Origin of the sequence: Tardiphaga robiniae, assembly GCF_001618955.1 — a bacterium.
Taxonomy (GTDB): domain Bacteria; phylum Pseudomonadota; class Alphaproteobacteria; order Rhizobiales; family Xanthobacteraceae; genus Tardiphaga; species Tardiphaga robiniae_A.
On the sequence record NZ_LVYV01000002.1, the window covers coordinates 1 to 56,576 of the forward strand.

Annotated in this window: 52 protein-coding genes (1 of these 52 running past the window's edge); 28 read left to right on the plus strand and 24 right to left on the minus strand. The window is 62.3% G+C overall.

From position 1 onward, the window contains the following. Nucleotides 1-152, plus strand: a 152-nt coding sequence (locus A4A58_RS05590; RefSeq protein WP_139069784.1) for a transposase, incomplete at its 5' end; no start/stop codon positions are given. An 80-nt stretch (nucleotides 153-232) separates the two neighbouring features. On the opposite strand, the gene A4A58_RS05595 is transcribed toward A4A58_RS05590, so the two are convergent. Both A4A58_RS05595 and A4A58_RS05600 read right to left on the minus strand, forming a co-directional pair. Continuing rightward, complete coding sequence (locus A4A58_RS05595; protein ID WP_068730487.1) at nucleotides 233-1,210, minus strand: DUF2336 domain-containing protein; 978 nt, start codon at nucleotides 1,208-1,210, stop codon at nucleotides 233-235. Nucleotides 1,211-1,315: 105 nt separating this feature from the next. Next, nucleotides 1,316-2,293 carry a class I SAM-dependent methyltransferase gene (locus A4A58_RS05600; RefSeq protein WP_158005653.1) on the minus strand — a complete coding sequence of 326 codons (978 nt, stop codon included), beginning with the start codon at nucleotides 2,291-2,293 and terminating at the stop codon, nucleotides 1,316-1,318. Nucleotides 2,294-2,467: 174 nt separating this feature from the next. On the opposite strand from A4A58_RS05600, the gene A4A58_RS05610 reads away from it, so the two are divergent. Together A4A58_RS05610 and A4A58_RS05615 are read left to right on the plus strand one after the other, a co-directional pair. Continuing rightward, the gene (locus A4A58_RS05610) at nucleotides 2,468-2,674 is read left to right on the plus strand and encodes a hypothetical protein (protein WP_068730489.1); all 207 of its coding nucleotides are present in this window, start codon (nucleotides 2,468-2,470) and stop codon (nucleotides 2,672-2,674) included. A gap of 16 nt (nucleotides 2,675-2,690) precedes the next feature. Further along, entirely contained in the window at nucleotides 2,691-3,470 is a 780-nt protein-coding gene (locus A4A58_RS05615; protein WP_068730490.1) for a hypothetical protein, read from the plus strand. Nucleotides 3,471-3,488: 18 nt separating this feature from the next. On the opposite strand, the gene A4A58_RS05620 is transcribed toward A4A58_RS05615, so the two are convergent. After that, nucleotides 3,489-4,469 carry a sterol desaturase family protein gene (locus tag A4A58_RS05620; RefSeq protein WP_068730491.1) on the minus strand — a complete coding sequence of 327 codons (981 nt, stop codon included), beginning with the start codon at nucleotides 4,467-4,469 and terminating at the stop codon, nucleotides 3,489-3,491. 134 nt (nucleotides 4,470-4,603) lie between these two features. After that, entirely contained in the window at nucleotides 4,604-5,422 is an 819-nt protein-coding gene (locus A4A58_RS05625) for an outer membrane protein (RefSeq protein WP_081421745.1), read from the minus strand. 241 nt (nucleotides 5,423-5,663) lie between these two features. Here A4A58_RS05625 and A4A58_RS05630 point away from each other — a divergent pair, with 241 nt between their 5' ends. Then, entirely contained in the window at nucleotides 5,664-6,797 is a 1,134-nt protein-coding gene (locus tag A4A58_RS05630; RefSeq protein WP_068730715.1) for a helix-turn-helix transcriptional regulator, read from the plus strand. Between the two features lie 22 nt (nucleotides 6,798-6,819). Here A4A58_RS05630 and A4A58_RS05635 read toward each other — a convergent pair whose 3' ends face one another. From A4A58_RS05635 to A4A58_RS05645, 3 genes are read right to left on the minus strand one after another with little or no spacing between them, the layout of a single operon-like run. After that, entirely contained in the window at nucleotides 6,820-7,398 is a 579-nt protein-coding gene (locus tag A4A58_RS05635) for a DUF1254 domain-containing protein (protein WP_068730493.1), read from the minus strand. Continuing rightward, nucleotides 7,395-7,973 (minus strand): DUF1214 domain-containing protein, encoded by a 579-nt coding sequence (locus A4A58_RS05640; RefSeq protein WP_068730494.1) that lies wholly within the window; start codon nucleotides 7,971-7,973, stop codon nucleotides 7,395-7,397. The genes A4A58_RS05635 and A4A58_RS05640 overlap by 4 nt, the downstream gene beginning before the upstream one ends. Before the next feature lie 24 nt (nucleotides 7,974-7,997). Then, nucleotides 7,998-10,286 carry a transglycosylase domain-containing protein gene (locus tag A4A58_RS05645; RefSeq protein WP_068730716.1) on the minus strand — a complete coding sequence of 763 codons (2,289 nt, stop codon included), beginning with the start codon at nucleotides 10,284-10,286 and terminating at the stop codon, nucleotides 7,998-8,000. Nucleotides 10,287-10,577: 291 nt separating this feature from the next. Between A4A58_RS05645 and A4A58_RS05650 the strand changes: the two genes are divergently transcribed. From A4A58_RS05650 to A4A58_RS05660, 3 genes are all read left to right on the plus strand, one after another. Further along, on the plus strand, nucleotides 10,578-11,090 hold the full coding sequence (locus A4A58_RS05650) for a YcgN family cysteine cluster protein (protein WP_068730717.1): 513 nt from the start codon (nucleotides 10,578-10,580) through the stop codon (nucleotides 11,088-11,090). A gap of 193 nt (nucleotides 11,091-11,283) precedes the next feature. Then, nucleotides 11,284-12,897, plus strand: coding sequence for an MDR family MFS transporter (locus tag A4A58_RS05655; protein ID WP_068730495.1), 1,614 nt, complete (start codon nucleotides 11,284-11,286; stop codon nucleotides 12,895-12,897). A gap of 313 nt (nucleotides 12,898-13,210) precedes the next feature. Continuing rightward, nucleotides 13,211-13,822: an LpxA family transferase gene (locus A4A58_RS05660; protein WP_068730496.1), complete on the plus strand. Its 612-nt coding sequence runs from the start codon at nucleotides 13,211-13,213 to the stop codon at nucleotides 13,820-13,822. Between the two features lie 77 nt (nucleotides 13,823-13,899). Here the strand turns inward: A4A58_RS05660 and A4A58_RS05665 are convergent, their stop codons facing one another. Then, nucleotides 13,900-15,387 carry a serine hydrolase gene (locus tag A4A58_RS05665; RefSeq protein WP_068730497.1) on the minus strand — a complete coding sequence of 496 codons (1,488 nt, stop codon included), beginning with the start codon at nucleotides 15,385-15,387 and terminating at the stop codon, nucleotides 13,900-13,902. Nucleotides 15,388-15,614: 227 nt separating this feature from the next. On the opposite strand from A4A58_RS05665, the gene A4A58_RS05670 reads away from it, so the two are divergent. The 10 genes from A4A58_RS05670 to A4A58_RS05715 all read left to right on the plus strand — a co-directional run bounded on the left by A4A58_RS05670 (nucleotide 15,615) and on the right by A4A58_RS05715 (nucleotide 22,464). Further along, nucleotides 15,615-15,779: a Flp family type IVb pilin gene (locus A4A58_RS05670; RefSeq protein WP_068730498.1), complete on the plus strand. Its 165-nt coding sequence runs from the start codon at nucleotides 15,615-15,617 to the stop codon at nucleotides 15,777-15,779. Between the two features lie 166 nt (nucleotides 15,780-15,945). Next, complete coding sequence (locus A4A58_RS05675; RefSeq protein WP_158005654.1) at nucleotides 15,946-16,230, plus strand: DUF3551 domain-containing protein; 285 nt, start codon at nucleotides 15,946-15,948, stop codon at nucleotides 16,228-16,230. Nucleotides 16,231-16,259: 29 nt separating this feature from the next. Beyond that, nucleotides 16,260-16,568 carry a DUF3551 domain-containing protein gene (locus A4A58_RS05680; RefSeq protein ID WP_139069786.1) on the plus strand — a complete coding sequence of 103 codons (309 nt, stop codon included), beginning with the start codon at nucleotides 16,260-16,262 and terminating at the stop codon, nucleotides 16,566-16,568. A gap of 282 nt (nucleotides 16,569-16,850) precedes the next feature. Next, nucleotides 16,851-17,018 carry a hypothetical protein gene (locus A4A58_RS31045; protein WP_192855888.1) on the plus strand — a complete coding sequence of 56 codons (168 nt, stop codon included), beginning with the start codon at nucleotides 16,851-16,853 and terminating at the stop codon, nucleotides 17,016-17,018. 74 nt (nucleotides 17,019-17,092) lie between these two features. Continuing rightward, nucleotides 17,093-17,818 carry a hypothetical protein gene (locus A4A58_RS30175; RefSeq protein ID WP_139069787.1) on the plus strand — a complete coding sequence of 242 codons (726 nt, stop codon included), beginning with the start codon at nucleotides 17,093-17,095 and terminating at the stop codon, nucleotides 17,816-17,818. Continuing rightward, nucleotides 17,787-18,275, plus strand: a complete 489-nt coding sequence (locus A4A58_RS31420) for a hypothetical protein (protein WP_081421762.1) — start codon at nucleotides 17,787-17,789, stop codon at nucleotides 18,273-18,275. Before A4A58_RS30175 ends, A4A58_RS31420 begins: the two co-directional genes overlap by 32 nt. Before the next feature lie 76 nt (nucleotides 18,276-18,351). Beyond that, on the plus strand, nucleotides 18,352-19,017 hold the full coding sequence (locus A4A58_RS05700; protein ID WP_068730503.1) for a response regulator transcription factor: 666 nt from the start codon (nucleotides 18,352-18,354) through the stop codon (nucleotides 19,015-19,017). Between the two features lie 22 nt (nucleotides 19,018-19,039). Continuing rightward, the gene (locus A4A58_RS05705) at nucleotides 19,040-20,416 is read left to right on the plus strand and encodes a sensor histidine kinase (protein ID WP_068730504.1); all 1,377 of its coding nucleotides are present in this window, start codon (nucleotides 19,040-19,042) and stop codon (nucleotides 20,414-20,416) included. Between the two features lie 98 nt (nucleotides 20,417-20,514). Continuing rightward, nucleotides 20,515-20,985: an RT0821/Lpp0805 family surface protein gene (locus A4A58_RS05710; protein WP_068730505.1), complete on the plus strand. Its 471-nt coding sequence runs from the start codon at nucleotides 20,515-20,517 to the stop codon at nucleotides 20,983-20,985. A gap of 99 nt (nucleotides 20,986-21,084) precedes the next feature. After that, nucleotides 21,085-22,464, plus strand: coding sequence for a hypothetical protein (locus A4A58_RS05715; RefSeq protein ID WP_068730506.1), 1,380 nt, complete (start codon nucleotides 21,085-21,087; stop codon nucleotides 22,462-22,464). A gap of 59 nt (nucleotides 22,465-22,523) precedes the next feature. Here A4A58_RS05715 and A4A58_RS05720 read toward each other — a convergent pair whose 3' ends face one another. Both A4A58_RS05720 and A4A58_RS05725 read right to left on the minus strand, forming a co-directional pair. After that, complete coding sequence (locus A4A58_RS05720; RefSeq protein ID WP_068730507.1) at nucleotides 22,524-24,599, minus strand: pyridoxamine 5'-phosphate oxidase family protein; 2,076 nt, start codon at nucleotides 24,597-24,599, stop codon at nucleotides 22,524-22,526. A 58-nt stretch (nucleotides 24,600-24,657) separates the two neighbouring features. Continuing rightward, nucleotides 24,658-25,275: a glutathione S-transferase family protein gene (locus tag A4A58_RS05725; protein ID WP_068730508.1), complete on the minus strand. Its 618-nt coding sequence runs from the start codon at nucleotides 25,273-25,275 to the stop codon at nucleotides 24,658-24,660. A gap of 373 nt (nucleotides 25,276-25,648) precedes the next feature. On the opposite strand from A4A58_RS05725, the gene ccmI reads away from it, so the two are divergent. The 4 genes from ccmI to A4A58_RS05745 all read left to right on the plus strand — a co-directional run bounded on the left by ccmI (nucleotide 25,649) and on the right by A4A58_RS05745 (nucleotide 29,797). Continuing rightward, a complete protein-coding gene (ccmI, locus tag A4A58_RS05730) occupies nucleotides 25,649-26,767 on the plus strand; it encodes a c-type cytochrome biogenesis protein CcmI (protein WP_068730509.1) in 1,119 nt (372 codons plus the stop codon). A gap of 63 nt (nucleotides 26,768-26,830) precedes the next feature. Beyond that, nucleotides 26,831-27,319, plus strand: a complete 489-nt coding sequence (ccmE, locus tag A4A58_RS05735; protein WP_068730510.1) for a cytochrome c maturation protein CcmE — start codon at nucleotides 26,831-26,833, stop codon at nucleotides 27,317-27,319. Next, nucleotides 27,316-29,298, plus strand: a complete 1,983-nt coding sequence (locus A4A58_RS05740) for a heme lyase CcmF/NrfE family subunit (RefSeq protein WP_068730511.1) — start codon at nucleotides 27,316-27,318, stop codon at nucleotides 29,296-29,298. The genes ccmE and A4A58_RS05740 overlap by 4 nt, the downstream gene beginning before the upstream one ends. Before the next feature lie 4 nt (nucleotides 29,299-29,302). Further along, the gene (locus tag A4A58_RS05745; protein WP_068730512.1) at nucleotides 29,303-29,797 is read left to right on the plus strand and encodes a cytochrome c-type biogenesis protein; all 495 of its coding nucleotides are present in this window, start codon (nucleotides 29,303-29,305) and stop codon (nucleotides 29,795-29,797) included. 24 nt (nucleotides 29,798-29,821) lie between these two features. Here the strand turns inward: A4A58_RS05745 and A4A58_RS05750 are convergent, their stop codons facing one another. Together A4A58_RS05750 and A4A58_RS05755 are read right to left on the minus strand one after the other, a co-directional pair. Next, a complete protein-coding gene (locus tag A4A58_RS05750; protein ID WP_068730513.1) occupies nucleotides 29,822-30,508 on the minus strand; it encodes a GntR family transcriptional regulator in 687 nt (228 codons plus the stop codon). Nucleotides 30,509-30,514: 6 nt separating this feature from the next. Next, nucleotides 30,515-31,414 (minus strand): amidohydrolase family protein, encoded by a 900-nt coding sequence (locus tag A4A58_RS05755; RefSeq protein ID WP_068730514.1) that lies wholly within the window; start codon nucleotides 31,412-31,414, stop codon nucleotides 30,515-30,517. A gap of 136 nt (nucleotides 31,415-31,550) precedes the next feature. Between A4A58_RS05755 and A4A58_RS05760 the strand changes: the two genes are divergently transcribed. From A4A58_RS05760 to A4A58_RS05775, 4 genes are all read left to right on the plus strand, one after another. Then, nucleotides 31,551-32,519 carry a Bug family tripartite tricarboxylate transporter substrate binding protein gene (locus A4A58_RS05760; protein WP_068730515.1) on the plus strand — a complete coding sequence of 323 codons (969 nt, stop codon included), beginning with the start codon at nucleotides 31,551-31,553 and terminating at the stop codon, nucleotides 32,517-32,519. Nucleotides 32,520-32,556: 37 nt separating this feature from the next. After that, a complete protein-coding gene (locus A4A58_RS05765; protein ID WP_068730516.1) occupies nucleotides 32,557-32,952 on the plus strand; it encodes a carboxymuconolactone decarboxylase family protein in 396 nt (131 codons plus the stop codon). Nucleotides 32,953-33,141: 189 nt separating this feature from the next. Next, the gene (locus tag A4A58_RS05770) at nucleotides 33,142-34,737 is read left to right on the plus strand and encodes a Do family serine endopeptidase (protein WP_068730517.1); all 1,596 of its coding nucleotides are present in this window, start codon (nucleotides 33,142-33,144) and stop codon (nucleotides 34,735-34,737) included. A 280-nt stretch (nucleotides 34,738-35,017) separates the two neighbouring features. After that, nucleotides 35,018-35,698: a response regulator transcription factor gene (locus tag A4A58_RS05775; protein ID WP_068730718.1), complete on the plus strand. Its 681-nt coding sequence runs from the start codon at nucleotides 35,018-35,020 to the stop codon at nucleotides 35,696-35,698. 36 nt (nucleotides 35,699-35,734) lie between these two features. Here the strand turns inward: A4A58_RS05775 and A4A58_RS05780 are convergent, their stop codons facing one another. Continuing rightward, on the minus strand, nucleotides 35,735-36,475 hold the full coding sequence (locus tag A4A58_RS05780) for an SDR family oxidoreductase (RefSeq protein ID WP_068730518.1): 741 nt from the start codon (nucleotides 36,473-36,475) through the stop codon (nucleotides 35,735-35,737). Between the two features lie 249 nt (nucleotides 36,476-36,724). On the opposite strand from A4A58_RS05780, the gene A4A58_RS05785 reads away from it, so the two are divergent. The 3 genes from A4A58_RS05785 (at nucleotide 36,725) to A4A58_RS05795 (ending at nucleotide 42,871) form a co-directional block, all read left to right on the plus strand. Beyond that, nucleotides 36,725-38,308 (plus strand): winged helix-turn-helix domain-containing tetratricopeptide repeat protein, encoded by a 1,584-nt coding sequence (locus A4A58_RS05785; RefSeq protein WP_068730719.1) that lies wholly within the window; start codon nucleotides 36,725-36,727, stop codon nucleotides 38,306-38,308. 142 nt (nucleotides 38,309-38,450) lie between these two features. Next, nucleotides 38,451-39,911: a HAMP domain-containing sensor histidine kinase gene (locus tag A4A58_RS05790; protein ID WP_068730519.1), complete on the plus strand. Its 1,461-nt coding sequence runs from the start codon at nucleotides 38,451-38,453 to the stop codon at nucleotides 39,909-39,911. Further along, nucleotides 39,908-42,871 carry a bifunctional [glutamine synthetase] adenylyltransferase/[glutamine synthetase]-adenylyl-L-tyrosine phosphorylase gene (locus A4A58_RS05795; RefSeq protein ID WP_068730520.1) on the plus strand — a complete coding sequence of 988 codons (2,964 nt, stop codon included), beginning with the start codon at nucleotides 39,908-39,910 and terminating at the stop codon, nucleotides 42,869-42,871. The genes A4A58_RS05790 and A4A58_RS05795 overlap by 4 nt, the downstream gene beginning before the upstream one ends. Nucleotides 42,872-42,958: 87 nt before the next feature. Here the strand turns inward: A4A58_RS05795 and A4A58_RS05800 are convergent, their stop codons facing one another. The 11 genes from A4A58_RS05800 to A4A58_RS05850 all read right to left on the minus strand — a co-directional run. Beyond that, nucleotides 42,959-43,927 (minus strand): Bug family tripartite tricarboxylate transporter substrate binding protein, encoded by a 969-nt coding sequence (locus A4A58_RS05800; RefSeq protein WP_081421747.1) that lies wholly within the window; start codon nucleotides 43,925-43,927, stop codon nucleotides 42,959-42,961. 360 nt (nucleotides 43,928-44,287) lie between these two features. Then, complete coding sequence (locus A4A58_RS05805; protein WP_068730521.1) at nucleotides 44,288-46,612, minus strand: PAS domain-containing sensor histidine kinase; 2,325 nt, start codon at nucleotides 46,610-46,612, stop codon at nucleotides 44,288-44,290. 244 nt (nucleotides 46,613-46,856) lie between these two features. Further along, a complete protein-coding gene (locus A4A58_RS05810; RefSeq protein ID WP_068730522.1) occupies nucleotides 46,857-47,825 on the minus strand; it encodes a zinc-binding dehydrogenase in 969 nt (322 codons plus the stop codon). Nucleotides 47,826-47,845: 20 nt separating this feature from the next. Next, a complete protein-coding gene (locus A4A58_RS05815; RefSeq protein WP_068730523.1) occupies nucleotides 47,846-48,841 on the minus strand; it encodes an NAD(P)H-dependent flavin oxidoreductase in 996 nt (331 codons plus the stop codon). 151 nt (nucleotides 48,842-48,992) lie between these two features. Next, entirely contained in the window at nucleotides 48,993-49,769 is a 777-nt protein-coding gene (locus A4A58_RS05820; protein WP_068730524.1) for a fumarylacetoacetate hydrolase family protein, read from the minus strand. Between the two features lie 16 nt (nucleotides 49,770-49,785). After that, the gene (locus tag A4A58_RS05825; protein WP_068730525.1) at nucleotides 49,786-50,760 is read right to left on the minus strand and encodes a 2-dehydropantoate 2-reductase; all 975 of its coding nucleotides are present in this window, start codon (nucleotides 50,758-50,760) and stop codon (nucleotides 49,786-49,788) included. A 112-nt stretch (nucleotides 50,761-50,872) separates the two neighbouring features. Then, nucleotides 50,873-51,304 carry a CBS domain-containing protein gene (locus A4A58_RS05830; RefSeq protein WP_068730526.1) on the minus strand — a complete coding sequence of 144 codons (432 nt, stop codon included), beginning with the start codon at nucleotides 51,302-51,304 and terminating at the stop codon, nucleotides 50,873-50,875. 277 nt (nucleotides 51,305-51,581) lie between these two features. Beyond that, a complete protein-coding gene (gene oxlT / locus A4A58_RS05835) occupies nucleotides 51,582-52,892 on the minus strand; it encodes an oxalate/formate MFS antiporter (protein ID WP_068730527.1) in 1,311 nt (436 codons plus the stop codon). Between the two features lie 231 nt (nucleotides 52,893-53,123). Next, nucleotides 53,124-54,413, minus strand: coding sequence for an oxalate/formate MFS antiporter (gene oxlT, locus A4A58_RS05840; RefSeq protein WP_068730528.1), 1,290 nt, complete (start codon nucleotides 54,411-54,413; stop codon nucleotides 53,124-53,126). 209 nt (nucleotides 54,414-54,622) lie between these two features. After that, on the minus strand, nucleotides 54,623-56,128 hold the full coding sequence (locus A4A58_RS05845; protein ID WP_068730529.1) for a tripartite tricarboxylate transporter permease: 1,506 nt from the start codon (nucleotides 56,126-56,128) through the stop codon (nucleotides 54,623-54,625). A gap of 57 nt (nucleotides 56,129-56,185) precedes the next feature. Then, on the minus strand, nucleotides 56,186-56,576 hold the 3' portion of the coding sequence (locus A4A58_RS05850; RefSeq protein WP_068730530.1) for a tripartite tricarboxylate transporter TctB family protein. Its footprint extends 107 nt past the window's final position; the window shows 391 of its 498 coding nt (coding positions 108-498); its start codon lies beyond the right edge, outside the window — the gene reads right to left on this strand; the stop codon is at nucleotides 56,186-56,188.

Below are 56,576 nucleotides of genomic sequence, written 5' to 3' on the forward strand. Positions count from 1 at the left end.
ACGACGCCAACGCCTACAAGCAGCGCAATCGGATCGAGCGCTGCTTCTGTCGTCTCAAGCACTTCCGGCGCTTCGCCACACGCTATGACCGACGAACTTCTCACTTCGCCGGCTTTATCCACCTCGCTGCAGCGATGATCTGGAGCCAATGAATGTCGATCCGTCCTAGAGCCTTTCTTTATCGGAGCATGATCCGATCCGAAAACCGGCATCCACTTTTCGGGATCATGCTCTAGCGCCCCGACGAATTCCGCGTCACGCGCGTGATATCCTCGCCTGGCTGAACGCTCGGCCGTGCCTGTGGCACGCTTGGCCGCGCGCGCTGCCGCTCATCATCATAGAGCGCGGGGCGGAACTTGGCGCGCGTCGCTGCCATATGCGCGCCGCGCCAGGCGGCCACCATGATCAGTGCCGAGCGCTCGCTCAGCACGTCATACATGCGCGCGATCCGGTAGACATTGGTCACGGACGTGCCGAATTCCGGATTGAGGAACAGCAACACGCGCTGGAAGATGTCGCTCCGCATGCCGAGCGCCTTGGCGCAGCAGGCGAGGGGCTCGCCGCCGGGGTCGCTCACGACCTGCTCGGCAATGGCGGCAGGCAGCATCAAGGCTTCGCTCAGCTCGCGCGCAAAGTTGTCGCGGTCTTCGGCGAAGGCGGCCATTTCAAGAATGTGCATGGCGCGTGCGGCGCGCGCTTGCGGAATCCGGGCGGAGGATCGCAGCGGCGTTTCGGCGAGATTATGCAGGATCTGCGCACGCTCGCTGCTTGATGCGGCAAAGAACAGCGTGCTGATCTCGGACGCGTCCCTGGGTGCCATGGCCATATTGGCGGCGACACGCATCTGCGCTTCGCTCGGCTGCTTCACGGTCGGCGCAAGAGATTCTGCGGCGGAAATGGGCTGCGCGAGCGGCACCGATTGGCCGGGTTCGGTCGGGCGCAGATTGAGCCGATTAAGGATCGCGCGCGGGGTGTTCGGATAGATCGACAGCCGCGCGCGCACCGCGGCGCGGGTGGCGTCGTCGACCTGATCGATCAGGCGCGCGGTGAGTTCGACGAACTGCTTCTCTTCGTCGATCGTATGGTTCGGTGCCTGGACATAAAGATCCGTCAGCACGCGCAACAGGGTCGGTCGCACGTCCACACCTTCGCGACGCGAGAGCGTCAGCAATCCGTCAAAGCCCGGAAACATAGGAGGTGAGGCAGGCATGGCATACGCTTACTAAGGGAACCTTGCCTCAAATTATCGCGGACGCATTAATATGTGTTTAACCATGGGCCGCTGGCCGAGCAGATCCGATTCCGACGAGTCGCTTCAGGCCTGAGCGTTGTAATATTGCGGCATCTCGCGCGGCCTGATGGCCCGTTCGGCCCGGCGGCCCATGAAATACACGCCTGACGCCGCGTCGGCGCGGGCACGCGAGCGGCCGAGGCGATCGAAGTAGCGCAGCCAGAAGAATGGCAGGGTGAAGAGGCGCGAGAATTTGTCGCCGGCGCCCAGCGTGCGTGAAAAATACCGGATCGACCAGAGCAGGCCGATACCGGCGCCATTGACGGCTCCGGCATCGATCTCGGTGAATTTCTTGAACAGCCAGCGATGTCCGCTTTGCGTGAAGCGCGAGAAGTCATAGGCGCGTTCGTGCACCTGCTGCATGAAGGGCGTCTCGGCATAGACAATGCCGTTCTGGCGCAGCACCCGATGGATTTCGGCCGCGACGGTGGCCGGCTCCAGAACGTGTTCGAGCACAGCCTGAATCCAGACGCCGTCAAAGGTCGCGTCCTCGAATGGCAGCTTGTGCGCATCAGCGACCAGCGCGGTGTTGTCGGTGGAGAACACGTCGGTTCCGACGACTTCGACATCCGGATCATCGTAGAGGCAGTCCGCACCGGAGCCGACGGTGCCACCGCCGACAACGAGCACGACGGGTCTCGCAGTCTCCTGCTTGAGAAGGTCGAGGAATTTCTCGCAGTTTTTGGCCGCGACAGGATTTTCACCAAACGTGAAGCGATGCAGGCGCGTACCGATCGATTGGCCGGCGACATCCCGCGGCATCACCGAGCCATTGTCGCGATGATACAGGCGGCGGTCGAACACGCTGGACTCGAAGTCAATGAGTACCGGCTGCCCATCGACAACCGGGAATCCGGCGTCGCTGTAGTCACAATTGTAGTTCACGCAAGACGGCTTGGTCTGAATGTCGGAGATCGACGAGCCGCAGCGCGGACAGCGCATGCGGAATTTCCAGTCCGTAGAATGGGAGCATTCCATCAGGGTTCCAACGATGTCGCTCATGAAAAAATGCGTCCCTATATCATTCCACTTTTGGTCGATGCTGCGACGCCCAATCATGTTCCTCAAGGCGGCCAGCATATGGCGGCATGGCGGCGTTAACATGCTGTTAACCATGACTGTCCTTAATGACGGTGCGTCGGCAAAACGGGCGAAGCGGCGCGGAGAGACTGGATAATGAGCACCATCATCAAGTTCCCGGCGGATGCGGCAGCGCGCAGGCTGGGTGTGAATGTGGCGCCGTCTCCCCGCGAAACCTCCGCAGAAATCCTGATCCTGCCGGTGATTCGAATCGAGCGTCAGATCGACGACAGCAATGGTGGCAGCGGCCCGGAAGAGGGCACTGCGCCGGGACGCCGCCGCAAGCGCCGCGCCCGTTCCTGATCCAGGATCCAGCACCATGTCGGCGATATCCCAACCGAACCGGATACGGCTTCGGCGCCTGACTCCATCCCTGACAGTCGTCACCTTGATCGGCTGTGCGCTCGGCGGCTGCGCCGGCGGCGATTTCGGCCGCACCCGCAACAATGCGGTGACCGACGATATGCATCGCTGGATCGGCGTCGAGGCCACTGGCAGCGTCGGCCTGAAGTCGTCGGAATTCCAGCTCACCGATCTCGAGCGCCAGTTGCGCGATCTCGCTTATCCGCTGATCGAGCCGCCGCATTCGCGCCCCCTGTGGAAGAGCGTGTTCGGTGACTACAAGCCGATCGCATCGCCATGGCGGCAGAACGTCACCTACGATCGCACGGCCTATGGCCGGCTCCTGATCGACGAGCCGCATCGCTCGCATACGTCCCGCTACAGCGTGCTGATGGACGACGCGCGCGACGACATCCTGCGCTTCGAGGCCTTCTATTCGACGGCTGCGAAAGTCATCGAACTCGATCGCAAACGCAATGCCAGCCTGAAACTGGTGTCGGCGCTGGAGCCGAAGGAGCGTGCCGACGCCATCGCACGCATGGATGAGAACGCGCTGATCGTGCAATGGGTCGAGCAATGTCTGCAGCGCCGGGTGTCGTCCTATAAGTGGGCGCTGGAACGCATGGTGATCCACGCCCCCGATGGCATGGCATCGGGGGCCGATATGCTGATCGGCGAATTGGCGGCGCAGACCACGGCCATGGCCGGCAGCCTCACGCCGGTTCGCCCCGGCAAGGTGCTCCAGGTCGGCGGATAGCTGGACGTGTAGGGTTGATTACGCTTCGCTAATCCGCGCTACGGCGTCGGACGTTTCCACTGGCTTCACCTGATCGTCCGGCACGGTCTGGCGGCCAAGAATCTGCCGCGCGCCCTTGCGCGAAAATGGCTGCGCGATCTGTCCCAGAAAATCCGATGCAACCTTGCCGCTGATGCCGAGCCGGTCCGGCGACGCCTTGGCGGGATTGAGATAGGTGCCGAACACATGGTCCCACACCATGATGTTCTCGCAATAATTGCTGTTGCCTTCCTTCAGCGTCTTTGAATGATGCCAGCGATGCAGTTTTGGCGTCGCAAAGATCGGATCGAACAGCGCCGTGCGCGTCTCCACATTGCAATGGGTGAGCAGGCCCGTGATGGCCGTCACCGCGCCGACCCACAGGAAGACCGGCAGCGGCGCATCGAGCAGGTAGAGCGGCGCCTGGCTGAGCGCCATCTTGATCAGCGAGTCGATCACGTGGAAGCGTCCGGTATTCACCACCCAGAGCCGGACCACGCTGTGATGAAGCGCATGAAAGCGCCAGAAGAACAGGTTTTCATGCGCGATCCGGTGTGACCAGTAGAGGCCGAATTCGGCAATCACCAGCGCGAGCACGACCTGCGCGATCAGCGGCCACTGTGTGGGCCACAGATGCGAGGCGTGATCGTCCGCGCGCGTCAGGGTCGCCATCGCCATCGGAGCGATCGCGGTGGCGGCGACAGCCAGTTGCGCCGTGCCCTTGGTCAGCAGCGTATGCCCGATGTCATTCAGCGTTTCGCCATCATGCTGCAGCCATTCCTCACGATGCGGCATCAGCCGTTCGAGGGCGACGATGGCGAGAAACAGCGCGGCATAGACGATATTGAACCAGAACAGCGGCGCAGCGCTGGCGAAGGCCATGCCGGCACCGAGCAGCGCCCCGAAATACAGCAGCGGCCACCAGATCAGGGACAGGAAATAGCTGGCGGCCGTATCGGACGGCTCTTGGTCGTGTTGCATGGAGGCCCCGCATTCGCGCCGATTCGTGGGTCGGCGATGGATGCGGAGCTTCGCTGCGGGAGATTGCAGGCAGATTACGCCAGAGGGCTCCCTGGACGTTTTCCATGCGCAATAACGTCACGGCCGAGGTCGCCTTACAGCTGATAATTCACGCCGATGCGGACGATATTGCCGGTGATGTCCGAATCGACACCAATCATTTTTGTCCCCCGCCAAAAGGTGTTGCTGGTCAGCGTGGTCGCCGTATTGCCGATGGTCCCGAGATTGAAATGCAGATACTCGATCTTCGCCGTCCAGTTCGATGCAATCTTCGTTTCCAGGCCGCCGCCGATCGTCCAGCCGACCAGCGTCTCTGACGCGGTGCCGGTGGAGCAGAGAACGTTTCTGGCACAGGGTTGTGTCGGTTCTGGCACAATACCGGTCGAGACCTTGGCCTGTCCGTAAGCGAGACCACCGGTAGCAAATAGCAGCGTATCCGGTGTTGCCAGATAGCCCAGTCGCGCGCGTGCCGTGCCGAACCATGACAACTCGGTCGTGTGGCTGGTCAGGGTTGCGGGATTGGCACCGATTTCCGGCGCGTCGTAGGTGGCAGTGCTGGCCGACCTGGCATAGGAGAAGTCGGCTTCGAGGCCGGTGACCCATTGGCCGAATTGCCAGTTGTAGCCAATTTCGCCGCCGCCGATGGCACCGCTGAGGCGTGAATCAAGCGCGCGCGGCATCGAACCTTGTGACTGGAAAAAGGGAATGAAGACCGTGTCGATCGCCGAAATGCTCGAAGCGCTTTCGGCCCAGCGATAGCCGACGGTGCCGCCGATATAGGCGCCGGCCCAGCCTGGCAGTGGAGCAGGCGCCGCTTTGTAATGCGGTTGAGCGAGATTGTCTGCGGACAACGCCGGAGTTGATGCCAACAGAACGCAACCAATTACGCAGACGAATTTCGCAGATGTCGACATCAAGCTCTCCAGATACGTCGGGGCGTGAATTCCAGATACGAAAGCCCTCACGCAGCAGGTCTTTCGGCAGGCGCATCCGGATCACCCGGAGTCGCCGTCGCCACTGCTACGCGTGGCGGAATTCCGTGTCGTCACCCCGAAGTATGATGTGGTAAAATATGCTGCGTGTGCGCGTCCGGAAATTGACTTCGATCTCGCCCTGCCACACCAGAGCGCGCGCAATCACGGATTTGGAATGTTCATGGACGTTGTCGACAATGACGTACTCTCTTCAATCATCGGAGATATCTACGACTGCGTTCTGAACCGTGAGGGATGGTCGAGTGTTCTCACCCGCATCACGCAGACGATGGATGCGGCCTACACCACGATTGCGCTGGCTGGCACGTCGGACAATCACGGCCGGTTTGCTGCCCAGTCGCCCTGGGATGCCGAGCGCATGCGCGCGCTGCAGGACTACAGTTTCGATGCTATTCCGGGCCTGAAAGCTGCGGTGGTCGGCGATATCGATACGCCTGTATCGACGCTCTCGCTGATGCCCGAAAGTGAATTGCAGCAGACCGCGTTCTTTCGCAATTGGGCCGAACCGCAGGGATTGCGCGAAGGATGCATTGTCAAATTCGTTCATACGCCGGATCGCATCGGTCTGCTCGGCTGCACCACCTGGGCGGACAAGGCTGCCGTATCTGCCGAGGATCAACGGTTTCTGACCTTGCTGTCTCCGCATTTGCGCAGGGCGGCGATGATCAGCGACCTGCTCGATGACGTGCGCGTGACGGCGCATCTGTTTCGCGAATCCCTCGAGAACCTTGCTGTGCCCGTCGTGCTGACCGACGCGGTCGGATCGGTGCTCCATGCCAATGCAAGTGCCGAACGCATGTTTGCAACGGATGGTCCGATCCTGCGTCAGGGGCGAACCATTCAGGCGCAGAACGCATTGATGGGCGATGCCTTGTTGCAGGCGATCGCAAGCGCTGCATCTGACCTCTCGCTCGGCGGCAAAGGCATTGGCTTGCCAGTGTCGGCGGCAGGGCAACCGCCCGCTGTCGCCTATGTCTTGCCTTTGACTGATGGTACGGCGCGCGCCGCTTTCCGCCCCGCATGTGCGGCCGTCTTCGTCTCGACAACGACCTCGGCCTCTCCAATGCCGGAGGCCGTGTTGACGACGCTGTTCGAGCTCACGCCCGCCGAAGCGCGCGTGCTCGTGAGCGCCGGAAAGGGGCTCAACCCGTCCCAGACTGCTACTTTGCTTGGGATCTCAGAGAATACGCTGAAGACACATCTCAACCGGATCTACGCCAAGACCGGCAGGTCACGGCAGGCTGATCTCGTGAAGCTCGTGGCGGATATCGGCACGCCGCTGGCAACGGGATAGCTGATGGCGCGATAGCGAGCGCTCAGCGCTTGCCCTTCACCGGCGCAGCCGGCGGATCGGTCTGCACCCGACAATTCGATGCGGCGAGGGATGCCTGGGCCTGAATCATCAGGCCGGGTTCGGCGGCGAGCGCCTTCAGCACGATCAGGCCGGTCGCGGTCGGCGAGTCGATGATGAGGCGGTCGGCGGACGTGACGTCCTCTTCCTCGGGCAGCGCTTCGTGCTGCGCCTCGGTCATCAGATCGAGCTCGATGACGCGGCGGCCGGCGGAGCGGTCGTTGATCGCGTAGTAAGCGACGTCGCTGCGGGTGTAGAACGACACCGATGTGTAGGACTGGCTGACCGGCACGGTGAGCTTGATCGGTCCTTTGGCCAGATCGTAGCGGCAGACGGCCATGGCGAAGGCCGGGTCCATGAACGGCAACAGCGCATTGGCCGGCTCGGTCTGCGGCAGCGGCGACACCGTATTCTCCTTGGTGACCGAGGAGAGCCGCGAATAGGCGTCTTGCGTTGCGATGCGCGGTAGTGCCAGCACGCTGACAAGATGCACGATGCCGCCAAGCACGACACCGCCGATGAGCGCGAACATCAGCCGGATCATGGGCAGCTCACCGTGGCGATGGCGGGCATAGGCGCGTCTTTCTGCGTTCGGGTGGCAACGCCAACCGGCGTATCGTACAGCCGCAGCATCAACACATAGCGTTCCAGCGCGCTGGTCGGCAGCCAGTTGCCGGCGCGCGAGCGTGCAGCGATGCGGATCTCGAACGCGCCGTCGGCATTGCGCACCACTTCCTGGCTGGTGAAGCCGTAGCGCTGCAATGTGTTGGGCACCAGACGGCCCTTGGTGTCATAGAGTGAGAGCGTCCAGAAGCGCGCCGCCGGTGTCACGCCTGACACGACGATATCGCAGCGACCGTCCAGCGGCTTTTTCTTGTCGTCGGTGGTGGCAGTGAAGGTGACGCCGTCGCCGGTGCCGATCGGCAATTCGCCCGATCGTGCAATGGACGCACGCGCATAGGGATCGATCTCGCTGGTGCCGGTGCGCGGGCGCGCAGTCCATGCACCGATCGTGAGTGTGCCAAGGTCTGTGCCGCGGGTCGCGGTGGTCCAGGTCAGACCGAGACCGACAGCAGTGGCGATCGCGAGCGCCAGGAGCGTGAGGAAGATCAGCCGCACGTGCGCACCGTCATGATAGCAGCTTCAGTTCTTGCGCGACGCGGGGGCGGTTGCGGATGTGGTCGTTTTGGCATCCGGTGCATCATTCGCCGACGCGTAGCTCTCGGGGAAGGCCAGCGTGGAGGAGGCGCGGGGCTTCAACGGTTCGTTGGATGATGTGCGGCCGGCGGTCTTGCCGGCGTCGTCGAGCAGCTTCTCGACACGCAGCAGGACGTCGGCGCCGCGGCGCGTCAGCACCGGCGGCGGGCCGGGCTTGGCGTCCTGCGCGTTGGCCGCCATGACGGATGAGGCGGCTGCAGCAGGATTCTTGGTACCCGCGCCGACGCCCGGGATTTCCTTGATCTCGATACCCTGATGGGCGGCGACCATGATGTCGTGCCATGTCTGCGCCGGCAGCGAGCCGCCGGTCATGCGGTTGGTCGGCGAGTAGTCGTCATTGCCGTACCAGACCGCGCAGCTGAAGTTGCCGGTGTAGCCGACGAACCAGGCGTCGCGATACGCATTGGTGGTGCCGGTCTTGCCTGCGGTCGGGATGCCGTCCAGCGCGGCGCGGCGCGCGGTGCCCTCGCTGACCACGTGGCTCATCATGCCGGCCATATCGGCGGCGACGGAGGCGGGGATCGCCTGCAACTGTTTCGGACCGTCGCGATCGAACCGCCAGACGAGGTCGCCTGCGCCGGTGCGCACTTCCAGCACCGCATGCGGCTTCGCCGAGCGACCCTTGTTCGGGAAGGTCGCATAGGCAACGGCGTGTTCAAGCACCGTCACTTCGGTGGAGCCGATCGGCAGCGACGGCGTATCGAGCAGCGGCGCCTTGATGCCGAAGCGGCGCGCGGTCTCGACGATCTTGGCGCGGCCGGCCTTGGCCGGATTCTGCGCGCCCTTGCCGAGCGCGATCGAGATCTTCACCGGCACGACGTTGATCGAACGGGTGATCGCCTGCGTCAGGGTCACGTTGCCGGAATAGGAGTGGCCGTAGTTCTGCGGGCACCAGTTGCCGATACAGACCGGGCCGTCGAGGATGATCGAGGTCGGCTTGTAACCGTTGAGCAACGCCGTCGTGTAGACATAGGGCTTGAACGAGGAACCGGGCTGGCGCATCGCGTCCACCGCTCGGTTGAACTGGCTTGCGCCATAGTCGCGGCCGCCCACCATGGCGCGGACGCCGCCTTCGAGGTCCGACACCACGGTGGCGGCCTGCGTCGCATGATAGTCGCGGCCGAACTGGCGCAACTGGTTTTCGACGGCGGCTTCGGCGGCGCGCTGCACATTCATGTCGATGGCGGTGCGGACCACGAACACGCGTTCGACATAGGATTTCGGGAATGTATCGACGAGCTTGCGCATCTCATCGAATGCCCAGTCGAGATAGTAGTTCGGCGAGATTTCCTGACGACGATCGACGGCGACGGCGGGATTGCGCCGGGCGCCGAACACCTGGCCTTCGGTCATGAAGCCGGCATCGACGAGGTTGTCGAGCACCACGTTGGCGCGGGCGCGCGCGGCGGGCAGGTTGATATGCGGCGCGTATTTGGTCGGGGCCTTGAATAGGCCGGCGAGCATCGCGGCTTCCGCGAGGTTCACGTCGCGCGCGGATTTGTTGAAATAGAAATGCGCGGCGCCGTCGACGCCGAAAGTGCCGCCGCCCATGTAAGCGCGGTCGAGATAGAGCTTCAGAATTTCGTTCTTGGTCAGGCGGGTTTCCAGCCAGATCGCCAGGAACGCTTCGTTGACCTTGCGCTCGATGGTGCGCTCGTTGGACAGGAACAGATTTTTCGCGAGCTGCTGCGTCAGCGACGAACCGCCCTGGCGCACGCCGCCGGCCTGCGCGTTGGTGACCAGCGCACGCGCGGTGCCGGCGATGTCGATGCCGAAGTGATCGTAGAAGCGGCGGTCCTCGGTGGCGAGGGTAGCCTTGATCAGATTGTCCGGGAAATCTTCCAGCGGAATGGAGTCGTTGTGCTTGATGCCGCGGCTGCCGATTGGATTGCCGTAGCGATCCAAAAACGTCACTGCGAGATCGGACTTCTTCAGCCAGTCTTCGTCGGCAGTTTCGCGAAACGCCGGCTGCGCCAAAGCGAGCATCAGGATCAGGCCGCCGAGGCCGATGGTGGCCATTTCCGACAGCGGCTCAATGAACACCCAGCGCTTCCAGCGACCGACATAGAAGCGGTCCATGAAGGTGGAGTAGCGCTCCCACAGTTCGCGGGTGCCGCGGCCGGATGAGAACAGGCCGGAATCGATACGCGCATCCAGATCCAGCAGGAAATGCCGGAACTTGGTCTTCCAACGGGATGGCACGATCTGAGGCACAGGGGCCCTTGGTTTGTTGCAGCGCTCGCGTGCACCCACCGGCACCGCGCGGACGTCATGCTGAAATAATGCGGCAACCCGGCGGCAGGTTTGCGGCCGCCGGAGAGTCGTTCAAGTTCTAGCCGAGCAGGGCGGATAAACCAATGGCATTGCTTATCATTTGCACGACAGAGCTAACAGCTTGCCGGTTTTGCCCTTGTTTGCGAGCCGGCCGACACGATGTTGCTTGCAGAGCCTGCACCGCAACTCCTAGAAGTGCGTTTCGCCGCAACCTGGATCGATTCAAATCGCATGACCGCGCGTCCCCCGCGTCCTTCCGCACAGGAGGGAATGTTCTGGAAAACCAAGACGTTGGAAGAGATGTCCGGCGCCGAGTGGGAAAGCCTGTGCGACGGCTGCGGACGCTGCTGCCTGGAGAAGCTGGAAGACGAGGATACCGGCAAGATCTATTACACCCATGTGTCCTGCCGATTGCTCGATGCGGGTCTTTGCGCCTGCAAGGATTATCCGAACCGCTCCGACCATGTTCCCGATTGCGTGCGGCTGACCCCCGACAATGTCCGCACGCTGAGCTGGCTGCCGCCGAGCTGCGGCTACAAGCTCGCGGCCGAGGGGCGCGATCTCTACTGGTGGCATCCGCTGATCTCGGGCAGCGCCGACACCGTCCATGAAGCCGGCGTATCGGTCCGCGGGCGGGTCGAGGGCAGCGAGGACACGATCTCCGACGACGAGTTGCAGGATCACATCGTGACCTGGCCGGCGCTGCTGCCGCGCAAGGCGAAGCTGAAGAAGCGGCCGGCGTAGAATCCGCGGCGCGCGGTGTTCGATCACGCGCATATGACGGTCAGATGATCGCCGCGGGACGCTCCCATGCAAGGAAACAACTGTTGCTGCACGGGGCGGGGGAATAGATTTCTTCCAAAGAGAGTCTGCGCGCGGGAGTTGGCGCCGATCCGGCTCTCCGGTTACCTCCCAAGCCCTTTGAATCCGAAGTTTCATGAACAAGATCGAACGACAGAGCCGGTCAGCGGCCGATGATCAGGTATTGCCCGGGGAAATCCCGTCGGATGCGGTCCTGTCGGATGAGCTCGCGCAGGAACTGTCGCGGATCCCCACCGAAGTGATCGAACCCGGCGATGCGCCGCTCCTCGTGAAGGCGCCGCTGACCCCCGCCGAAGTCCGCACCATCCTGATGAGCCTGCTGCTGACCATGTTCCTGGCGGCGCTCGACCAGACCATCGTCGCCACCGCGCTGCCGACCATCGGCCGGCAATTCGCCGATGTGAACAATCTGTCCTGGGTCATCACCGCCTATCTGCTGGCATCGACCGCGGTGGCACCGGTGTTCGGCACGCTCAGCGATATCTATGGCCGCCGCGCGATGATCATCACCGCGATGGCGCTGTTCATGGTCGGCTCGATCATGTGCGCATTGGCGCCGAACATGATCGTGCTGATCATCGCGCGCGCTTTGCAGGGCCTCGGCGGCGGCGGCATTTTGCCGATCGTGCAGGTGGTGATTTCCGACGTGGTGTCGCCGCGTGAGCGCGGCCAGTATCAGGCTTATTTCAGTGGCGTGTGGGTGGCGGCCGGCATCGGCGGCCCGATCATCGGCGGGCTGTTCGCCGAACATCTGCACTGGTCGATGATCTTCTGGATCAACATTCCGCTCGGCGTGGGATCGCTGGCGCTGTTGCTGCCGAAGATGAAGAAGCTTCCCGTGTTCCATCGCCGCCGCAAGGTCGACTGGCTCGGCGGCGTGCTGCTGATGGCCTCGGCCGTTGTCTTCATGCTGGTGCTGACATGGGGCGGCACCAAATTCTCGTGGGCATCGCCGACCATCGTCGCGATGATCGGCGCAGCGGCGGTGATGGCGTTCGCCTTCATCTGGCACGCGATCCATCACGACGAGCCGTTCCTGCCGTTGCCACTGATGTCGGGCTCGGTGGTACCTTTCGCGATGGCCGCCGGCGGCTGCGCGATGGGCGCGATGCTCGGGCTCACCGTGCATATGCCGCTCTATTACGAAGTCGTCTACGGCCTGACGGCAGGCGAGGCCGGCGTCGCGCTGATCCCGATCGCGGCGGTGTCGGTCGGGGGCGCCGCCTTTGCCGGCCACATGATGACCAAGGCGAAACACTACAAGCGCGTGGCGATCGCCGGCACCGCCATGTCGGCGCTGATGGGCCTGCTGCTGGCGCTGATGACGCCGCTGCCGCTGTGGGCGCTGCTGACGATGCTTGGCCTGTTCTCCATCGGGCTTGGCACGGTGTTTCCCGTCAGCCTCGTCTCGATCCAGAACGCCGTGCCGCGACCACAGATCGGCACTGCCACCGGCGCGATGAACTTCTTCCGCGCGCTGATGGCGTCGTTCACCGTTGCCGCCTTCACCACCATTCTTCTGATGGCTCTGGGCACGGACATCTCGATATCAGGCGAACATGCCGCCAGCACGCATCCGATCGCGGCCAGCGATATGGTCAGCGCCTTCCGCTACGTGTTCGAAGCTGCGGCCGCCCTGCTGGCGCTGTCGACGCTGTTCCTGCTGCTGATGGAAGAACGCCCGCTGGCAGGACCGGCAAAAGCGAAGCCGTCACTGGTTTCGGAATAGGGCGACTAGCAAGTAGCCCGCATGAGCGCAGCGATATGCGGGAGCTGTCCCCGGATGTCGCTGCGCTCATCCGGGCTACGCTTCCTGGGCAGAAAAATTGGAGCTGCAGCACCGTCGTGGCGAGCTGCTGAATCACGTCAACGGCAATACCATCAAGCCGCAATAGCTGCCCCCAATGCTTTGTCTGCCTTCGGCGGCACAGCGAACATGCGCTGGGTTGTCCCTGCAGTGAATGACCCGAATGGAACCTTGGCTTCGTTTAGGTTCCGATGCACAATTCAGGACTTTCTGTAAGCGCAAGATATGAGGGCGAATGCCATTTCTCACCGAACATATAACCGCATTTTCTGACTCGCCACTCGCCGCGCTGACTGAAAAGACGCCTTGGGCGCTTACAACAAACTCTGTCTTGGCAGTTCGACGTCTTTTGAGTGGGATTAGCGAAGATTTTCGCATTTCGGGGGACGTCGCGGTTCATCCCACAGCGACGGTGGAAGCTGGCGCGCTAATTAAGGCGCCAGCGATTATCGGACCGGGGTGTTTCATAGCCGCCGGCTCACTGATCCGTGGCGGGTGTTGGCTAGAAGAGAATTGTATCATCGGTCCGGGCTGCGAACTAAAATCCTCTTTTTTGTTTTCCGGATCGAAGTTGGCGCATTTCAATTTTGTCGGAGACAGCGTCGTTGGGGCGAGAGTGAATCTTGAGGCCGGCTCTATAGTCGCCAACTTTCGAAATGAGTTTGCCGATCCAAAGATTCTGATTTTGCATGCAGGGGAGATCGTCGACACCGGCGTGGACAAATTTGGCGCACTTATCGGGGACGACTGCAAGTTCGGTGCGAACGCCGTTATCGCTCCCGGAGCAATCTTTGAAAGGGGAGCAATCATTGCACGGTTGGCTTTGGTAGATCAGCGACCGAGATGATAGTTACGCCCGCTGGCCGGACCGGCAAAGGCAAAGCCGTCAGTGGTTTCGGAGTAAGGCGAAGCCGTCATCCGACTTCAGAAATGTTCCGCTGCCACGCGAGTGAAGGCGATGTCCTTAACCAGCGGGTCGAGCGGGACTGCCACGCTCGCAATATTCCCGTCTTCGCCGGTGGAAAATGAGAGGGAAAGCCGGCTCGGCAGTAGGCCGCTAGGTGACTCAGGTGCCTCGGGCAGCTCGAACGTGTCCGAGTCCCGATGCGCGAGCGGCTCCGACATGCCGCGAAACGCCCAATGCAATTTGCCTTCGGCATGCGTGATCGTCATGCGGCCATAGCCCGGATGCTTGTAGTTACCGGCATAATCCGCGAGGGCACGGTGCGGCTCGGTGGCCGGCGTCGGTGCGGCTTTCCCGGCCTGCAGCCAAGCCTCGTATTGCGTCACGAATTTGCGGCGTTGCTCGCGGAAGCGACCGAAGCAGGGTACCGGTTCCTTGCCGCAGACGCGGTCGAAGACATAATTCGCGAGGATGTGCGGAGCGAGTATCGGAGTCATGCCATTATTGACGAGCACTGCGACACCGACGCCCCGATCGGGCAACATCATCATCAGCGCGTTCGTGCCGGTGAAGCCGCCTCCGTGCCACACGACGCGCTCTCCGCGATACCAGTGCGAGCGGAAGCCGAAACCGTAATGCACATCGCTGTACTCGGCGAAGCCGGTTGCCCCGACATGCACGCGCGGCTTCTGGAGCTCCTGTATCAAGCCGGATGACAGAAGACGTTGTCCTTCAAACGCGCCCTGGCCGAGATGAAAACGAAGCCAGTTCGCGAAGCTTGTAATCGACGTGCTCATGCCGCCCGCAGCCGGCACGCTGATGGGCCAGAGTTTCGTGCGCTGACAAGTGTCTCCCATCATCCCGTAGGGCACGGCCGCGTCGGTGGCTGCGGCAAGCTCCTCCACAGTGAACGTCACCTTCATGTCCAGCTTGTCGGTCAGCGAGCGGGTGAATTCGGCCCAGGTCCGGCCACTGACGCGCTCGGCTACCATGCTCGCAATGAGGTAGCCGAGGTTTGAATACTGAAAGGCGCTGCGAATGTCGGCGCTCGGTTCGAGATAGCGCAGCGCTGCCAGCATTTGGGCGGGTGACAGATCGCCGGGCAGCCAGATCCAATCGTGACGTGGCAATCCGGAATGGTGGCACAGCAAGTCGCGCACCGTGACGCGGTCGCTCGCAACGGCGTCGTAGAGCCGGAATTCCGGGATGTATTCCCGCACTGGCTTCTTCCAGTCCATGCGTCGCTCGTCGACCAATAGAGCCAGGCCGGTAGCGGCGAACGACTTCGAGACCGACATGCTTTGAAACTGCGTGTCCGTCGTGACTTTCAGGCCGGCTTCGATATCGCGAAGGCCATAGGTCCCAATGAACGCAACCTCCAAGTCTTGCACGATAGCAACGGCGAGGCCCGGGACCTTCCACTCCTTCATGACCTCTACGACAAGATGTTCGAATTCAGGAATGAACGCCGCAACGGATTGGCTGCCTGCGACAGGTTCAGATGCCATTGGGACAAGCCTCGACACTTCTGGTTAAGCGCAAGCTGAAATGCAGACGATACCCGGCTCCACGATACTCCCAAGTCCCGCTGCTCCGGGCGAGCGCACACATAGTTACCGCATGATTAATTCATAATTGAGCCTGTTGGTGAACCTTCCTGCAACCTCTGCCGCTTAGGTTGAGTTCAGTTTTCAGGCGGCGTGGAAGAAATCCGCAGCCGTATCAGGAGGTTTCAGTGTTGCGTTTGATTGCGAAATTTATCGACGATGAGTCCGGTGCAACGGCCATCGAATATGCGCTGATCGCTGCCGGCATCAGCCTTGCGATCATCGTCGCCGTGCAGGGCCTTGGTACCACGCTGAACGGGCGCTACGCCGCCGTGAATACCTCGCTGAAATAGGGCAGCGAAGACCGGCCGGTGCCGGGCGCGCCGCCATTGCAATCGACAAAAGACATGGCTGTCTTGTCGAAACGCAATGTCGTGAATGTCCTATCGATTGCGATGCTGCACCCTATATGATCGTGCGCGGGCCTCGAGCCTGCGCATTTTCATATGGATGACCATCATGACATTGAATTCGCGTTTGAAGCTTTCGGCATTGGCCGGTTTGGGATTTGCGGCATTCGTCCTCGCGGGAGCGACGCCGGCCTCGGCGGCTGGTGCGCAATTCTGCATCGCCCAGAGTGGCGCCAACGGCCAATCCTCCTATGTCGGCAACTGCATCTTTTCTGACTACCAGCAATGCATCAATGCTGCCGTCGGTACGCGAGGCAACTGCGTGGGCAACGTCGAGTATCGCGGCGGAGCTGCCACGGAACCGGCGCCGCAACGTCGCCGGCGCGCGCGGTGAGTGATCGCCCGCTCGTGAAGGACGCATCGATGACAACAAGGATTCGCGGGCTCGTATGGGCTGTGGCTGCGATTGCCATCGCGTCGGCGTCGTTGCCGGGTGTGGATTCTGCGCAGGCGCGGCCATCGGTCGCGGCCCGCTCCGGTATTCCGCCGTTCTGCGTGTTGACCGGCGGCCCTCGTGGACCGGGGAGTGTGCCGCAGATCTGCCGGTTCTTCGACTATCAACAATGCCTGCAGGCCGCGGCCGAGCTGCGCGGCAATTGCGTGGTCAATATCGACTATCCCGGCAAGATCACCGGAGCGCCGGGAGCGGCGTGGTCGCAGCCGCCGCGATAGCCAGTGCGTTGATCGCTCGGACAAAATTCCAATTTAAGGACTAAATTCAAAGTCTAGGATTTTTAGCCTTGACAGCGTCGCGCTGTCGAAGTAGGTTTACGGCATGCTCCACAATTGGGTTCGCAGGAAACGCCGCTGCTGATTGGCCGCGAATCTGCCCGTCGCTGTTCAGCCCGGTGTGGCGGTGAATGCCCGGAACATCGATCCAAATCCCGCGTTGCTTTCCATACGGTGCCGCAAGGAATCTCATCGGCATCCAACAGCAAGCGAAACGAGGGTGCCATGACAACCAGGAATTCGGCAACCAAGCAAAAAGAGCAGATCGTCGAATCCGCGACGGAGGCACGCCAGGCCGAACCGGGCCCGTCGATCCTCGCGCTTTTGGCGATCAGCCTCGGCCTCGCTGTGCTGATCCTCGGCGTGGTCTGGTTTGTGTTCTTCAGGACGTGATCGGTTCTGGCGATCCGCCGATCAATTTCAGTTAGTCCGGCATGATCGACTGACAACAGCAACGAGTTCCCAACATGGTCAGAAAGCCAATGGCCCGCCCGGCGAGAAAGCCGGCGCGGGCTGCTGTCGTTGTGAAGGCCGCGCGGAAACCGAGGGCGGCGAAGAAGAGCTCCAAGAACTCGAAAGTAAAGAATTCACAGAAAACATGGAGCGCCGTTAACCCGGCCACCATGGAAGCAGCCGCTGAAAAAATCCGGGCCAGCGTGGCGGCCCGGAAGAGGACGATTGCGGCAACGACAATCTTCGCCGGACCGGGGAGGCCGAAACCAGCATCTGCTGCTGAAGTTGATATACCTCCAACTCAAATCAAGAAGCGACCGGCCGCAATGAAAGCTGTTGCCAAGAAGCGGTCGAGCGCTCCGCGTGCAAGACGGCGAACGGCAGTCGATCGGTTCAATGATTTGCCGCCTGACGCGCCGCTGACCGATCGCGTCACCCATGCCATCGAACGCGAACTCGATTCGATCCAGAAGATCGTTGGCCGCCGGCGCGTAAATGAAGCGTTGCGCACAGAGGCCGAGCGCCGCGCCCGCACGCTGGCTTCCCTGGCGCGCACATTGACCGAACTGAAGAAAGTGCAGGGCGGCAACGAACAGAGGCCCGCCGAAGATGACGACCGTCCCCGAGACCTCGACGAACTCCGTCGACGCATTTCTGAACGTCTTGCAAGACGGCCTGGCGGGCGATCGCCAATTCCTGTCGACGGGAATGACGCGGGGCGAGAGAGGCTTCCTGAGTGAGTGCTGGAATGTCTTCGCGCATGCGCATCAGGTGCCGCCTGACATCGCGCCGAATGGTGCGCCGTGGCTGACATGGCTCATGATTGGCGGACGGGGCGCAGGCAAGACACGCGCCGGTGCCGAATGGGTGCGTGCGCAGGCGCTCGGTCAGGCGCCACTGGCGCACGAAAAAGCCCGTCGCATTGCGCTTGTTGGCGAACTGACGGTGGAATGCGCCGCTTTGTGGTGCGTGCTGATGCATGAGTTCTGGACCGGCGACATCCAGACCATCAACGCGCTCGTTAACGCTACGGCCCTGCTGGTGACCTATTGGGGGTTCCGATTCGGCGTGCTAGGCGTCTATATCAGCGGCCGCACCCGCGAAAAGGTCAGTGCGGTCACCGGGCAGGATACGCCCGGCATGGTCGAGAAGCTGGTCAAGGCGCTGACGGTTAAAGACGGTGTGAAGAAAAAGTAAGGTTGGCGGCCGTCGCCATTCATGGAGTGTTCACGCGTTCGGGCATCAATTCGGATTGTGAACGCGGAGAAGTCACTTGCGCCTGCTTGTTGTCGAAGATGATCCCGATCTCAACCGTCAGCTCACCACGGCGCTGACCGATGCCGGCTATGTCGTCGATCGCGCCTTCGATGGCGAGGAGGGGCATTTCCTCGGCGACAGCGAGCCCTACGACGCCGTGGTGCTCGATATCGGCCTGCCGAAGATGGATGGCATCTCGGTGCTGGAAGCCTGGCGCCGCAACCACCGCATCATGCCGGTGCTGATCCTCACCGCGCGCGACCGCTGGAGCGACAAGGTGCAGGGCTTCGATGCCGGCGCTGACGATTACGTCGCCAAACCGTTCCATCTCGAAGAGGTGCTGGCCCGTATCCGCGCGCTGCTGCGCCGCTCCACCGGCCATGCCCAGTCGGAGCTCACTTGCGGACCCGTGTCGCTGGATACCCGCACCGGCCGCGTCAGCGTCTCCGGCAATCCGATCAAGATGACGTCTCACGAATACCGGCTGCTGTCCTATCTGATGCATCACACCGGCCGCGTGATCTCGCGCACCGAACTGGTCGAGCATCTCTACGATCAGGACTTCGATCGCGACAGCAACACCATCGAGGTGTTCGTCGGCCGCATCCGCAAGAAGCTCGACGTCGATATCATCCAGACCGTGCGCGGTCTTGGCTATCTGCTCACGCCGCCGCAGCCGTGATCATCTCCGGGATCATGCGCTGATGCGCAACAGCTCGCTCGCAACGCGGCTGTTCCTGTCGGCGACGGCCTGGGTGGTGGTGATCCTCCTGCTCACCGGAATCGTCCTGTCCTCGGTCTATCGCAGCGCCACCGAGCGCGCCTTCGATCGCCGCCTCAATCTCTATCTCCGCACCCTGGTGGCCGAAGTTGCCAATCCGCCGGACACGCCGGATCACGATACGCCATCGCTCGGCGAGCCGCTGTTCGAACTGCCGCTGTCGGGCTGGTACTGGGAAATCGCGCCCACCGAAGGCGCGAAGACCGAGATGCGGGCCTCGCGCTCGCTGTGGGACAAGAAACTGCCCAAGCTCGAAGACCAGGGCGTCGAGCTCACGGCGTCGGGCATCCGCCAGGGCTATGTGGACGGGCCGGAAGACCAGCGCTTGCGCATGGTGGAGCGTCCCGTCGATCTCGGCGCCGACGGCAAATTCCGCATCAGCGTTGCCGGCGACGCCACCGAGATTTTCGAGGAAACCCGCACCTTCGACTATTATCTTGGCGGCACTTTCGCTGCACTCTCGATCGTGCTCGTGCTCACCACGATCTTCCAGGTCCGCTTCGGTCTCGCGCCGCTGAAGCGCATGTCGGATGCCATTGCCGATATTCGGTCCGGCCGTGCCGAGCGGCTCGAGGGCACATTCCCTGTCGAGATCTCACCTCTGGCGGGCGAGATGAACGCGCTGCTCGATGCTAACCGCGCCATCGTCGAGCGCGCGCGCACCCATGTCGGCAATCTCGCCCATGCCATCAAGACGCCGCTGTCAGTCATCGTCAACGAGGCGAACAGCCGTGGTGTCGACCCCTTTGCGAGCAAGGTCTTGGAGCAGGCCGATGTGATGCGCGATCAGGTGACGCATCATCTCGAGCGCGCGCGGATCGCGGCGCGCGTCACTATCGTCGGCACCGTCACCGATGTCGCGCCGGCGCTGGAGGCGCTGTGCCGAACGATGCAGAAGATTCACCGGGATCGCGGCATCACCATCGATCTTGAGGCAGATGCCGCGGCGAAATTCCGTGGCGAAAAACAGGACATCGAGGAGATGGTCGGCAACCTCGTCGACAATGCCTGTAAATGGGCGGACTCCCATGTCACCATCGGCGTGCAGGTCGAGCGCACCGGCGGTGCCGATCCGGCGTCGAAGCTGCGGATCATCGTCGATGACGACGGACGCGGGCTGTCGGATACCGAACGCGCCCAGGTCGCGCGCCGCGGCCAGCGGCTCGACGAGACCAAGCCGGGGTCAGGTCTGGGTCTGTCTATCGTGGTCGATCTGGCCGCGCTCTATGGCGGTAGCCTGACACTCAGCAAGGCGCCGATCGGCGGGCTGCGGGCCGAGCTGGTGCTGCCTGGTGTCTGAGTTCCGGCCTTGTTGCGCCCCGTTGTCGCCCGAATTATCCCGTTCGTAACGTCTTTGACGTTTCCTGTGTTCCGGTTTGCGGTCGGGGTCTGCGGTCCATGGTCAAGTTCAACGCCTTCTGTGTTGCCGCCGTCGCGCTGGCGCTGGGTGGTTGCGACGTGACGACGTCGGAAGGCGGGTTGGGCCTCGGCACCGATACGATCGCCCGGGCCTATAGCAGCACCAAGTCGGCCGTTGGCCTGTCCGAGGAAAACGCAGCGGTCGCGGTGACCAATGCCGCCTTTGGCGGCTTGATCGGCGCCAAGCTCGGCGCCCAGCTCAACGACGAGGATCGCCGGCTGGCCTACGAGGCCCAGATCGCTGCCCTCGACCGCGGTGCACCCGGTGCTCCGGTGCCCTGGCGCAACGCTACGTCGGGACGCTATGGCAATATCGTCGCCGGCCCGGCCTATAACCAGAAGGGCCGGGAATGCCGCGGCTTTTCCCACACGGTCACCGTGAATGGTGACCTCAAGACGGCTCGCGGGACCGCCTGTCGCAGCCCTGAAGGCACCTGGGCGGCTGCCTGATCCCGGTTCCTCAACGCCTTCTTAACGGGGCGCCTGCTACAAAAATCGGTGGCGATTTTCGGTTGTAGATCGACCGGAAAGCACGGATTCCTAGGCTGCATGAACAAAACCTCGATCGATCGCTTGCGGGAGTATTTGGCGCAACTGCCCGAGCAGTCGCAGATGCTGCTGATGCGCGAATATGAGCGCGCGATCGAGCGCGGCGAAGACGTCGTGGTCGCCAATTTCGTGCTCGACCTGCTGCGCGGCGTGGTTCGTGGCCACGAGAATGCAGTGCGCCCGCGCGTCGAGGATCCCACCCGTCTCGTCTTCAAATCGCTCGAGCCGTTCCTTGTCGAAGGTGTGGGCAATGTCCGGCCCGGACAGATCCGGCGCGCCTCGCTGCTGCCGATCTGGCAGTGGCTGGAGCGCGACGCCGCAGACGCCGTGCGCGAGTTCGAGGCGGCGGTCACCGTATCGCCCGAGCCGGGCGCTTCGGACATCGAGCGCGCCGTCAAGAAATTCCAGCAGGCGGCAGCAGCTGCCATTGCCGCTGTCACCTCGGGTAATCGCGGCGCGGCCCGCATCGGGCCGACCCATGCCGTCGAAGACCTGCCGTCCATCGGCGCGGTGCTGAAGGCGCGCGAGCAACTCGACGGCTTTTCCGGCAAGCTGCCGAGCGTGCTGCGCAGCTTCGGCGATAGCCAGATCGCCTCGGTGAACAGCGCGCTGAACGTGCCGACGCTGACCACACCGCAAGTCCTGCCATTCGCGCTGTCGCTGGTGATGCAGCGGCTGGCGGCGCCGTGGCAGATCATCCGGCTGGCCGTGAAGATTGCGGCCTCCGACGATGAGATCCGCGTGGCCGCCACGCCCTATGGCGTCGCCGTGACCATGGCGCTGTCCGATCTCAATCGCGTCGCGGCCGAACTGCGCTCCGATATCAGGCGCGGCAAGTTCGACAGCGCCCCCGAACATCTCAAGGTCGCCCATGACGGCGTGCGCGGCCTGCGCACCGAACTCGACATGCGCAACGATTCCACTTGGGGCCGCCAGATGGCGTCGATCCGGGTGGAGATTTCCTCGACGCTGCAGTCGGAGATCGAGAGCGTGCCGGGCAGGGTGCGGCGTCTGCTGCGCCAGCGCCCTGACAAGGATATTGCCGCGACGGCGACGATCGATTTCGCCGAGGTCGAGGAGACCGTGGCGCTGATCAATTTCGTCGCGGTGTGCCGGACCTATGCCAGCGAACTCGCCATCAACGAGGTGACGCTGCGGACCTATTCCGACCTGCAGCAATATGTCGAGAAGTCCACGGAGTCGCTGGTGCAGTCGCTGCGCGCCGGCGATGCCCGCGTCCGTAGCTACCGGCAGATGCAGGCCAAGGCCGCGATCCGCTTCTGCCAGGTGCTGTTCGGCCAGGAATATGCCTCGCTGATGAGCCGCGCCGCCGAACAGGCCATGGTCGTGGTCGAGCGCAAGCCGAAGCGGGCGGGTTAGGCCAGGCGATGCGAAATGGCTCGTCGGCGATGTGACATCCGCATCGCCTCATCCCGAGATCAGAGCGCCAATTGAATGCGATTGGCTTCGTTGCCGTTCTGTGCGGCCGGAACGGCACAGCAGATCAGCACTTTATCGTCGGCCACCGCAGCGGCTGGCTCTTTGACGTAGGTCACCGCTCCCGCCAGAAGCTTCGTTCGGCAGGTGCCGCAATGCCCCTCACGACAACCGAAATCTGGGCTTAGGCCGCGCGATTCCGCGAGGTCGAGCAACGATCCCGACTCTGGTGTCCAGCGCGCTTCCTTCAATGACTCTGTGAACACGACGTGCACCGATGTCGACGACGATAGCTGGCGCGCCGGCGCTGTCGCCGGGCTGTCGACGGCTCGCACCAGTGACGCGGGGCCGAATGCTTCGGCGTGGATATGGTTGTCAGCGATGTTCAGTGCACGAAGACCGTCATAGAGCGACTGCATGAATCCGGAAGGTCCGCAGAGATAGTAATCGTAGTCGCCAACCGGCATGAACCGTGACAGCAGGGCCATGTCGATACGCCCCGCAGCGTCGTAGTCGGGACCTTCTTCGGCATCCGTGATGTCGCCGAGAACTCGGATGACCCGGACTGCGCCTCCAGCGGAGGCCGCAAGTTCATCCAATTCGTTGCCGAAGGGGCGCTCGTTCTTCGAACGGGCTGCCTGAAAAAGCACGGTCGGTCGAATCTTGAGCGTCCGCAGCCCTTCGTAAATCACATGCCGCAGCATCGCGAGCATCGGCGTGATGCCGATGCCGCCCGCCAGCAGCACCGCTGGCCGCGCCTGAGTGGCGTCGATCGTGAATTCACCGGCGGGCGCCCTTGCTTCGATCACGTCGCCAATATTGATGCCGTCGTGTAGCCGCTGCGACACCAGTCCGTCGCGTTTGACGCTGATGCGGTAGACGTGATCCGAAGGCGCGACCGACAGCGTATAGGTTCGGATGGCGGTCTTCTCCGCGCTGTCAATGGGCAGTCTGATCGGGAGGTACTGTCCGGCGCGATGAGGCAGGAGACCGGCGCCGTCGGCCGGCTCCAGATGGAACGACCTGACCGTTGCGCTCTCATCGACGATGTTGATGACCTTGAACGGCCGCCATTTGGTCGCAAGTTCTGCAGCCCGCAGACGACCGGCTGCCTGCTCCCAACTGCCTGTCATGAGTGTGCTCGGCGCCCATCCGTCCGGCCGGAACGCCCAGCGCAGGGGCAGGGCACCGCGCCGAAGAACGACACGCCGCGCGTTGAATTGCCAAAGGCGCTCGGCGCCCTGGAAGGCGGCGATCTCCGGGGAGTCCAGGATGACGCGGGCGTCACCGGTCATCTGCAGCACGTTGCCGGTCTCGAAATCGACGAACAGCAGTCCAGCCTTTCCGTTGACGAGGATGTTGCCCAGCGTGGCGAAGAAGAGATTGCCTGCGAAATCCGGGATTGTCAGCGTGCCGTCGTCAGCAACGCGCACGAAACCGGGATTGCCGCCGCGGCTCGAGACGTCGACCTGTCGACGGGATTCTCGCTCGACATAGGACGCGACAAAGAACATGTCGGCGGCTTCGATCATGCGGCGTGCCGTTGCGTCGATTTCGGCTTTGTCTTCGATATTTCCCGTAAACAGTTCGCGTGGATCGCGGACGAACTCATAATCGCGGAGCTGGATGTAGCGCGGGCAATTGCCGAAACTTTGGTTGACATCAAAATGAATGGCGTAATTGTCCGACGCCCCGATGATGCCGTTGACGCGATTGCGCCTGCGCGTGTGAAGTTCGATGCCGAGCAGGCCGATTGCATCGCCCTCGTGCATACCTTCGCTGGCGGGATCGCGTGGCTCTCTGACGACATCGATATCGAGCGATTGCGCTGTTGGCGATGAGATGAAGCCGGGCTTGCCGGTGACAAATGTTGCCCATGCGTCACCTGCGCCGTCGACGCTGCCGAGCGCGATGAAGGGGATCTGGGCGTAGAAATCCCGGTGTTGCGTCGGCATGTAATCGCGCACGATACGCCTGCCGAGTTCATCCATGTGAGCCGAAACGCCGACCTTTTCCTGGATCGCCTTCTCGCCCGCGTGCCAGATGTCCAGTTTTGATAGCGACATAGTATCGGTCATCGGTCCGCTCTCGTTGGCGTGTGTCGGGCGTATGCCCGGATACGCCCGACACACGCAGTTAAGCCGCAGCGGCGAGGCCGACGGGTGTTTTGGCGAAAGGCACAAAGCCGGGCAGCGCTTCGGTGCGGCGCAAGAAGGCGTTCACCTTGGGATAGCCGGACAGATCGACATTTCCTTCCGGCGCACTTGCGATGTAGCTGTAGAGCGCCACATCCGCGATGGTCGGACCATTGCCGACAAGCCACTCGCGATTGGCGAGATGCGCTTCGACGAGTGCCAACAAGGCGTGTGCGCGCTCGATGACTTCCTCTGGATTGAAGCTCCTGCCGAAAACGGTGATCAGCCGTGCAGCGGCAGGACCATAAGCCAGTTGGCCGGCGGCGACGGACAGCCAGCGCTGGATGGCCGCGCTTCCCTTCGCGTCATCGGGCAGCCACTCGGTTCGGCCGGATGTCTTGGCGAGATAAACGAGTATGGCGTTCGAGTCGGAGACAACAGTGCCATTGTCATCGAGGACCGGCACCTGACCGAACGGATTGAGCGCAAGGAAATCCGGCGTCTTGTGTGCGCCCGACTTCAGGTCAACCTCGATGAGTTCGTGGGGCAGGCCAAGGAGCGAAGCGAACAGATGCGCGCGATGAGAGTGGCCGGACAGTGGATGGTGATAGAGCTTCATGATTGTGATCCTCAATTCGTGGTCGGGTTCATTCCCGTTCAGCGAATGCAAGTTGCTTCATGATCCGGCGCGCGAGAATGCACGCTCTGCGCACTTCATCATTGCGCCGGATGAAATAACCGCGGCTTTTGTCGGCGCGCGACAGGGCCGATAGCGGTTTCGTCAATCGCGTCGATGGGTCTTCCCGGAGGGCATCCGCGTCGCGGAGGGGCGTTACTCGGAAAGCGGGCTCGCAGCCGCCGCAATCCTTGATCCAGAACAAGCGTCCTGACGTCGCGATGGCATAAAAGTCAATTGCGCGGCGTCGGTGGCCATGGTGTAACCCGGCAAAGACGTCGTTTAGATCGACTCAAGACTACGCTGGAACCCATTGATGGCCTTATGGTTTGTGTTCGCCTTGATGACCGCCGCAGCGATTTTCGCTGTGTTGTGGCCGCTTGGCCGGACGCGCTCCAATGCCGGTGGCACCGAGGCCAGCGTCTACCGGGATCAGCTCACTGAAATTACCCGCGATGCGGATGCCGGGCTGATCGGGCCGACCGAGGCCGAGGCCGCGCGTGTCGAGATCAGCCGTCGTCTGCTGGCCGCGGTCGATGCCGAGGGCGCGGCGTCCGTCGGCAGCAGTCCCGGTTTTCGCCGTGCGGTGTCGCTGCTGGCACTGATCGGCCTGCCGCTGCTGGCCATCGGCTTCTATCTGCCGCTCGGCTCGCCTGCCATGCCGGACTTTCCGCTCGCCACGCGCAACCAGTCGCCAAGCCCCACCCAGCCGCTGGACAATCTCGTCGCACAGGTCGAGCAGCATCTCGAGAAAAACCCGACCGACGGCCGTGGCTGGACCGTGCTTGCGCCGGTGCTGGCGAAGATCGGACGTACCGACGATGCGGTGCGCGCGTTCCGCAATGCGATCACCTATGCCGGCGATACAGCCGCGCGCCGCGCCGATCTCGGCGAGGCCATGGCGATGGCAGCCAATGGTGTCATCACCGCGGATGCCAAGACCGAATTCGAACGTGCTGTCGCGCTCGATGCCGGTGAGGTCAAGGCACGCTACTTCCTGGGCCTCGCGGCTGAGCAGGACGGGCGTGGCAGCGACGCGGCGGTGATCTGGCGCGACATGCTGGCAAAGGGACCTGCGGATGCGCCGTGGCGTCCGGTGGTCACGGCGGCCCTGGCGCGCGTCGGCGGCAGCGCTCCGAAATCAGGCCCGAACCTGCCGGCGCTGTCGGAAGATACGATCGCGTCGGTACAGGGCATGAATGCAGGCGACCGCAATGCGATGATCCATGGCATGGTCGACCGGCTCGCCACGCGGCTCAAGCAGGACGGCAGCGACGTCGAGGGATGGTTGCGGCTGGTGCGGGCCTATATGGTGCTCGGTGAGCGCGACAAGGCAAAGAGCGCGCTGGCGGATGCACGGGAGGCGGTCGGGTCCAATGCGGAACGGCTGCGCCAATTGAATGACGGCCTGAAAGACACGGGGCTGGATGGGTAAACGCATGATGCCGAAAAGTGTGCAGCGGTTTTCGGACAACATCATGCGTCTTGAAGGTGAAGCATGACACGCAAGCAGCGACGATTGACGATGATAGGTGGAGCGCTGGTGGTGCTCGCTATCGCGGCCGGACTCGTGCTGAACGCGTTGCGCGACTCCATCGTGTTCTTCTCGACGCCGCAGATGGTTGCCGAAAAGCAGATACCGGTCGGCAAACGCTTCCGTCTCGGCGGCATGGTCGAGCAGGGCTCGCTGGTGCGCGGCGACAATCTGGCTGTCAGCTTCAAGGTGTCCGATGGCGGCGCGACGCTGCCGGTGAACTACAAGGGCATCCTGCCTGATCTGTTCCGCGAGGGGCAGGGCGTCGTCGCCGAAGGCGCGATGGATGCGTCGGGCGTGTTCAAGGCCGATACGGTGCTGGCGAAGCACGACGAGAACTACATGCCGAAGGAAGTCGCTGACGCGCTCAAGAAACAGGGGCGCTGGCAGGAAGGCGAGGGCGGCAAGCCCGTGATGTCGCAGGGCGCTGCCAAGCCTGTGGTGACGCAGTGATTGCCGAAGCGGGACACTATGCACTGGTGCTGGCGCTCGCGCTGGCGCTGATCCAGTCGACCGTGCCGATCGTCGGTGCACGGCTGCGCGATCCTGCGCTGATGAATGTCGCGCGCTCCACGGCGCTGGCGCAGTTGTTGTTCGCCGGACTGTCGTTTCTGGCGCTGACGACGCTCTATGTGACGTCGGATTTCTCCGTCGCCAATGTGTTCGAGAATTCGCATTCCGCCAAGCCGCTGCTCTACAAGATCACCGGTGTTTGGGGAAACCACGAAGGCTCGATGCTGCTGTGGGTGTCGATCCTCGCACTGTTCGGCGGGCTGGTTGCCGCCTTCGGCAATAATTTGCCGCTGTCGCTGCGCGCGCATGTGCTGGCGGTGCAGGGCTGGATCGCCGCGGCGTTCTATCTGTTCATCCTGATGACCTCGAATCCGTTCCTGCGCCTGGCACAGCCGCCGCTCGAGGGCCGCGATCTCAATCCGGTGCTGCAGGATATCGGCCTCGCGGTGCATCCGCCGATGCTCTATCTCGGCTATGTCGGCTTCTCCATCGCATTCTCCTTCGCCGTCGCCGCGCTGATCGAAGGCCGCATCGATGCCGCCTGGGCGCGCTGGGTGCGGCCATGGACGCTGGTGGCGTGGATCTTCCTGACGCTCGGAATCGCGATGGGCTCGTACTGGGCCTATTACGAACTTGGCTGGGGCGGCTGGTGGTTCTGGGATCCGGTCGAGAACGCGTCGCTGATGCCGTGGCTGTCCGGCACCGCGTTGCTGCATTCGGCCGTGGTGATGGAGAAACGCAACGCGCTGAAGGTCTGGACCATCCTGCTGGCGATCCTGACCTTCTCGCTGTCGCTGCTCGGCACCTTCCTGGTGCGCTCCGGCGTCCTCACCTCGGTTCATGCGTTCGCGACTGATCCCACACGTGGCGTGTTCATCCTGCTGATCCTGTGCGTGTTCATCGGTGGCAGCCTGACGCTGTATATGTGGCGCGCGTCGTCACTGAAGCAGGGCGGCCTGTTCGCGCCGATCTCGCGCGAGGGCGCGCTGGTGCTGAACAATCTGTTCCTCACCACGGCCTGCGCCACAGTGTTCATCGGCACGCTGTATCCGCTGGCGCTGGAAATGCTGACCGGCGAGAAAATCTCGGTGGGCGCGCCGTTCTTCAATCTCACTTTCGGGCCGCTATTCGTGCCGCTGCTGCTGGCGATGCCGTTCGGACCGCTGCTGGCGTGGAAGCGCGGCGATCTCAGAGGCGTCACGCAGCGGCTGATGGCGGCCGGCATTGCCGCGCTTCTGGCGGTGGCACTGGTCTGGGCATGGACGACCGGCGGCGCGGCGCTGGCACCGCTGGCGATCGGGCTCGGCGTGTTCGTGATTGCCGGATCGATCGTCGATATGGCTGAGCGCACGATGCTGTTTCGTCTGCCGTTCGGAGGCGCGTTTCGCCGTGCGCGCGGATTGCCGCGTGCGGCCTGGGGCACGGCCTTCGCCCATGCCGGCATTGGTGTGGCGCTGATCGGCATCGTCTGCGAGTCGACATGGAACACCGAATATATCGGCACCATGAAGCCGAACGATGTAGCCAGGCTCGCTGGTTATGAGCTCACGCTCAAGGATGTCACGCAGCGACAAGGGCCGAATTTCCGCGAGAGTCTTGCGCGTTTCAAGGTGACGCGCGGTGGTGACGAGATCGGCGAGATGACGCCATCGAAGCGCAATTTCACGGCGCGGCAGTCCTCCACCACGGAAGCCGCGCTGCTGTCGCGCGGCGCCAGCCAGCTCTATATCTCGCTCGGCGAGGAAGCCGCGGGCGGCGCGGTTGCCGTGCGGATGTATCACAAGCCGCTGGTGCTGATGATCTGGTGGGGACCGGTGCTGATGGCTTTCGGTGGGCTACTGTCGCTGTCCGACCGGCGGCTACGCGTCGGCGCGCCGAAGCCGGCAAAGGCATCGCGCGCACTGCAGCCGGCGGAGTGATGGCGTGACACGCATTGTCGCAAGCCTCATCGCCGTGATGTTCCTGCTCGCTGCGCCGCTCGCGCATGCGGTGCAGCCCGACGAGATCATGAAGGACCCGGCGCAGGAAGGCCGCGCGCGCAACCTGTCGAAGGAGCTGCGCTGCATGGTCTGTCAGAACCAGTCCATCGACGATTCCGATGCACCGCTGGCGCGCGACCTGCGTCTGCTGGTGCGCGAGCGCATCGCCACTGGCGAAAGCGACAAACAGGTGCTGGATTTCCTGGTAGCGCGTTATGGCGAATTCGTGCTGCTGAAGCCGCGGCTCAACCTGCACACGCTGCTGCTGTGGCTGCTGACGCCACTGGTGCTGATTGGTGGCGGCTTCGCCTTGTGGTGGCACAATCGGCGCCGGGGCAGGGCTGCAAGCGATGATGATGCCGTGATGAAACTCACCGCTGAGGAAGAGGCGCGGATCGAGCGGCTGATCGCGGCGCAGAGCGAGACCAAGCCGTCCTAGGCCGGCCGTTGCTGCGGCCGGCGTCTATTCGGCGGGCAACACCGCCTGGATGTTGCGGCCGGTGCGTTCAATATGCTCCCGCAAGATCCGCGTTGCATCGCGGGTGCGCCGCTCGATCATCGCATGAGCCATGGCCGTGTGTTCTGCAGGCACATCGCGATCCGGCTGATGTTTCTTCAGGAAGATGCGGCGATAGCGATCGCTCTGGTCGTGCAGTGTCGCGCAGAACTGCCGCAGCAACGGCATCTGGCACGCCGAGATCAGTTCGGCGTGGAAGGCGCGATGCGCGATCTCCCAGGCTTCCTGTTCTGCGGCCGAGCGTGAGCCGCGCTTGCAGCGGCTGAGCTGATGCAGCGAGCCGAGCACGCGTCCTTCCCAGGCGACATCGCCGTGTTCGATGGCTTCCTTGACGGCGAGGCCTTCGAGTTCGACGCGCAGCCGGATGATCTCGGCGAGATTGCTCGCCGAGACCGGCGTGACGCGATAGCCGCGCTGGTCGATCAGCGCGACGAGTCCGTCGTTCTCCAGACGACACAGCGCTTCGCGCAGCGGGCTGAGGCTGACGCCGAAAGCGGTACGCAGGCGATCGAGATTGAGCTTGCTGCCCGGTAGCAGGTCGCCGCGCATGATCGAGTCCCGCAAGCGGGCGACGAGCGTGGTGGACAATGTGGTCGGAATGGCGCCGGCCGTGGTGGTGCGTGCGGTGCTCATGATGGCCTATCCGATGCTCTCGAAACCGTAGAGCGAAGCAGGATTATCCACCAGTGCCAATTGCTGCGCTTTGGGATCCGGCAGCCAGAGCGGGATGAGATTAACGAGGTCGCCATCGTTCGGCATCGCGACCGGACAGATCGGATGCGGCCAGTTGCTGCCCCAGAGGATGCGGTCGGGACGCGCTTCGACTACGCGCGCGATCATCGGCAGCATGTCGCGATGCGGATAGGGCTCTGCAGAGAGGCGATACAGGCTGGCGAGCTTGATCCAGCAGCGGTCGGTGTCGAGCAATCGCAGCAAGGTTCGAAACGGTTCGGAATCGACGCCTTCCGCAGCGCTGATCCGGGCGAGGTGATCCAGCACGAACGGACTGCGGACCTGCATCAGTTGTGGCGCGACATCGACGAGCTCGCTCGCTCTGTTGAAATGCAGCACGAGATGCCAGCCGAAATCGAACGTCTCGTCCGCGAGGCCGCGCAAATGCGCGAAGGATGCGCCGCCGCTGACGACGGTGGACATCCGGCAGCCCCGCATGCCGCGGAGATGCATGTCTTCGAGCTCCTGCTGTGGCAGGCCCGACGGGATCACGGCCACCCCGCGCAGTCGTTTCGGATTGAGGTCGAGGGCCGCGAGGGTCGCGCTATTGTCGGTGCCGTGAGCACCGCCATGCACGATGACGGCGCGGTCGATCCCGAGCGTTTCGTGGAGCTGCATCAGGTCGTCATAGGTGCAGTCTTCGGGCGTGTAGCTGCGCTGTTCACTGAACGGAAATTCGGCCTGCGGGCCGAAGACGTGGACATGGGTATCGCAGGCACCACGCGGCATCACGAATGCAGGACGCTTCGGATGGCGATCGGGGCCGGGGCAGGGCTTCGGTGGGGCGCCAGGCGTATGCGCACTCATCGTGGCAACTCCCTTCAAATAAGCGATCTTTGTTCGCTGAAAATAAACGGTGGCAAGCAGTCGATTTGACGACAGCCTTGAGTAGTGCCAACATAAAATCGACGAAGCAAGAAAAATCGATTATTTGGAGGTTCGCATGCGGCACGTGGTTTCTGCACTGGTGGCTCTGGTCATGGTTTCGCTGGTCGGCCAGGCCGCCCATGCAGGGTTTCCCGAACGCGGCATCAAGATCGTGGTGCCGTTTCCTGCCGGCGGATCGAACGACGTCGTTGCCCGCTTGCTCGGCACCAAGCTGCAGGAGCTCTGGGGACAGCCGGTGGTGATCGACAACCGTGCCGGCGGCGGCGGCAACATTGGCGCGGATGCCGTCGTGCGCTCGCCCGCCGATGGCTATACATTGCTGCTGACGGCGCCCGGCCCGCTCGCGGTCAATCAGTCGCTCTATGCGCAACTCCCCTTCAATCCTGCGCAGGATTTCACGCCGGTGGCGTTGATCGCATCGGTTCCGATCGTGTTGGCCGTCAATCCGGGCGTGAAGGCGACGACGGTGGCTGAGTTGATCGCGCTCGCCAAGGCGTCGCCGGGCAAACTCAATTTCGGCTCGTCCGGCCTTGGGTCGACCAATCATCTAGCGGGCGAGCTGCTGAAGGCGCGCGCCGGCATCGATATCGTGCATGTGCCGTATCGCGGTGCGGCGCCGGCGATGAATGACCTGATCGCCGGTCAGATTCCGATGATGTTCGACAACATGCCGGCTATTCGTCCGCAGGTTCAGGGCGGCACGATCCGCGCGATTGCCGTGGCCGGCGCAGCACGTTCGCCTCTGTTCCCGGAGCTGCCGACCATGGCGGAGGCGGGTGTCGCGAATTTCGAGGCGTCGTCATGGTTTGGCCTCGTCGCGCCGGCCAAGATGCCGCCGGATGTGATGAAGGTGCTGATCGACGGGGTGACCAAGGTGCTGAAGGACCCCGACATGGTGAAGCGTCTCGCCGATGTCGGCGCCGAGCCCGGCGCGTTGTCAGGCGACGCGTTCGCTGCGTTTCTGCGCGCCGAGTCGGAAAAATGGGGCCAGGTGGTGAAGACAGCGGGTGCCAAGGTCGAGTAGGACCTCGGGCCGCAATCGATTTGAAAACGGGAATCATATGACGAAGAAAATTGCTGAGCTCGACGAGCTGAAGTCCCGCTACGAGGGGATGATTGGCTTCACGCCGCCGAAGATCGCCAAGCGACTGGAACTGGGCATGCGCGTCGATCCCGCTCTGGTCACGGCGCTGGAGGACTGGCGGATTGCGGCGCTGACGCCTACGGCGCTGGATCAGAAGACCGTGCAATTGATGTCGTTCGCGATCCTGCTGGTCCAGACGTCCGAAGCTGCTGCCAATCACGCAAAGGCTGCGATCAAGGCCGGGGCCACGCTTGAGGAACTGCACGCAAGTGCCGGAATCGCTGCGCTGTTCCGCGGCGTTGCAGCCTTCAACATGGCCGGCGAAATCCTGGCCGGTCTGTTCCCGGAGACGGGTCAAAAGACCGGCGGTTGATACCGCCGCTGCATCTGCCGATATCGGGGTGATTCAGGCGCGTTGTCCCCCGCGTCATCCCGCCACACCTGCATCTCCCAGATTACCAAACCTTAATTCCCCTGCCAGCCCGCGGTAAGGTGGAAACCTCCATCTTCAGACCACACAAGGCGCCTTGCCCCCCGCGCCGTTGCTCTGGAGATTTTCTCGATGTCCGACCGCCCCAACGATTTTTCCGAATTGCCGTCCTACAAGGCGTCCCGCCGTTCGCTGTTCTCTGCGCGTAAATTCGCGCTGATGGCGTCGGTCGTTGCGGGCCTTGGTGTTGCCGCCTATGGCCTGTCGCCGTCGAATAGCCCGGTCGACATCTTCACCACCACCGCGCATGCGCAGGTCGACAAGCAGGTCAAATCGCAGGCCGCGCAGCCGGTCGGTTTTGCCGACATCGTCGAGCGCGTGAAGCCATCGGTGATCTCGGTCAAGGTCAACATGAAGGAAAAGGTCGCATCGAAGGATGACGACAACAACGGCGACTCGCCGTTCCAGCCGGGCTCCCCGATGGAGCGCTTCTTCAAGCGCTTCGGCCAGGACGGCGTGCCCCCGGGCATGCGCGGTGGTCCGCGCGGCGGCGGCCGTGGCGTCGTGAGCGGTCAGGGCTCGGGCTTCTTCATCTCGGCTGACGGTTTCGCCGTGACCAACAATCACGTGGTCGATGGCGCCGACAAGGTCGAGGTCTCGACCGACGACGGCAAGACCTATTCGGCCAAGGTGATCGGCACCGATCCGCGCACCGATCTGGCGCTGATCAAGGTTGAGGGCCGCACCGACTTCCCGTTCGCCAAGCTCGCCGACGGCAAGCCGCGGATCGGCGACTGGGTGCTGGCAGTCGGCAACCCGTTCGGCCTCGGCGGCACCGTGACAGCAGGTATCGTTTCGGCCTCGGGCCGCGACATCGGCAGCGGACCGTATGACGATTTCATCCAGATCGATGCGCCCGTGAACAAGGGCAATTCGGGTGGTCCGGCTTTCGATACGTCGGGCGAAGTGATGGGCGTCAACACTGCGATCTACTCGCCCTCGGGCGGCAGCGTCGGCATCGCGTTCTCGATTCCGGCCTCCACCGTGAAGACGGTGATCGCGCAGCTCAAGGACAAGGGTTCGGTCTCGCGTGGCTGGATCGGCGTGCAGATCCAGCCGGTGACGCAGGACATCGCCGACAGTCTCGGCCTGAAGAAGGCGGAAGGCGCATTGGTTGCCGAACCGCAGGCCGATGGTCCCGCTGCCAAGGCCGGCATCAAGTCGGGTGACGTCATCACCTCGGTGAATGGCACGCCGGTGAAGGATGCACGCGAGCTCGCCCGTACCATCGGCGGCTTTGCGCCGGGCAACACGGTGAAACTCAACGTGCTGCAAAAGGGTGAGGACAAGGTTCTGTCGATGACACTCGGCCAGTTGCCGAACACGGTGGAGGCGAAGGCCGACATCGATGGCGGTGACAAGGGATCGTCGTCGCGCGGCAGCGACGTGCCTCGGCTTGGCCTCACGGTCTCGCCCGCGAGCAGTGTCGCCGGTGCCGGCAAGGACGGTGTCGTCGTGACGGGCGTCGATCCGAAGAGCGCCGCTGCCGAGCGTGGCTTCAAGGAAGGCGACGTCATTCTCGAAGTCGCAGGCAAGAGCGTGACCAATCCAGGCGATGTGCGCGAGGCGATTGTCGCCGCGCACAACGACAACAAGAACAGCGTGCTGATCAGGGTTCGCTCGAACGGCTCCTCGAAGTTCGTGGCCGTTCCCCTCGCGAAGAGCTGATCACCGCACATGAACGGAGAGTGTCGCCGGCATAGTCGCCCCCGCTGACGGCTCTTTCCAGGGGGCGAGCCACAAACTCGCTCCCACTGCTTCCTTTCGATGGAAAACAGCCCCCTTCCGTCGAAAGGCCAATGGGCGGTGAAGTTTCCCCCAGCTTCACCGCCTATTCTTCTTTCTGCCCCGAAGGATAACCGGCGGGCATTCCGCCGCCTTGCATGAAAGCCCGGTGCGCGCCATGGTGACCGAGACTCACAATATTCACAGCGAATCCGATCCCCAGATGCGTCTGCTCATCATCGAAGACGACCGCGAATCCGCCGACTATCTGGTCAAGGCTTTCCGTGAGGTCGGCCATGTCGCCGATCACGCCAGCGATGGCGAGGAAGGTTTCGCGCTCGCCGATTCCGGCGATTACGACGTGCTGGTGGTCGATCGCATGTTGCCGAAGCGCGATGGACTCTCCGTCATCGGCGGTCTGCGTGACAAGGGTAACCGGACGCCGGCCTTGATCCTCTCAGCGCTGGGGCAGGTCGACGACCGCATCAAGGGCCTGCGCGCCGGCGGCGACGATTATCTGCCAAAACCATATTCATTCGCCGAGCTGCTCGCGCGCGTCGAAGTGCTGTCGCGCCGCCAGGGCGGTCCCGCCGAAGAAACGACCTATCGCGTCGGTGATCTCGAACTCGACCGGCTGTCCCATGGCGTGACGCGCGGTGGCCAGGAACTGATCCTGCAGCCCCGCGAATTCCGGCTGCTCGAATATCTCATGAAACATGCTGGGCAGGTGGTCACTCGCACCATGCTGCTGGAAAACGTCTGGGATTATCACTTCGATCCGCAGACCAACGTGATCGATGTCCATATCTCGCGCCTGCGCTCGAAGATCGACAAGGGTTTTGAGCGTCCGCTGCTGCATACCATCCGCGGCGCCGGCTATATGGTCCGCGACGGGATGAAATAGGCGGCGAGGCATCTCCGCCCCGCCGCCCTGGCGGGATCAGCGCTTGAGCCAGTCGTCGAGACGGATTGCTCCGATGCGTGCGCCGGCATCAGGCGTCAACGAGCGATCATCGACCGGTGTGCCGAAGTAACCGACATGAATGTCGGCGATAACCTGGCGTGGGTCCTGCTTTGCCGTCAGATATTTGCGCCCGAGTGCATCGAGCGGGAGCGGCTCGGGCCCGGCCACCTCAACGATGCCGTTCACCGGCGCCTCCACCGCCAGATCGACCATGGCGGCTGCCACGTCCGCAGATGCGATGGGCTGGATCAGAGCCGGCGCCAAGCGGATCACGTCGCCGTCCGTGCCGCCTTGCACGATGGCGGGGATGAATTCGAAGAACTGTGTCGCCCGCAGGATCGTGTAGGGCATTCCGGACGCCTTGATGAGATCCTCCTGGGCCAGCTTGGCACGGAAGTAGCCGCTGGCCTGAAGGCGCTCGCTCCCGACCACAGACAGGGCCAGATGATGCTGGACGCCTGCGGCCTTTTCCGCCGCGAGCAGGTTGCGGCTGGATGTCTGGAAGAAGTCCATCACCGGCCCGTCCTCGAATGATGGCGAATTCGCCACGTCGATGACGACGTTTGTCCCGGACATGGCCTCGGCCAGTCCTTCCCGCGTCAGGGCGTTGACGCCCGTCGACGGCGAGGCCGCGAAGACCTTGTGGCCCAGTTTGCTCAAGCCGCTCACGACCTGCGTACCGATGAGGCCGCTACCTCCGATGACGACGATTTTCATGATATTTTCTCCCTTTCACACGGTGACGATCGTGTGGGCGGATCATGCGCCGCGACGCACAGGAAGACTTTGCCGCAACCTTCGTTTTCTCTTGAGTTTCGCTTGGATGTTCGTTCAGAAAGGGCCGGCTGGCATGTCGCCGCCGATGGCGCGCGACAGGCCAGCTTGTGGGGTCGGTTCTGTTGCCTCCTGAGGGCTTTAGCGGTTCATCGCCGCCAGCCGAAAACGCAGGCAGTCATGGAGCGCCGAGTGCCGTATCTGTTCGCAGGCTATGTCCTCGATCCCGACCGCAGAGAGCTGTCGCATGGCAGCGACAAGGTGGCGATCACGCCGCAGGCTTTCGACCTGCTGCTGCATCTGGTGCAGAACCGCGACCACGTCGTCAGCAAGGATGCCCTTCTCGATGCCGTGTGGGCGGGACGGATCGTGTCGGAGTCGACGCTGGCCAGTCACATCAATGCGGTACGCAAGGCGCTGGGCGATAGCGGCGATGAACAGCGGCTGCTGAAGACGGTGGCGCGCAAGGGCTTTCGCTTCGTCGGCGATGTGACCGAGACGGCAATGCCGGCGCGGTCTGACGCGGCGGTTGCCGATCACGCTACATCGACGGTGAACCCGGACGCCGCGCTGACGTTGCCCGATCGGCCGTCGATCGCAGTATTGCCGTTCCTCAATCTGAGCGGCGATCCGCAGCAGGACTATTTCGTCGATGGCATGGTCGAGGACATCATCCTCGCGCTGTCGCGACTTCGCTGGCTGTTCGTCATCGCCCGCAACTCCAGTTTCACGTTTAAAGGTCGTGCTGTGGACGTCCGCCAGGTCGGACGCGAACTTGGCGTGCGCTATGTGCTGGAAGGCAGCGTGCGCCGTGTGGCGAACCGCGTGCGCATTACCGGACAGCTCGTCGATACCACCACGGGCATGCATCTGTGGGGCGAGCGCTTCGAGAGTGTTGTTGATGACATCTTCGATCTGCAGGACCAGGTCACGGAAAGTGTCGTGGGTGCCATCGCGCCGCAGCTTGAATTTGCGGAGATCGAGCGCGCCAAACGGAAGCCAACCGAAAGCCTCGACGCCTATGATTACTACCTGCGCGGACTGGCGAATTTTCATGTGTCGACGCGCGATGGGATCGATGCGGCATTGGCGAATTTCTACAAAGCCATCGAGCTCGATCCAGACTTCGCTGCGGCCTATGGGATGGCCGCGGGATGCTTCTACTGGCGCAAGATGAACCGCTGGCTTTCCGATCGTGTGGCTGACGGGCGTGAAGCGGCGCGGCTTGCCGAGCGCGCTGTGACGCTTGGCAAGAATGATGCGGTAGCGCTGACACGCGGCGGCCATGCCTGGCCGCATTTCGGCGGCGACCTGCATGCCTGCGTCGCCTATGTCGATCGTGCGCTGGTGCTCAATCCCAATCTGTCGACGATCTGGTATCTCGGCGGCTATCAACGCGTTTCGCTCGGCGAGCACGACGAGGCCATCGCCTATTTTTCACGCGCCATGCGGCTCAGTCCGCTCGATCCCGAGACATTCCAGATGCATACGGGAATTGCGATGTCGCATCTCTATTCGCGACGCTTCGATGTCGCGCTGGATTGCTTGCGGGAGGCGTCGCGCGAGGTCCCGAACATTCTTCGGGTCGCCGCATTCCAGGCCGCTGCGCATGCTCTGGGTGGGCGAATGGAAGAGGCGCGTGAGGCGATGGGCCATGTGCGCCGGCTCGATCCCACATTGCGGCTCAGCAATATTGACGACTGGCTGCTGGTGCGGCGACCGCAGGACTTCGCACTTGCATCGGAAGGCCTGCGAAAAGCCGGTCTTCCGGAGTGAACCTGGCTGAAAGATAAAATTCCCAGAGCGCGGCGACATTACCAACATCTCATATTCACGCCCTGTTTGTTACAGCTTGCGCCTGCTAGAACAGGGGATGACTTCCAGAACCTTCCATTTCCGCACGTCGCGAGCGTGACCCGTGACGGCTATCGGTAAACTGTTTCGCACGACGGCCTTCCGGTTGACGCTGGCCTATCTGCTGCTGTTCGCGCTGTTTGCAGCATCGCTGCTCGGCTATTTCGCCTGGAATACACACCGGCTGATCAACGATCAGATCACGACCACGGTCAATGACGAAATGACCGAGCTGAGCGATCTGTTCGGGCGGCGCGGCTTGCGGGGAATCGTGGGCGCCATCGAGAACCGGGCGCTGCGTCCTGGCGCCAACCTCTATCTGATCACGACACCGGCGGGTCAATCCATCGCCGGCAACGTGTCCTCACTGGCGCCCGGCGTGATGGCGACCACGGGCTGGTCCGAGACCGCTTATCGCCGGCTCGACGATCCCGACTCGTCCAACCATCGCGCGCTGGTGAAGGTGACGCAATTGAGCAGCGGCTTTCGGCTACTGATCGGCCATGATCTCGAAGAACGCCGGCGCCTGTTCGACATCGTCGGCGATGCCGCGAAGTGGTCGGTGTTGATCGTCGTTGTCCTTGGACTCGGCGGCGGCATCTTCGTCGCCAGCCGCGTGCTGCGGCGGATCGACGCGATGACCGGCACCACCCAGCGTATCATGGCGGGTGATCTCTCCGGCCGTCTGCCGGTCGGACGCAGTGGCGACGAACTCGACCGTCTTGCGGAAAATCTCAATGCCATGCTGGAGCGTATCGAGGCGCTGATGACGGGGCTGAAGGAAGTCTCGGACAATATCGCCCATGATCTCAAGACGCCGCTCACGCGGCTGCGCAATCGGGCCGAGGAGGCGCTGGCGCGATCCAGCAACGAGGCCGAATATCGCGCGGCGCTGGAACGCACCATCGAGGAATCCGATGGTCTGATCCGGACCTTCAATGCGCTGCTGATGATCGCACGCGCTGAATCGGGCCAGGCGCGCGACAACATGGACAATTTCGATGCTGCTGAAGTGGCCGAGGGCATCCACGAGCTCTACGAACCGCTCGCTGAAGACAGCGACCTCATACTGACCGTCAAGACCGCGGCTGCGCCGCTGCGCGGCAACCGCGAACTGATCAGCCAGGCGCTCGCCAATCTCGTCGAAAACGCCATCAAATATGGCAAGCCCGAGGGCGTGGACGGGAACACTGATGGCGTCGAAGCTGCGACCGCCAGGGACATCGTCATCGAGGCGCGGCGCGAGGGCGATCAGGTGCTGCTCAGCGTGTCCGATCATGGTCCAGGCATCCCGGAAGCCGACCGGAAACATGCGGTAGAGCGCTTCGTGCGGCTGGAAGCGAGCCGCACATTGCCCGGTTCCGGTCTTGGTCTCAGTCTCGCATCTGCCGTGGCCACACTGCATGGCGGTGAATTGCAGCTAGGCGACAATCATCCGGGGTTGCGGGTCACGCTGGCGCTACCGGTAGCGGCTGCCGAAGGCCTTGCGGGTCAAACGGGGAATGTGCCACAGAAGTCGGCATGACTTCAGCCGCAACAGGCGAGGGCCAGCTTCCGCTGGCCGCGCAATTCGTCAGCGGACCGCAGCTGTTCGCCCCCGCCGATGCCGAGCAGCGCTTCGGCGAATGGCTTGCCGATCTCGCGCCGGACGATGCTGGCGCGTTTCGTGCGATCACCGACCAATTTCCGCATGTCAGGGCGATCCTGCTCGGCATTGCCGAGGCGTCGCCCTATCTGTTCGACCTGATCCGTGCCGATGCCGCACGTGCGTTGCGGCTGCTGCGTTGCGATCCTCAACAGCATCTCGCCACTCTGATCGCTGAGACCTCGGCGAATGTCGCTGCCGCTGGCGGCGATCCCGATGTCATGCATCTGCTGCGACGCATGAAATCCGAAGCGGCCTTGTTGATTGCGCTGTGCGATATCGGCGGCGTCTGGCCGGTGATGCGCGTCACGCGGGCGCTAACCGATCTTGCTGTATCCTCCGTTCAGACGACGGTGCGTTATCTGCTGCGCCAGGACGCGGCACGCAAGCGCATCCTGCCGCCGGATCCCGATCATCCGGAGCAGGGCAGTGGCCTGATCGTGCTGGCCATGGGCAAGATGGGTGCCGGCGAGCTGAACTATTCCAGCGACATCGACCTGATCGTGTTCTTCGATATCGAGGCACATACGCTGGCCGAGGATATCGAGCCGAATTCATTCTTCGTTCGCATCGCGCAGGGCGTGTCGCGGCTGCTGCAGCAGCGCACCGGCGACGGCTATGTGTTCCGCGTCGATCTGCGACTGCGACCCGATCCGGCCTCGACGCCGGTAGCCGTCTCGACGGCGTCGGCGCTGCATTATTATGAGCGCGAAGGCCGCACATGGGAGCGCGCGGCGATGATCAAGGCGTCGCCTTGCGCCGGTGACTTCAAGGCCGGTGAAGCACTGCTGGCCGAGATCGCGCCTTTCGTCTGGCGCAAGCATCTGGATTTTGCAGCACTTGCCGACGTCCATGGCATGAAACGGCAGATGCAGACGTTTCGCGGGCAGAATGAAATCTCCGTCGAGGGCCACAATGTCAAGGTCGGGCGTGGGGGCATCCGTGAGATCGAATTCTTCGCGCAGACCCAGCAGTTGATTGCCGGCGGGCGCCATCCGGAATTGCGCGTGCGGCCGACGCTGGAGGCGCTGAACATTCTCGCTGCCAGCAACTGGATCACTTATGAAGCGCGCGATGAACTGACGCTCGCCTATAACTTCCTGCGCCGCGTCGAGCACCGGCTGCAGATGATTGCCGACGAGCAGACCCATTCGCTACCCGATGACGTTGGCGCCATGGAGCGCTTTGCGCGCTTCTTCGGCTATGACAGCCGCGAAGCCTTTGCTAGCGATCTTCTGGTGCATCTCAATTGCGTGCAGGGGCATTATGGCCGCCTGTTTGAAGGCGATCCGATCGACGACGCGCATCTTCCGGCAGTCGACTACAAAGCAGGCGCAGTGGACCAGCGGCTTCTCGAACATTTCACCAAGCTCGGTTTCCGCAAGCCGGTCATGGTGGCGGAGACGGTGCAGCACTGGATGACGGATGACTATCGCGCGCTCAAATATGAGGGCACGCGTCAGGCATTCATGGAATTCGTGCCAGCGCTGATCGTCGGGCTGGCTGACGCCGAAGAGCCCGATCTCGCAGTAGTCGCCTTCGACCGGTTTCTGCAGGCGTTGCAGCGCGGCGGTCGGCTGATCTCGCTCCTCAGCCAGCATCGCGATCTCGTCGCTCTGGTGGCGCTGGTGCTCGGCGCGGCGCCGCGTCTCGGCGACATGCTGGCGCGGCAGCCGCAGATCATGGACGGCCTCATCGATCCGCGTTTCTTCGGCGCCATGCCGGACCAGCGCGAACTCTCGATGCGTCTTGCGGCGACCCTCGAAGACGCCAATTCCTATGAAGAATTTCTCGATCGTCTCAGGCTGTTCGGGCAGGAGAGCCTGTTCCTGATCGGCACGCGCATTCTCTCGGGCACGGTGTCGGCGCAGCAGGCGGGCATCGCGTTCGCCGACGTGGCCGAAGGCATTGCGCATACACTGCACGGGTTGGTGCTCGACCAGTTCGTTGCCCAGCACGGCCGCATCAAGGATCAGCAGACCGCGATCGTGGCGATGGGCAAGCTCGGCAGCCGCGAGATGACCGCCGCGTCCGATCTTGATCTGATCCTGATTTACGACTTCGATCATGACGCGCCGGATTCCGATGGACCACGCCCGCTGCACGGCGCGCAATATTTTGCGCGGCTGACGCAGCGCCTGATCAGCGCCTTCACCACGCGCACCAACTATGGCGTGCTTTACGAGGTCGATATGCGGCTTCGCCCGTCGGGCCGGGCTGGTCCGTTGGCGTCGCGCATCGACTCCTTCGCTGAATATCAGGAGACCGAGGCCTGGACCTGGGAGCACATGGCGCTGACGCGCGCGCGGGTGATTTCGGCGACGCCTGCGTTCCGCGAGAAGATCGAATTGGTCATCCGCGAGGTGCTGACGCGTCCGCGTGAAACCACGATCATTGCAAACGACGTTGCCGAGATGCGTCAGGCCATCGCCGAGGAAAAGGGCGAAGACGATATTTGGGATCTGAAACATGCCGCGGGTGGCATGGTCGATATCGAATTCATCGCGCAATATCTGCAGCTGGTACATGCCGCAGAGAAGCCCGAGATCCTCAGCATCAGCACACAACAGGTGCTGGAGAATGCGGCGCGACTGGGCATTCTGTCGCCGTCTGCTGTCGATGTGCTGCGTCCGGCAGTGCGGCTCTATCACGACCTCACGCAGGTGCTGCGGCTATGCGTGAGCGACAAGTTCAAGCCTGAGACCGCAGGGACGGATCTGTTGCGCATGCTCGCACGGGTGAGCAACGAGCCGGACTTCTCTTCGCTGCAAGCACGCGTCCACGAGACGCAGGCTGACGTGCGCCAGGTGTTCCGCCTGGTCGTGGAAGGCGTAAGTTAGCCTCCTCCTGGAAATTCAAGCTCGGCGAGCCGCAATTTCCAGGAGATCAGTTGCATCGACCGTCCGGTCGAGACAAACGCGGCGCTATCACTGCTCCGGCTTGACCTTGCCGATCTCGACGACCGTCTTCCAGCGGGTGAGTTCTTTTTCCAGGAAGCTCTGAAATTCCGCACTCGTATTGGCGACGACCTCGAAGCCGCTATCGGTCAGCCGCTTCTTGAGATCGGGCGAGGTGAGGGCGGTGGTGATCGATGTCTCGAGCTTGGTCTTCACATCGGCCGGAAGGCCCTTGGGCGCGACGAAGGCCTGCCAGGAATAGATATTGAGATCGTCGACGCCGACTTCCTTCATCGTTGGCGTTTGCGGGAATGAATCGGAGCGCGTGTCACTGGTAACGGCCAGAATTTTCATCTTGCCGCCTCGGATGTAGTTGGCGACTGCGCCGAGATTCTGGAAGGAGACGTCGACATGTCCGCCCATCAGGTCCGTATGGGCCTGCGAGCCGCCCTTGTAGGGCGTATGGATACCGGTGGTCCCCGTTTTCTGCCAAAACAACACCGCCGTCAGATGGTCGGACGAGCCCACGCCCGATGAGGCGAACGTGACCTTGTCCGGATTCTTCTTGAGATAGTCGATGAGTTCCTGGACGGTATTGGCCGGGAAATCGGGGCGCGTGATCAGCACGTTGGGATTGCGCACAGCGACACTGAGCAGATCGAAATTCTGGAGCGGGTGATAGCCTGGGTCCTTGTAAAGCACCGGATTGATCGCGATGACCCCGATCGAGCCCACCATCAGTGTGTAGCCATCCGGCTTTGAGCGAGCGAGTTGTGTCGCGCCGATGGAGCCGTTGGCGCCGGGTTTGTTCTCGATGATGAAGGACTGCCCGAAGCTTTCCTGCATCTTCTGTGTCGTCATGCGCGCTGTCGTATCGCTTGCTCCGCCGGCCGTGAAAGGCACGATCACCGTCACGGATTTCGCGGGATAGTCTTGCGCGACTGCCATGCCCGGCACTGTCAGACAGAATGCCGCCGCGGCGAGATGGCTCAGTTTCATCGTCGTTTCCTCCACTGGAATGCTTTTGTTTATTGAACAGGCGACAATCTCCGTGTCGCTCTTGTCTGGACGGCTCATCCACGTGCTGAAGAGCAGTGTGTATTGTGAGTTCAGGAACTCCCTTCAATCGGCAACCGCTGCAGTCTTGTTGGCAGATACTTCGCAGATGGTGGCTTTGAATTGACGTGTCACACACGAAGAATCGCGTCTCAGTCCAGACGCGCCGTGTCGACACGCCAATATAGCGACCTGCAACCTTTAGTATAGGTATGGACGAGGTCCTCCCAAGCGGCCATTTGACGCTTGGGTATCATGCCATGGGCATTGGCTCGGCCCGGTTAGGCGGGAAGCAATTGACGCCTAGGCGGCCTCGGAGATTTCCGCTGGCCTGTGTCTGCCGCGGAGCGGGATGGTGACGCAGACCACGGTGCCGGTGCCGAGCTTGGAGCGCAGCTTCATCGATCCGCCGTGCAGGCTGGTCAGCGATTTGGCGATAGCGAGGCCGAGGCCAGAGCCGTGATAGGTCTTGGCGAGCTGGCTCTCGACCTGCTCGAACGGGCGTCCCAGACGCTTCAGCGACTGCGGGGCGATGCCGATGCCACTATCGGCGATCATCAGTGCGACGGAGTCGCGCAGCACGCGGCTGCGCACGGTGACACGGCCGCCATCGGGTGTGAACTTCACTGCATTCGAGAGCAGATTGACCAGGATCTGCTTGATGGCGCGGCGGTCGGCCACCACCGGTGCATCAGCCGCGATGTCGGCGCTGAGTGTCAGATTCTTGTCGTCGGCACGGCCGGAGACGACACGCAGCGCTTCGGACAGCGTCTGTCCGAGATCGAGCGGCTCAAGGTCCAGCTGCATACGACCTGCCTCGATCTTCGACATATCGAGAATGTCATTGATGACTTCGAGCAGGTAGTGACCGCTGGTGAGAATGTCGTGGCAGTATTCGGCATATTTGTCGGAGCCGAGATTGCCGAACATGCCGCTGCCCATGATTTCCGAGAAGCCGATAATGGCATTCAGCGGAGTGCGCAGTTCGTGGCTCATATTGGCCAGGAATTTCGACTTGGTCTGGTTGGCTTCCTCGGCGCGGTTCTTCTCGTCGGAATATTTCTGAGCGAGGTCCGCAAGTTCGAGCGCCTGTTTCTCCAGCGCAGCCTGGGAGTGCTTGAGATCGATGACGCTGGCGCGAAGGCGCAGATCGTTGTCGACCAGCTTGTGCTCGTGCTCCTTGATGCGGGTGATGTCGGTGCCGACGGAGACGTAGCCGCCGTCCTTGGTACGGCGCTCGCTGATATGCAGCCAGCTGCCGTCCTCGATCTGCGCTTCGAAGGTACGGGCGCCAGGGGCCGCAGCGCCGGATTCCGCGAGACGCGAGCGGACCTCGGGCATGCTGCCGACTTCGAGCACGGTCTCGTAGGACGTCCCGGGCGACACCGCCGAGTCCGGCAGCTTGTGCAGGCGCTGGAAATGCGAGTTGCAGAGCACCAGGCGATCTTCCGCGTCCCACAGCACGAAGGCTTCGGGAATGGTCTCGATCGCGTCGCGCAGCCGGACGTCGGCCTCGACGGTCTTCTCGGCGAGGCTCTTCTGTTCGGTGACGTCGATGGCGATGCCGATCAGGTGCTGGCTGCCATCGTTCTGGCCTTGCGCGAGCTCGCAGCGCAATTGCAGCCAGATCCAGTGGCCGTTGCTGTGCTGCATGCGGAAGGTCTGGTCGATGTGATCGATCTTGAACGAAATCAGCTGATCGGCGATCTCGAACAGGTTGATGTCGTCGGATTGTACCAGCGCGTTGACTTCGCCGAAGGTCAGCAGGTCGCTGCGGCTGTCGAGGCCCAGCATGGTGAACATCGACTGCGACCAGAAGATGCGACCGCGCGACAGATCCCAGTCCCACAATCCGCAGCGGCCGCGATTGAGGGCGGTGTCGATGCGGCCGCGTACGGCGTCGTTGATCGCGTCGCCTTCGCGGGCGCGGGTCGATTGCCAGTGGAAGGCGAAGCCGAGGATCAGCACCACGAAGCCGGTGGTGGCCGAGAGCGTGATCGACAGCGCGGAGTCCGAGCGCCAGATCGGCTCGTTGTTCTCCTGAATGACGACCACCTGGCCCGGCAGCGCCTTGACGATGCGACGGGTGGCCAATGCATGGCTGTTGTCGGGCAGCTTCACATCGACAACGTCAGTGCGTGGACCCTGCGCAGCCATGGCCTGCGTCGCGCTGAGGACGTCGAGGATGCGATTGGCGTCGCCAGGCGGCAGGTCGATTGGCACGCGCGCGAGAATGCTTTGATCGGCGCCCAGCACGATGACGTGGCGTCCCCCGGCGATCCCCCAGGATGGAATCAGACTGGGCAGCAGGCTCTGCAGGCGCTCGACGGCAGCAGAACGATCCTGACGGATGGTGCCGTTGCGTTCGAGACGCTCGGCGAGCAGATCGGCGAGCGCTGCGAGATCGCGCTTCATCGATGCCTGCTTCTGTCGGCTCTGATCGACCACCTGTACGAAGGCGCCGAAGAAGATCGTGATGAGAAAAGCGATGATGAGTGTAGGGACGGCTCGGCGAAGTGCCGGCTCTGCGATCAGCAGCCTGTGATAGGCCGGTTTCGCGATAGACTGCGCCAATCCTTTGATCGAATCGGATTGGACGCATGCGTTGTCCGCATGCGCACGCGACATACTTAGCCCCCTCGGAAGAATCTCGCCCGCGTCGCTCGAAACAACTGCCCCGCCACTTCGAATCGCAAGACCAATAAGAATCCACTTTGCCATGGCTGTCGAGAGTCAACGAAACGTTAACGTGAAATAAATCGTATCCACCGGAGAATTTCATCACTGTTCGGTACTTGCATGAGTCCGAAACAGGAACGCCGCGCATGAGAATCATGCGCGGCGTTGAAATCGAAGACTCGCGGAGCGCGCGTTACAACGTCACCACGATCTTGCCGAGATGCTTGTTGGCTTCCATGTGGTCGAACGCCGTTCCGATGTCGTCGAATGCGTAGACCTTGTCGATGGGCAGTTTCAGTTGGCCCGCTTCGACGGCCGGCCAGATGTCCGCGCGCACCGCGCTGAAGATGTCGCGAATCTCCTGCAGTGACCTCGTGCGGAACGTCACGCCGATATAGTTGATGCGGCGTGCGGCATGGAGATCGAAATTGAAATCGCCATGCGTGCCGCCGAGGCGGCCGACATTGACGATGCGGCCCATCACCTTCGTCGCTTTCAGGTTCTGATTGGCGACGGGGCCGGAGATCTGATCGATGATCAGATCAACACCATCGCCACCCGTGGCCTTGAGCACCTGATCGACCCAGCCGGCATCTTTCGAATCGATGGCGAGGTCGGCGCCGAAGTCCTTCAGCCGGGCGCGACGTGCGGCGTCGGTGGATGAACCGATCACCGTCTTGGCGCCCTTGAGCCTGGCGATCTGCAGCGCCATCAGGCCGACGCCGGAGCTGGCGCCCTGGATCAGGACCGATTGGCCGGATTGCAGTCCGCCATTCGTCACCAGCGCATTGTGCATCGTGGTGATGGCGACGGGCAGGGTGCAGGCATCCTCGAAACTCATGCTGGCTGGCATGTGAAACAGCCGGCCGTGATCGGTGACGGCGAATTCGGCAAAGGCCGCACCGCCGGAACCCATCACGCGATCCCCGACCTTGACGCCCCTGGCCTGCGGGCCGAGTTCGGCGATCTCACCGGCCCATTCCATTCCCAGCACCGTACCGACGCCGCCGGCAACGCCGTGGACATGGCCCTTGGTCATGCCGAGGTCGGCGCGGTTGAGGCCGCAGGCCTTCACCTTGACCAGCACCTGCGTGCCGGTGGGTGAGGGCTTCGGGACATCACCGATCGCAGCGCCATTGGCGCCGTAAACATAAGCTTTCATGGTTCTGCTTTCCGTTCCGTCTATTCAGCGGCCTGGCGCTGGCCGCCACCAAGCATGGCTTCGAAGCGTGCACGGATAATCGTCTCGGCATCATGCATGATGCGCGACACGAGTTCCTGGCAGCTCGGGATGTCGTGGATCAGGCCCTGGACCTGGCCCGCCGACCAGATGCCGTCTTCGGCATCGCCGTGCGAATAGACCAGCTTGCCGCGCGCACCGGCGACGAGTTCCCTGATCTGCTCGAAAGTGGCGCCTTCCTTCTCCATGGCGACGACCTGCCGGCTGACCGCATTCTTGGCAACGCGCGAGGTGTTGCGCATGGTGCGGAAGATCAGGTCGGTCTCGCGCTCGTCGTTGGCGACGATGCGCTCCTTCACCAGCTGATGGATCGGGCTCTCCTTGGTGCACATGAAGCGCGTGCCCATATTGATGCCTTCGGCACCGAGCGCCAGCGCGGCGACAAGGCCGCGGCCATCGCCGAAGCCGCCCGAGGCGATCATCGGGATCTTGATCTTGTCGGCCGCAGCTGGGATCAGGATCAGGCCGGGGGTGTCGTCCTCACCTGGATGTCCGGCACATTCGAAGCCGTCGATCGAGATCGCATCGACACCCATGCGCTCGGCGGAGAGGCCGTGGCGCACGCTGGTGCATTTATGGATGACCTTGATACCGTGCTTCTTGAATTCGGTGACGTGTTCCTGCGGCTTGTTGCCGGCGGTCTCCACCACCTTGATCCCGGCCTCGATAATGGCCTGGCGATATTCCGCATAGGGCGGCGGCTTGATGGTCGGCAGGATCGTGAGATTTACGCCGAACGGCTTGTCGGTCATGTCGCGGCAGCGCGCGATTTCCTTGGTGAGGTCTTCCGGCGTCGGCTGGGTCAGCGCGGTGATCAGGCCGAGTGCACCGGCATTGGCCACTGCGGCGACGAGCTCGGCGCGGCCGACCCATTGCATGCCGCCCTGGACGATCGGGTGTTCCACACCCACGAGCTCGGTGAAGCGCGTCTTGATCATGATTGGTCCTCTGTTCCCTCGCAGGCGCATCGGGTGGGCCCGATGTGGCTTGTTGATCTTTCGGGGGCGGAGGATGCCGTCGCCCCGGCGGAATGTCCATCGGACAGCCGGAGGTACGCCATGCGGATTTGGTGGGGCGGGCGTCTAATTCCTATTGGTGGAATTCGTTATGCAGCTCGCCGATGCCGTCGATGGCGATGGTCACCGTGTTGACCGGCTCCTTCATCACGCCGACGCCGACAGAGGTGCCGCAGCAGATGAGATCGCCGGGGACCAGGGTCATGTCATGCGAGATCGCCGACACGAGCCGCTGCGCGCTGAAGATCATGTCCGAGATCGGATAGTTCTGCCGCTCTTCACCATTGAGGATGGTGCGGATATGGAGCGTCGCCGGATCGATGCCGGTCGTGATGACGGGACCGAATGGGCCGAAACCGTCGAAACTCTTGGCTCGCGCCCATTGCGGGAAGGTCGAATCGCGATTGAGGACATCGGACGCGGTGATATCGTTGACGCAGGTATAACCGAAGATGACAGCGTCGGCCTGATCCGGTGAGATATTGCTGCAGGTCTTGCCGATGACGATACCGAGTTCGCCTTCATAGGTGGTCTTGCCCTCGTAGCTGACCGGCTTGCGCACAACCGCGCCGGGCGCCGTGATGCTGGATGGAGATTTCAGGAGATAGAGCGGCTCCTTCGGCTCGGGAACATTCAGCTTGGCGGCGAGGGCGTGAAAGTTGTTCCAGAGCGCGATCATCTTCGACGGTGCGCAGGGCGCCAGCAGCGTGACATCGGAAAGCTTGAGATACTGGCCGGTCGGCTTGGCCCCGCCGAACATGTCGCCGTTGTGAACGGCAATCTCGCCATCGTCCGCGAGCGTGCCGAAGCACATGTGGTCATGATGCCGGAAGCGAACCCAGTTCGTCATCTTGTTGCGTCCTGCACTAGTAGAGGCCGGCAACCTTGGCGCGCTGGGCAACCAGTGCCAGAACGGAATCGATGGCCGGCGTCGGGATGCCGGTGAGGCGCCCCATCTCCTGCACCACGGTGACCAGTGGATCGATCTCCATCGGCCGGCCGCGTTCCAGGTCCTGCAGCATCGATGTCTTGTGCGCGCCGACCTTGCGCGCGCCTTCGATACGGCGCTCGGCATCGACGCGAAAGCCGATACCGAAACTCTCGGCGATCGACTGGGCTTCCAGCATCATCGTCTTCGATAGTGCGCGCGTCGCCGGATCGGTACAGATCACATCCAGTGTCGCATGGGTGAGGGCGCTGATCGGATTGAAGCAGACATTGCCCCACAATTTCAGCCAGATCTCGTCGCGAATGCGATCGAGCACCGGCGCCTTCAATCCGGCCTTTTCGAACATCGCGGCCAGCCGTTCGACATCGGCGGTGCGTTCGCCCGATGGCTCGCCGAGCGGAAACTTGTCGCCATAGACATGCCGGATCACGCCGGGCGCTTCGATCTCGGTGGCGGGATAGACGATGCAGCCGATGGCGCGTGCGGCGCCGATTTCTTCCCACTGCCGTCCGCCGGGATCGACGCTTTCCAGCGCCGTGCCTTCGAACTGATTGCCGTGCCTGTGGAAGTACCAATAGGGAATGCCGTTCACCGCGGTGACAATGCGTGTTCTTGGTCCGAGCAGCGGCTGCATCTGTTCGATCACGCCGGTGATCGAATGGGCCTTCAGGCAAATGATGACATAATCCTGCTCGCCGAGTTCTGCTGGATCGTCGGTGCAGGGGATATGCACGATGCGTTCTTCTCCTGCTATCAGCAGCTTCAGTCCATGCGCGCGCATCGCCGCAAGATGCGCGCCGCGTGCGACAAGGCTGACATCGGCGCCAGCCCGTGCGAGCTGAACGCCGAGATAGCCGCCGATGGCGCCGGCGCCGTAGATGCAGATCTTCATGAGATGTCACCGAGGCAACGAGCGCGGACAAGGCAAAAGAACTGGCATCACGGACCGCTGGCGGTCCGTGTCGATGCCGGTATGAAACGCGAAGTGAGCTTGAGGCTAGGCCTCAGGCGACCGCTGCATGCGCTTGCGGTGCATCCTCATGGTCGAGCACCCTGCTGATGTCGCGGATGCTGATCACGCCGATCAGCGTGTGATCGTCGATGACCGGGACGTGCCGAATGTGATGCTTGTTCATCAGGTGGCGGACATGTTCGAGCGTGTCAGTCGAGTGGCAGGAAATCAATTCCTGGACCGAGATCATATCCGAGACCTTGCGATTGACGCCAGCGGCGCCGTGTTCGGCGATCGCGCGAACCACGTCGCGTTCGGAGAACATGCCGACCGCGGTGTTGCCCTCGGTGCGGCACACGTCCTTCACGACCAGTGCACTGATATTGCCTGTCCGGAGCAACTGCGCCGCGATGGCGACAGTCTCGTTCATGCGGACAGTGGCGATACGGGTGCTCTTCCTACGCAGGATATCTCCGACTTGCATGGCAATAACCTCCCTTGGCTGATCGGCTGAGGATCGATCTTATCGGCGCAAGTTTGGTATACGGTATGCCAGTTGTCAACGCAGAAACCAGGATATCGAGGGGTGGGATCAAGAAAGAAAGTCAGTGTTTCTGACGTTTGTTTGCTGCATGGCGTGCATTTTCCGATGTGCTTCTAGCGGACTGGCGATATCCAGTCGGAGCTCTGGTATGCCAGTTGGGCATGAAAAAGAGGCGCACTCGCGTGCGCCCCTGAAATCTTGAACGAGCTTCGATTGATCAGGCGGTCTTGGCGCTGTGCGCCGCGGCTTCCGGTACGGCAGGCTCGCTCCCCAGAATGAATGCACGTCGCATCGGCTTGATAACGAACAGAGCGAGCAACGCAGCCGTGGCATTGAGCGCAACGGCGATCACAAACACGGCCTGCCATCCATAGCTCGCTGCGATCAGGCTTGCGAGTGGTACCAACAATGCCGCCGTGCCCTTCGCGGTGTAGAGCATGCCGTTATTCGTCGCGGCGTATTTGGCGCCGAACGTATCGCCTGACGTTGCCGGGAACAGACTGTAGATCTCACCGAACACGCCGAAATAGACGGCCGTCGCCAGTACGAAGACGAGTGGGTTGTGGCCATAGGCCGACAGCGTCAGCAGCATCAGCGCGGCGGTGCCGAAGGCGATGAACATGGTGTGTTCGCGACCGATCTGATCCGACAACCAACCGAAGAGCGGGCGGCCGAACCCGTCAAAGATGCGATCGAGCGAGATGGCGAAGGTCAGTGCTGCCATCTGGAAGCCGGCCAATGTCACCGGAGAATTCGCAATATTGTAGTCGTGCGCGATCGGCGCGATCTGCGCTGCAGTCATCAAACCACCGGCGGCGACCATCACGAAGACCAGATACATGACCCAGAAGATCGGGCTGCGCAGCACTTGCGGCGGGGTGAAATCCGTCTTTGTCTGCGGCAGATTGAGTTGTTTCTTCGTCACCGGCACGGCTTGCCCAGGCGGACGCATGAAGAAGGCGAGCATGAAAACGATCACGCCCTGGCCGATGCCGAAGGTAAAGAAGGCATGTTGATAGCCGCTCTCGGCAATCATATGCGCGATCGGCACGACGGTGATCGCAGCGCCAGCGCCGAAGCCTGCCGCCGTGGCGCCCGCAGCGAGGCCGCGGCGATCGGGAAACCACTTCAGCGCGTTGCCGACGCAGGTGCCGTAGACCGAACCGGCGCCGATGCCACCGACGACGGCGCCGGCGTAGAGCATGACCAGCGAGTCTGCATAGGAGTTCAGCACCCAGGCGAGGCTGATCATGGCTCCGCCGAACATGATGACGGCACGGGGACCGTATTTGTCGACGAACCACGCTTCGACCGGTACCAGCCAGGTCTCGACGACGACGAACAGGGTGAAGGCAAGCTGGATCGCGGCGCGACCCCAGTGATACTTGGCGTCGATCGGATCGACGAACAGCGTCCATCCGTATTGCAGATTGGCGATCATCGCCATGCAGACGATGCCCATCACGAGTTGAATCCAGCGGAAGCTGCCGGGTGGGTTAGACGCGGTGGTGAAGTCTGGCTGAGCCATCGTGTTTCCTCCGATGCGCGCTTTTTCCCTTGCGGCGTGGTGTCGCTAAGGTTGTGGCGTATTGCCGCAGGCGTCGCTTGGTCGGAGACTGGTATATTATATTCCAAGATGCAAGGTGGTCTTGGCCGATTGTTGCGTGAAGGCGATCACGCCTTGGCGAGCAGCGCATCGCCCATGCAAAACGCGCTCAGCCGGGGCTGAGCGCGTTGTTTTCTTGAGGCTTTTTGCGTTTTAGGTCGCAAGCGCCTTGCTGACGACGACCTTACGCCAAGGCTTCAGCACCGCAATGGCGAGCAGTGAAGCCAGGATATTGGCGCCGGCTGCAATCAGAAACACGCTGTCCCACGTGCCCGATGACTGCTGCATGTAGTTCGCGACCGGCACCAGAAGTGCTGCCGTACCCTTTGCCGTATAGAGCAGGCCGGCATTGGTCGTTGCGAACTTGGAGCCGAAGGTGTCGGTGCAGGTCGATGGGAAGAGCGAGTAGATCTCACCCCAGGCGAAGAACACAAAGCCCGACAACAGCACGAACCACAGCGGATCGTGACCCCACATATACAGCGCCCAGATGCCGACGCCTTCCATGCCGAAGGCGATGAACATCGTGTTCTCGCGGCCGATCATATCGGAAATCCAGCCGAAGAACGGACGTGTCAGTCCGTTGAGTACGCGGTCGATGGTGGCTGCGAAGGTGACCGCCGTCATCGTCATGGCCATTAGCGTGACGGGGACGTTGTCGATCTTCCAGTCGGCCGCAATCGGCTTCAGGTTGGCCGTCACCATCAGGCCGCCGGCACCGACGATCACGAACATGAAGTACATCAGCCAGAAGATCGGATGGCGGATGACTTCTGTCGGCGCGTAGTTGCGGCGGGTCTGGATCACGTTGGCGTTCTGCGTGACCGCCGGTACCTGTCCAGCCTTTGGCGCGAACAGGAAGAAGGAGAGGATCACGATGATGATGCCTTGCCCGAGACCGAAATACAGAAATGCGGTCTGGAAGCCGGAATCCTGGATCATGGCCTGGATCGGCGCGACCGTGAGGGCGGAGCCTGCACCAAAGCCTGCAGCGGTGATGCCAGCCGCGAGGCCGCGCTTGTCAGGAAACCACTTCAGGGCATTGCCGACGCAGGTACCGTAGACGCCGCCAGCGCCGATGCCCGCAACGATCATGCCGAGATAGAAGCCGTTGAGCGTTTCCGCCTGTGCATTGATCGCCCAGCCGATGCCGCAGAGGATGCCGCCGATAAGGACGACGAGCTTCGGGCCGTATTTATCGACGAACCATCCTTCGATCGGCACCAGCCAGGTCTCGAACAGAACGAAGAGGGTGAAGGCCCACTGGATCGACGCACGATCCCAGCCAAACTTCTTCTGGATGTCGGGGACGAAGAAGGTCCAGCCGTATTGATAGTTGGCGATCATGACCATCGCGCCAACGCCGATGGCGAGTTGTGTCCAGCGGTAGGTATCGCTGACACGTACGGCAGCTGGCGCCGCCCCGTGAACTGCATCAGTCATAGTTCCTCCTAAAGCGCTGTTCTATTGAGAGCTCGACAGCTGCGAAGGATAGTTTGGTATATGATATGCCAACTAACAAGCGAAATCTTGCCAATTTGTCGCTGCAAGTTTCGCATGACTGAATGCTGTACTGCGATACTACAAGACAGCACAAAGCCGGCGGTCCAGACCGCCGGCTTTTGGGTTTGAACAGTTATTTGTATCGTTACTTACGCTGCTGCAGTGCGAGTACGCAGCCGGGTGAAGCCGTTCTGGATCACCGACCAGAACAGCGCGATCAGGCCGAGGATCATGATGCTGCTGACCAGCGTGTTCGAGAAGAAGATCCCGAGCGATCCCTGCGACCCCAGCAGCGACTGACGGAAGGCTTCCTCGGCCTTGTCGCCGAGCACGATAGCGAGCACCAGCGGGGCGAGGGGATAATTACACTTCTTCAGCGCATAACCGATGATGCCAAACACCAGCATCATCACCACGTCGAAGGTGGAGTTGTGCACGGAGTAGGCGCCGATCGCACAGAGCACCAGGATCAGCGGTGCGATGATGCTGAACGGCACCCGCAGGATCGCGGCGAACACCGGCACGCAGGTCAGCACGATGATCAGACCGACGAGATTGCCGAGATACATCGAGGCAATCAGGCCCCAGACGAATTCCTTCTGCTCGACGAACAGCATCGGTCCGGGCTGCAGGCCCCAGATCAGCAGACCACCAAGAAGCACGGCGGCAGTTGGCGAACCGGGGACGCCGAGCGAAAGCATCGGCAGCAGGGCCGCGGTGCCGGCGGCGTGTGCGGCCGTTTCCGGAGCGATGACGCCTTCGATCTCGCCCTTGCCGAAGTTATTGCCGTTCTTGGAGACGCGTTTGGCGATGCCGTAACTCATAAAGGACGCGGGTGTCGCGCCTGCGGGCGTAACACCCATCCAGCAGCCGATGACGCAGGAGCGCAGTGACGTCATCCAGTATTGCGGCAGACTCATCCAGGTGCGGAGCACGACGCGCAGATCGATCTTCGCCTTGCCGCCCTGGAAGCGCAGGCCTTCTTCCATGGTGAGGAAGATTTCGCCGAGGCCGAACAGGCCGATGACGGCGATCAGGAAGTCGAAGCCATTGAGGAGTTCGGTCGAGCCGAACGTGAGTCGTAGTTGTCCCGTGATGGAATCGAGGCCGACTGCGGCGAGGGCAAAACCGATCATCATCGCCGCAATGGTCTTGAAAGGTGGCTCCTTACTCAGCCCGACGAAACTGCAGAATGCCAGGAAATAGACAGCGAATTTCTCCGCGGGCCCGAATCGTAAGGCGAAGCCTGCGACCAGCGGCGCGACCAGGGTGATCATGACGACGGCGAACAGTGCGCCAACAAAAGAGGAGGTGAAGGCGGCGGTGAGTGCTTCGGCAGCCTTGCCCTGCTGCGCCATCGGATAGCCGTCGAATGTCGTGGCCACCGACCATGGCTCTCCGGGGATGTTGAACAGAATCGAGGTGATCGCGCCCCCGAACAATGCGCCCCAATAGATGCAGGACAGCATGATGATGGCCGATGTCGGCGGCATGCTGAAGGTGAGGGGCAGCAAGATCGCGACACCGTTGGCGCCACCAAGGCCGGGCAGCACGCCGATGATGACGCCGAGCACGATGCCCAGGACCATCACTGCGATGTTGAAAGGCTGCAACGCGACGGCGAAGCCCTGGAACAGATTAGCAATTTCTTCCATGTCGAGTAGTCCTCAGAAAGAGACCGGCAGACGCAACGGAATTAGAGATCGCGGAAATTAGAGACCAAGCAGATCCTCGAGCGGCCCTTTGGGGAGCGGCACGAGGAACCAGCGTTCGAAGATCAGGTAGGTTACGACGGGCATGCCGAGAGAGATGGCCGCGACGATGGGCCAATTATATTTTCCGAGCCAGCGCATGAACCATGCGATGAAGATCAGCGACGATACGTAGAGGCCGATAAACGGCAGGACGCCGACATAGATGCCGGTGGGAATGACGACGCTGAAGACCTGGCGCAACTGGCCCCATTCGGCGAACAGGCTGCCGTTGTCCTCGCGCAGTGTATTCCAGAGATTGATCAGACTGGAGATGATGATGAACAGCCCGATATAGAACGGGAAGAACCCGGCTTTCGGACCCTCCGCGCCCCAATTGATACCGGCCTTG

What these genes read in the sequence shown, in the direction of transcription:
- A4A58_RS05595 (WP_068730487.1), bottom strand. Translation starts at nt 1,210, where the DNA reads ATGCCTGCCTCACCTCCTATGTTTCCGGGCTTTGACGGATTGCTGACG.
- A4A58_RS05600 (WP_158005653.1), bottom strand. Translation starts at nt 2,293, where the DNA reads ATGAGCGACATCGTTGGAACCCTGATGGAATGCTCCCATTCTACGGAC.
- A4A58_RS05610 (WP_068730489.1), top strand. Translation starts at nt 2,468, where the DNA reads ATGAGCACCATCATCAAGTTCCCGGCGGATGCGGCAGCGCGCAGGCTG.
- A4A58_RS05615 (WP_068730490.1), top strand. Translation starts at nt 2,691, where the DNA reads ATGTCGGCGATATCCCAACCGAACCGGATACGGCTTCGGCGCCTGACT.
- A4A58_RS05620 (WP_068730491.1), bottom strand. Translation starts at nt 4,469, where the DNA reads ATGCAACACGACCAAGAGCCGTCCGATACGGCCGCCAGCTATTTCCTG.
- A4A58_RS05625 (WP_081421745.1), bottom strand. Translation starts at nt 5,422, where the DNA reads ATGTCGACATCTGCGAAATTCGTCTGCGTAATTGGTTGCGTTCTGTTG.
- A4A58_RS05630 (WP_068730715.1), top strand. Translation starts at nt 5,664, where the DNA reads ATGGACGTTGTCGACAATGACGTACTCTCTTCAATCATCGGAGATATC.
- A4A58_RS05635 (WP_068730493.1), bottom strand. Translation starts at nt 7,398, where the DNA reads ATGATCCGGCTGATGTTCGCGCTCATCGGCGGTGTCGTGCTTGGCGGC.
- A4A58_RS05650 (WP_068730717.1), top strand. Translation starts at nt 10,578, where the DNA reads ATGACCGCGCGTCCCCCGCGTCCTTCCGCACAGGAGGGAATGTTCTGG.
- A4A58_RS05655 (WP_068730495.1), top strand. Translation starts at nt 11,284, where the DNA reads ATGAACAAGATCGAACGACAGAGCCGGTCAGCGGCCGATGATCAGGTA.
- A4A58_RS05660 (WP_068730496.1), top strand. Translation starts at nt 13,211, where the DNA reads ATGCCATTTCTCACCGAACATATAACCGCATTTTCTGACTCGCCACTC.
- A4A58_RS05665 (WP_068730497.1), bottom strand. Translation starts at nt 15,387, where the DNA reads ATGGCATCTGAACCTGTCGCAGGCAGCCAATCCGTTGCGGCGTTCATT.
- A4A58_RS05675 (WP_158005654.1), top strand. Translation starts at nt 15,946, where the DNA reads ATGACATTGAATTCGCGTTTGAAGCTTTCGGCATTGGCCGGTTTGGGA.
- A4A58_RS05680 (WP_139069786.1), top strand. Translation starts at nt 16,260, where the DNA reads ATGACAACAAGGATTCGCGGGCTCGTATGGGCTGTGGCTGCGATTGCC.
- A4A58_RS31045 (WP_192855888.1), top strand. Translation starts at nt 16,851, where the DNA reads ATGACAACCAGGAATTCGGCAACCAAGCAAAAAGAGCAGATCGTCGAA.
- A4A58_RS30175 (WP_139069787.1), top strand. Translation starts at nt 17,093, where the DNA reads ATGGTCAGAAAGCCAATGGCCCGCCCGGCGAGAAAGCCGGCGCGGGCT.
- A4A58_RS31420 (WP_081421762.1), top strand. Translation starts at nt 17,787, where the DNA reads ATGACGCGGGGCGAGAGAGGCTTCCTGAGTGAGTGCTGGAATGTCTTC.
- A4A58_RS05705 (WP_068730504.1), top strand. Translation starts at nt 19,040, where the DNA reads ATGCGCAACAGCTCGCTCGCAACGCGGCTGTTCCTGTCGGCGACGGCC.
- A4A58_RS05710 (WP_068730505.1), top strand. Translation starts at nt 20,515, where the DNA reads ATGGTCAAGTTCAACGCCTTCTGTGTTGCCGCCGTCGCGCTGGCGCTG.
- A4A58_RS05715 (WP_068730506.1), top strand. Translation starts at nt 21,085, where the DNA reads ATGAACAAAACCTCGATCGATCGCTTGCGGGAGTATTTGGCGCAACTG.
- A4A58_RS05720 (WP_068730507.1), bottom strand. Translation starts at nt 24,599, where the DNA reads ATGACCGATACTATGTCGCTATCAAAACTGGACATCTGGCACGCGGGC.
- A4A58_RS05725 (WP_068730508.1), bottom strand. Translation starts at nt 25,275, where the DNA reads ATGAAGCTCTATCACCATCCACTGTCCGGCCACTCTCATCGCGCGCAT.
- ccmI (WP_068730509.1), top strand. Translation starts at nt 25,649, where the DNA reads ATGGCCTTATGGTTTGTGTTCGCCTTGATGACCGCCGCAGCGATTTTC.
- ccmE (WP_068730510.1), top strand. Translation starts at nt 26,831, where the DNA reads ATGACACGCAAGCAGCGACGATTGACGATGATAGGTGGAGCGCTGGTG.
- A4A58_RS05750 (WP_068730513.1), bottom strand. Translation starts at nt 30,508, where the DNA reads ATGAGCACCGCACGCACCACCACGGCCGGCGCCATTCCGACCACATTG.
- A4A58_RS05755 (WP_068730514.1), bottom strand. Translation starts at nt 31,414, where the DNA reads ATGAGTGCGCATACGCCTGGCGCCCCACCGAAGCCCTGCCCCGGCCCC.
- A4A58_RS05760 (WP_068730515.1), top strand. Translation starts at nt 31,551, where the DNA reads ATGCGGCACGTGGTTTCTGCACTGGTGGCTCTGGTCATGGTTTCGCTG.
- A4A58_RS05765 (WP_068730516.1), top strand. Translation starts at nt 32,557, where the DNA reads ATGACGAAGAAAATTGCTGAGCTCGACGAGCTGAAGTCCCGCTACGAG.
- A4A58_RS05770 (WP_068730517.1), top strand. Translation starts at nt 33,142, where the DNA reads ATGTCCGACCGCCCCAACGATTTTTCCGAATTGCCGTCCTACAAGGCG.
- A4A58_RS05775 (WP_068730718.1), top strand. Translation starts at nt 35,018, where the DNA reads ATGCGTCTGCTCATCATCGAAGACGACCGCGAATCCGCCGACTATCTG.
- A4A58_RS05780 (WP_068730518.1), bottom strand. Translation starts at nt 36,475, where the DNA reads ATGAAAATCGTCGTCATCGGAGGTAGCGGCCTCATCGGTACGCAGGTC.
- A4A58_RS05795 (WP_068730520.1), top strand. Translation starts at nt 39,908, where the DNA reads ATGACTTCAGCCGCAACAGGCGAGGGCCAGCTTCCGCTGGCCGCGCAA.
- A4A58_RS05800 (WP_081421747.1), bottom strand. Translation starts at nt 43,927, where the DNA reads ATGAAACTGAGCCATCTCGCCGCGGCGGCATTCTGTCTGACAGTGCCG.
- A4A58_RS05805 (WP_068730521.1), bottom strand. Translation starts at nt 46,612, where the DNA reads ATGTCGCGTGCGCATGCGGACAACGCATGCGTCCAATCCGATTCGATC.
- A4A58_RS05810 (WP_068730522.1), bottom strand. Translation starts at nt 47,825, where the DNA reads ATGAAAGCTTATGTTTACGGCGCCAATGGCGCTGCGATCGGTGATGTC.
- A4A58_RS05815 (WP_068730523.1), bottom strand. Translation starts at nt 48,841, where the DNA reads ATGATCAAGACGCGCTTCACCGAGCTCGTGGGTGTGGAACACCCGATC.
- A4A58_RS05820 (WP_068730524.1), bottom strand. Translation starts at nt 49,769, where the DNA reads ATGACGAACTGGGTTCGCTTCCGGCATCATGACCACATGTGCTTCGGC.
- A4A58_RS05825 (WP_068730525.1), bottom strand. Translation starts at nt 50,760, where the DNA reads ATGAAGATCTGCATCTACGGCGCCGGCGCCATCGGCGGCTATCTCGGC.
- A4A58_RS05830 (WP_068730526.1), bottom strand. Translation starts at nt 51,304, where the DNA reads ATGCAAGTCGGAGATATCCTGCGTAGGAAGAGCACCCGTATCGCCACT.
- oxlT (WP_068730527.1), bottom strand. Translation starts at nt 52,892, where the DNA reads ATGGCTCAGCCAGACTTCACCACCGCGTCTAACCCACCCGGCAGCTTC.
- oxlT (WP_068730528.1), bottom strand. Translation starts at nt 54,413, where the DNA reads ATGACTGATGCAGTTCACGGGGCGGCGCCAGCTGCCGTACGTGTCAGC.
- A4A58_RS05845 (WP_068730529.1), bottom strand. Translation starts at nt 56,128, where the DNA reads ATGGAAGAAATTGCTAATCTGTTCCAGGGCTTCGCCGTCGCGTTGCAG.